57 protein-coding genes (2 of these 57 only partly in view) are annotated in these 55,382 nt (G+C 67.3%); 31 read left to right on the top strand and 26 right to left on the bottom strand.

Translation table 11 applies throughout. The features are described 5' to 3' along the window. Positions 1–2,073: the 3' portion of an ATP-dependent Clp protease ATP-binding subunit ClpA gene (gene clpA, locus LC039_RS15655; RefSeq protein WP_226626082.1), read on the top strand. The gene continues 255 nt to the left of window position 1, outside the view; the window shows 2,073 of its 2,328 coding nt (coding positions 256–2,328); its start codon lies beyond the left edge, outside the window; its stop codon occupies positions 2,071–2,073. A gap of 259 nt (positions 2,074–2,332) precedes the next feature. On the opposite strand, the gene LC039_RS15650 is transcribed toward clpA, so the two are convergent. Genes LC039_RS15650 through LC039_RS15640 form a run of 3 tightly spaced genes read right to left on the bottom strand, consistent with a single transcriptional unit; the run spans position 2,333 to position 6,052 of the window. Further along, positions 2,333–4,234: a peptidoglycan -binding protein gene (locus tag LC039_RS15650; protein WP_226626079.1), complete on the bottom strand. Its 1,902-nt coding sequence runs from the start codon at positions 4,232–4,234 to the stop codon at positions 2,333–2,335. Positions 4,235–4,237: 3 nt separating this feature from the next. Then, the gene (locus tag LC039_RS15645) at positions 4,238–5,455 is read right to left on the bottom strand and encodes a biopolymer transporter ExbB (RefSeq protein WP_226626076.1); all 1,218 of its coding nucleotides are present in this window, start codon (positions 5,453–5,455) and stop codon (positions 4,238–4,240) included. Positions 5,456–5,509: 54 nt separating this feature from the next. Then, positions 5,510–6,052, bottom strand: coding sequence for a gamma-glutamylcyclotransferase (locus LC039_RS15640; RefSeq protein ID WP_226626073.1), 543 nt, complete (start codon positions 6,050–6,052; stop codon positions 5,510–5,512). Positions 6,053–6,117: 65 nt separating this feature from the next. On the opposite strand from LC039_RS15640, the gene LC039_RS15635 reads away from it, so the two are divergent. Beyond that, positions 6,118–7,065: a DUF2125 domain-containing protein gene (locus LC039_RS15635; RefSeq protein ID WP_226626072.1), complete on the top strand. Its 948-nt coding sequence runs from the start codon at positions 6,118–6,120 to the stop codon at positions 7,063–7,065. A gap of 88 nt (positions 7,066–7,153) precedes the next feature. Further along, positions 7,154–8,431, top strand: coding sequence for an acetylornithine deacetylase/succinyl-diaminopimelate desuccinylase family protein (locus LC039_RS15630; RefSeq protein ID WP_226626070.1), 1,278 nt, complete (start codon positions 7,154–7,156; stop codon positions 8,429–8,431). A gap of 169 nt (positions 8,432–8,600) precedes the next feature. Here LC039_RS15630 and LC039_RS15625 read toward each other — a convergent pair whose 3' ends face one another. Then, the gene (locus tag LC039_RS15625; RefSeq protein WP_226626068.1) at positions 8,601–10,082 is read right to left on the bottom strand and encodes an ABC transporter substrate-binding protein; all 1,482 of its coding nucleotides are present in this window, start codon (positions 10,080–10,082) and stop codon (positions 8,601–8,603) included. A 169-nt stretch (positions 10,083–10,251) separates the two neighbouring features. On the opposite strand from LC039_RS15625, the gene panB reads away from it, so the two are divergent. Next, positions 10,252–11,085 carry a 3-methyl-2-oxobutanoate hydroxymethyltransferase gene (gene panB, locus LC039_RS15620; protein WP_226626066.1) on the top strand — a complete coding sequence of 278 codons (834 nt, stop codon included), beginning with the start codon at positions 10,252–10,254 and terminating at the stop codon, positions 11,083–11,085. Then, entirely contained in the window at positions 11,082–11,927 is an 846-nt protein-coding gene (gene panC, locus LC039_RS15615; RefSeq protein WP_226626064.1) for a pantoate--beta-alanine ligase, read from the top strand. The genes panB and panC overlap by 4 nt, the downstream gene beginning before the upstream one ends. Before the next feature lie 134 nt (positions 11,928–12,061). Here panC and smc read toward each other — a convergent pair whose 3' ends face one another. Next, complete coding sequence (gene smc / locus LC039_RS15610) at positions 12,062–15,517, bottom strand: chromosome segregation protein SMC (protein ID WP_226626062.1); 3,456 nt, start codon at positions 15,515–15,517, stop codon at positions 12,062–12,064. A gap of 191 nt (positions 15,518–15,708) precedes the next feature. On the opposite strand from smc, the gene LC039_RS15605 reads away from it, so the two are divergent. Next, a complete protein-coding gene (locus tag LC039_RS15605; RefSeq protein ID WP_226626059.1) occupies positions 15,709–16,161 on the top strand; it encodes a GNAT family N-acetyltransferase in 453 nt (150 codons plus the stop codon). A gap of 314 nt (positions 16,162–16,475) precedes the next feature. Further along, positions 16,476–17,021: an HdeD family acid-resistance protein gene (locus LC039_RS15600; RefSeq protein ID WP_226626057.1), complete on the top strand. Its 546-nt coding sequence runs from the start codon at positions 16,476–16,478 to the stop codon at positions 17,019–17,021. A 15-nt stretch (positions 17,022–17,036) separates the two neighbouring features. Here the strand turns inward: LC039_RS15600 and LC039_RS15595 are convergent, their stop codons facing one another. The 6 genes from LC039_RS15595 to LC039_RS15570 form a co-directional block, all read right to left on the bottom strand. Next, positions 17,037–17,846 carry a division plane positioning ATPase MipZ gene (locus LC039_RS15595; RefSeq protein ID WP_226626053.1) on the bottom strand — a complete coding sequence of 270 codons (810 nt, stop codon included), beginning with the start codon at positions 17,844–17,846 and terminating at the stop codon, positions 17,037–17,039. Between the two features lie 195 nt (positions 17,847–18,041). Continuing rightward, positions 18,042–18,605 (bottom strand): F0F1 ATP synthase subunit B, encoded by a 564-nt coding sequence (locus LC039_RS15590; protein WP_226626050.1) that lies wholly within the window; start codon positions 18,603–18,605, stop codon positions 18,042–18,044. Positions 18,606–18,609: 4 nt separating this feature from the next. Next, on the bottom strand, positions 18,610–19,161 hold the full coding sequence (locus LC039_RS15585) for a F0F1 ATP synthase subunit B' (protein WP_226626048.1): 552 nt from the start codon (positions 19,159–19,161) through the stop codon (positions 18,610–18,612). A gap of 86 nt (positions 19,162–19,247) precedes the next feature. Beyond that, positions 19,248–19,484, bottom strand: coding sequence for a F0F1 ATP synthase subunit C (locus LC039_RS15580; protein WP_092427884.1), 237 nt, complete (start codon positions 19,482–19,484; stop codon positions 19,248–19,250). 58 nt (positions 19,485–19,542) lie between these two features. Next, positions 19,543–20,322, bottom strand: a complete 780-nt coding sequence (locus tag LC039_RS15575) for a F0F1 ATP synthase subunit A (RefSeq protein WP_092427882.1) — start codon at positions 20,320–20,322, stop codon at positions 19,543–19,545. Continuing rightward, positions 20,312–20,689, bottom strand: coding sequence for an AtpZ/AtpI family protein (locus tag LC039_RS15570; RefSeq protein WP_226626045.1), 378 nt, complete (start codon positions 20,687–20,689; stop codon positions 20,312–20,314). The genes LC039_RS15575 and LC039_RS15570 overlap by 11 nt, the downstream gene beginning before the upstream one ends. Positions 20,690–20,939: 250 nt before the next feature. On the opposite strand from LC039_RS15570, the gene LC039_RS15565 reads away from it, so the two are divergent. Next, entirely contained in the window at positions 20,940–21,275 is a 336-nt protein-coding gene (locus tag LC039_RS15565) for an ArsR/SmtB family transcription factor (RefSeq protein WP_226626042.1), read from the top strand. Between the two features lie 67 nt (positions 21,276–21,342). On the opposite strand, the gene LC039_RS15560 is transcribed toward LC039_RS15565, so the two are convergent. From LC039_RS15560 to LC039_RS15550, 3 genes are all read right to left on the bottom strand, one after another. Beyond that, entirely contained in the window at positions 21,343–22,227 is an 885-nt protein-coding gene (locus LC039_RS15560; protein WP_319003724.1) for a DMT family transporter, read from the bottom strand. Next, on the bottom strand, positions 22,224–23,105 hold the full coding sequence (locus tag LC039_RS15555) for a LysR family transcriptional regulator (RefSeq protein WP_226626039.1): 882 nt from the start codon (positions 23,103–23,105) through the stop codon (positions 22,224–22,226). The genes LC039_RS15560 and LC039_RS15555 overlap by 4 nt, the downstream gene beginning before the upstream one ends. A 203-nt stretch (positions 23,106–23,308) precedes the next feature. Beyond that, positions 23,309–23,593 carry a hypothetical protein gene (locus LC039_RS15550; protein ID WP_226626036.1) on the bottom strand — a complete coding sequence of 95 codons (285 nt, stop codon included), beginning with the start codon at positions 23,591–23,593 and terminating at the stop codon, positions 23,309–23,311. Between the two features lie 414 nt (positions 23,594–24,007). Here LC039_RS15550 and ffh point away from each other — a divergent pair, with 414 nt between their 5' ends. The 16 genes from ffh to LC039_RS15470 all read left to right on the top strand — a co-directional run bounded on the left by ffh (position 24,008) and on the right by LC039_RS15470 (position 36,628). Further along, complete coding sequence (ffh, locus tag LC039_RS15545; protein ID WP_226626035.1) at positions 24,008–25,522, top strand: signal recognition particle protein; 1,515 nt, start codon at positions 24,008–24,010, stop codon at positions 25,520–25,522. Then, on the top strand, positions 25,519–25,695 hold the full coding sequence (locus tag LC039_RS15540) for a hypothetical protein (protein WP_226626033.1): 177 nt from the start codon (positions 25,519–25,521) through the stop codon (positions 25,693–25,695). The genes ffh and LC039_RS15540 overlap by 4 nt, the downstream gene beginning before the upstream one ends. Next, on the top strand, positions 25,692–26,222 hold the full coding sequence (locus LC039_RS15535; RefSeq protein WP_226626031.1) for a GNAT family N-acetyltransferase: 531 nt from the start codon (positions 25,692–25,694) through the stop codon (positions 26,220–26,222). The genes LC039_RS15540 and LC039_RS15535 overlap by 4 nt, the downstream gene beginning before the upstream one ends. Beyond that, positions 26,219–26,731, top strand: coding sequence for a GNAT family N-acetyltransferase (locus tag LC039_RS15530; protein ID WP_226626030.1), 513 nt, complete (start codon positions 26,219–26,221; stop codon positions 26,729–26,731). The genes LC039_RS15535 and LC039_RS15530 overlap by 4 nt, the downstream gene beginning before the upstream one ends. Then, positions 26,728–27,378, top strand: a complete 651-nt coding sequence (locus LC039_RS15525; RefSeq protein WP_264179561.1) for a GNAT family N-acetyltransferase — start codon at positions 26,728–26,730, stop codon at positions 27,376–27,378. Before LC039_RS15530 ends, LC039_RS15525 begins: the two co-directional genes overlap by 4 nt. A gap of 110 nt (positions 27,379–27,488) precedes the next feature. Next, positions 27,489–27,785, top strand: coding sequence for a chorismate mutase (locus tag LC039_RS15520; protein WP_226626028.1), 297 nt, complete (start codon positions 27,489–27,491; stop codon positions 27,783–27,785). 45 nt (positions 27,786–27,830) lie between these two features. Further along, entirely contained in the window at positions 27,831–28,214 is a 384-nt protein-coding gene (gene rpsP, locus LC039_RS15515) for a 30S ribosomal protein S16 (RefSeq protein WP_226626027.1), read from the top strand. A 137-nt stretch (positions 28,215–28,351) separates the two neighbouring features. Then, on the top strand, positions 28,352–29,206 hold the full coding sequence (locus tag LC039_RS15510; protein ID WP_226626025.1) for a MipA/OmpV family protein: 855 nt from the start codon (positions 28,352–28,354) through the stop codon (positions 29,204–29,206). A 107-nt stretch (positions 29,207–29,313) separates the two neighbouring features. Beyond that, positions 29,314–29,820 carry a ribosome maturation factor RimM gene (gene rimM, locus LC039_RS15505; protein ID WP_226626022.1) on the top strand — a complete coding sequence of 169 codons (507 nt, stop codon included), beginning with the start codon at positions 29,314–29,316 and terminating at the stop codon, positions 29,818–29,820. Positions 29,821–29,997: 177 nt separating this feature from the next. Continuing rightward, positions 29,998–30,585 carry a hypothetical protein gene (locus tag LC039_RS15500; protein WP_226626019.1) on the top strand — a complete coding sequence of 196 codons (588 nt, stop codon included), beginning with the start codon at positions 29,998–30,000 and terminating at the stop codon, positions 30,583–30,585. 123 nt (positions 30,586–30,708) lie between these two features. After that, positions 30,709–31,515 (top strand): tRNA (guanosine(37)-N1)-methyltransferase TrmD, encoded by an 807-nt coding sequence (trmD, locus tag LC039_RS15495; RefSeq protein WP_226626016.1) that lies wholly within the window; start codon positions 30,709–30,711, stop codon positions 31,513–31,515. Then, positions 31,512–31,970 carry a GNAT family N-acetyltransferase gene (locus tag LC039_RS15490; protein ID WP_226626014.1) on the top strand — a complete coding sequence of 153 codons (459 nt, stop codon included), beginning with the start codon at positions 31,512–31,514 and terminating at the stop codon, positions 31,968–31,970. The genes trmD and LC039_RS15490 overlap by 4 nt, the downstream gene beginning before the upstream one ends. Positions 31,971–32,243: 273 nt before the next feature. Beyond that, positions 32,244–32,627, top strand: coding sequence for a 50S ribosomal protein L19 (gene rplS, locus LC039_RS15485; RefSeq protein WP_095883016.1), 384 nt, complete (start codon positions 32,244–32,246; stop codon positions 32,625–32,627). An 11-nt stretch (positions 32,628–32,638) separates the two neighbouring features. After that, positions 32,639–32,860, top strand: coding sequence for a 50S ribosomal protein L31 (gene rpmE, locus LC039_RS15480; protein WP_066103860.1), 222 nt, complete (start codon positions 32,639–32,641; stop codon positions 32,858–32,860). Between the two features lie 176 nt (positions 32,861–33,036). Further along, the gene (locus LC039_RS15475) at positions 33,037–34,710 is read left to right on the top strand and encodes a TIGR01244 family sulfur transferase (RefSeq protein WP_226626012.1); all 1,674 of its coding nucleotides are present in this window, start codon (positions 33,037–33,039) and stop codon (positions 34,708–34,710) included. Positions 34,711–34,870: 160 nt separating this feature from the next. After that, complete coding sequence (locus LC039_RS15470) at positions 34,871–36,628, top strand: SulP family inorganic anion transporter (protein ID WP_226626010.1); 1,758 nt, start codon at positions 34,871–34,873, stop codon at positions 36,626–36,628. Here the strand turns inward: LC039_RS15470 and LC039_RS15465 are convergent. The 3 genes from LC039_RS15465 to LC039_RS15455 form a co-directional block, all read right to left on the bottom strand. Next, positions 36,575–37,291 carry a metallophosphoesterase gene (locus tag LC039_RS15465; RefSeq protein ID WP_319003723.1) on the bottom strand — a complete coding sequence of 239 codons (717 nt, stop codon included), beginning with the start codon at positions 37,289–37,291 and terminating at the stop codon, positions 36,575–36,577. The genes LC039_RS15470 and LC039_RS15465 overlap by 54 nt on opposite strands. A gap of 171 nt (positions 37,292–37,462) precedes the next feature. Beyond that, positions 37,463–39,058: a phosphoglycerate dehydrogenase gene (serA, locus tag LC039_RS15460; RefSeq protein WP_226626006.1), complete on the bottom strand. Its 1,596-nt coding sequence runs from the start codon at positions 39,056–39,058 to the stop codon at positions 37,463–37,465. A gap of 84 nt (positions 39,059–39,142) precedes the next feature. After that, positions 39,143–40,297 (bottom strand): phosphoserine transaminase, encoded by a 1,155-nt coding sequence (locus LC039_RS15455; protein WP_226626004.1) that lies wholly within the window; start codon positions 40,295–40,297, stop codon positions 39,143–39,145. A 357-nt stretch (positions 40,298–40,654) separates the two neighbouring features. On the opposite strand from LC039_RS15455, the gene dgt reads away from it, so the two are divergent. Both dgt and LC039_RS15445 read left to right on the top strand, forming a co-directional pair. Next, on the top strand, positions 40,655–41,998 hold the full coding sequence (dgt, locus tag LC039_RS15450; protein ID WP_226626003.1) for a dGTP triphosphohydrolase: 1,344 nt from the start codon (positions 40,655–40,657) through the stop codon (positions 41,996–41,998). A 179-nt stretch (positions 41,999–42,177) separates the two neighbouring features. After that, positions 42,178–42,513, top strand: a complete 336-nt coding sequence (locus tag LC039_RS15445) for a DUF2794 domain-containing protein (RefSeq protein ID WP_226626000.1) — start codon at positions 42,178–42,180, stop codon at positions 42,511–42,513. Between the two features lie 32 nt (positions 42,514–42,545). On the opposite strand, the gene speB is transcribed toward LC039_RS15445, so the two are convergent. The 4 genes from speB to LC039_RS15425 form a co-directional block, all read right to left on the bottom strand. Beyond that, complete coding sequence (speB, locus tag LC039_RS15440) at positions 42,546–43,523, bottom strand: agmatinase (protein WP_226625997.1); 978 nt, start codon at positions 43,521–43,523, stop codon at positions 42,546–42,548. A gap of 1 nt (position 43,524) precedes the next feature. Next, positions 43,525–44,361: a C40 family peptidase gene (locus LC039_RS15435; protein ID WP_226625994.1), complete on the bottom strand. Its 837-nt coding sequence runs from the start codon at positions 44,359–44,361 to the stop codon at positions 43,525–43,527. Positions 44,362–44,375: 14 nt separating this feature from the next. Then, a complete protein-coding gene (locus LC039_RS15430; RefSeq protein ID WP_226625992.1) occupies positions 44,376–45,758 on the bottom strand; it encodes a leucyl aminopeptidase family protein in 1,383 nt (460 codons plus the stop codon). 149 nt (positions 45,759–45,907) lie between these two features. Further along, positions 45,908–46,330 (bottom strand): hypothetical protein, encoded by a 423-nt coding sequence (locus tag LC039_RS15425; protein ID WP_226625989.1) that lies wholly within the window; start codon positions 46,328–46,330, stop codon positions 45,908–45,910. Between the two features lie 147 nt (positions 46,331–46,477). On the opposite strand from LC039_RS15425, the gene LC039_RS15420 reads away from it, so the two are divergent. Next, positions 46,478–47,125 carry a carbonic anhydrase gene (locus LC039_RS15420; protein WP_226625987.1) on the top strand — a complete coding sequence of 216 codons (648 nt, stop codon included), beginning with the start codon at positions 46,478–46,480 and terminating at the stop codon, positions 47,123–47,125. An 11-nt stretch (positions 47,126–47,136) separates the two neighbouring features. Here the strand turns inward: LC039_RS15420 and LC039_RS15415 are convergent, their stop codons facing one another. The 3 genes from LC039_RS15415 to LC039_RS15405 all read right to left on the bottom strand — a co-directional run bounded on the left by LC039_RS15415 (position 47,137) and on the right by LC039_RS15405 (position 49,399). After that, positions 47,137–47,379, bottom strand: coding sequence for a hypothetical protein (locus LC039_RS15415; protein ID WP_226625985.1), 243 nt, complete (start codon positions 47,377–47,379; stop codon positions 47,137–47,139). Between the two features lie 597 nt (positions 47,380–47,976). Then, entirely contained in the window at positions 47,977–48,120 is a 144-nt protein-coding gene (locus tag LC039_RS15410; RefSeq protein WP_226625983.1) for a hypothetical protein, read from the bottom strand. Positions 48,121–48,376: 256 nt separating this feature from the next. Beyond that, a complete protein-coding gene (locus tag LC039_RS15405; RefSeq protein ID WP_226625982.1) occupies positions 48,377–49,399 on the bottom strand; it encodes an aspartate-semialdehyde dehydrogenase in 1,023 nt (340 codons plus the stop codon). A gap of 346 nt (positions 49,400–49,745) precedes the next feature. On the opposite strand from LC039_RS15405, the gene LC039_RS15400 reads away from it, so the two are divergent. After that, positions 49,746–51,716 carry a polysaccharide biosynthesis protein gene (locus tag LC039_RS15400; RefSeq protein ID WP_413463845.1) on the top strand — a complete coding sequence of 657 codons (1,971 nt, stop codon included), beginning with the start codon at positions 49,746–49,748 and terminating at the stop codon, positions 51,714–51,716. An 81-nt stretch (positions 51,717–51,797) separates the two neighbouring features. Here LC039_RS15400 and LC039_RS15395 read toward each other — a convergent pair whose 3' ends face one another. After that, on the bottom strand, positions 51,798–52,640 hold the full coding sequence (locus tag LC039_RS15395) for an LOG family protein (protein ID WP_226625980.1): 843 nt from the start codon (positions 52,638–52,640) through the stop codon (positions 51,798–51,800). A 74-nt stretch (positions 52,641–52,714) separates the two neighbouring features. Here LC039_RS15395 and LC039_RS15390 point away from each other — a divergent pair, with 74 nt between their 5' ends. Further along, positions 52,715–53,632 carry a threonine/serine dehydratase gene (locus LC039_RS15390; protein ID WP_226625979.1) on the top strand — a complete coding sequence of 306 codons (918 nt, stop codon included), beginning with the start codon at positions 52,715–52,717 and terminating at the stop codon, positions 53,630–53,632. Positions 53,633–53,835: 203 nt separating this feature from the next. On the opposite strand, the gene LC039_RS15385 is transcribed toward LC039_RS15390, so the two are convergent. Next, positions 53,836–54,231, bottom strand: a complete 396-nt coding sequence (locus LC039_RS15385) for a VOC family protein (RefSeq protein ID WP_226625977.1) — start codon at positions 54,229–54,231, stop codon at positions 53,836–53,838. A 152-nt stretch (positions 54,232–54,383) separates the two neighbouring features. Between LC039_RS15385 and dapD the strand changes: the two genes are divergently transcribed. Then, the gene (gene dapD / locus LC039_RS15380; RefSeq protein ID WP_226625974.1) at positions 54,384–55,211 is read left to right on the top strand and encodes a 2,3,4,5-tetrahydropyridine-2,6-dicarboxylate N-succinyltransferase; all 828 of its coding nucleotides are present in this window, start codon (positions 54,384–54,386) and stop codon (positions 55,209–55,211) included. 156 nt (positions 55,212–55,367) lie between these two features. Further along, on the top strand, positions 55,368–55,382 hold the start of the coding sequence (locus LC039_RS15375) for a GlsB/YeaQ/YmgE family stress response membrane protein (RefSeq protein ID WP_226625971.1). The gene runs 228 nt beyond the window's last position; only the first 15 of its 243 coding nucleotides appear in the window; its start codon is at positions 55,368–55,370; its stop codon lies off the right edge, out of view.

Genomic DNA, 55,382 nt, shown 5'->3' with positions numbered 1-55,382 from the left:
TTCCAGCGCGTGATCCAGCGCGCCGCCATCCACGTGCAAAGCTCCGGCCGCACCGAGGTGACCGGCGCCAACGTGCTCGTCGCGATCTTCGCCGAGCGCGAAAGCAACGCCGCCTACTTCCTGCAAGAGCAGGACATGACCCGTTACGACGCAGTCAATTTCATTGCCCACGGCGTGGCCAAGAACCCCGCTTACGGCGAGAGCCGCCCGGTCACCGGCGCGCAGGAGTCGGAGGAAGAGACGAAAAACGAGAGCGCACAGGCCTCCGACAACAAGGAGTCGGCACTGGCCAAGTACTGCGTGGACCTCAACGCCAAGTCCCGCAAGGGCGACGTGGACCCGCTGATCGGCCGCGAGCACGAAGTCGAGCGCTGCATTCAGGTGCTCTGCCGCCGCCGCAAGAACAATCCGCTGCTGGTGGGTGACCCCGGCGTCGGCAAGACCGCCATCGCCGAGGGCCTGGCGCGCAAGATCGTCAGCGGCGACACGCCCGAGGTGCTCTCGAACACCACCATCTACTCGCTCGACATGGGCGCGCTGCTCGCGGGCACCCGCTACCGCGGCGACTTCGAAGAGCGGCTGAAGGCCGTGGTGACCGAGCTCGAGGAACACCCCGACGCGGTGCTGTTCATCGACGAGATCCACACGGTGATCGGCGCGGGCGCGACCTCCGGCGGTGCCATGGACGCCTCGAACCTCCTGAAGCCGGCGCTTCAGGGCGGCAAGCTGCGCACCATGGGCTCCACCACCTACAAGGAGTTCCGCCAGCACTTCGAGAAGGATCGCGCGCTCAGCCGCCGGTTCCAGAAGATCGACGTGAGCGAGCCCTCGGTCGAGGACGCGGTGAAGATCCTCAAGGGCCTCAAGCCCTATTTCGAGGAACACCACTCGGTCAAATACACTCAGGACGCGATCAAGACCGCGGTCGAACTGTCGGCCCGCTACATCAATGACCGCAAGCTGCCCGACAAGGCCATCGACGTGATCGACGAGGCCGGCGCCGCGCAGCATCTGGTGGCCGAGAGCAAGCGCCGCAAGACCATCGGCACCAAGGAGATCGAGGATGTGGTCGCGAAGATCGCCCGCATTCCCCCGAAGAACGTGTCGAAGAACGACGCCGAGGTGCTCAAGGACCTCGAGGCGACGCTCAAGCGCGTGGTCTTCGGCCAGGACAACGCCATCGAGGCGCTGTCCTCGGCGATCAAGCTGGCCCGTGCCGGGCTGCGCGAGCCCGAGAAGCCGATCGGCAACTACCTCTTCGCCGGCCCGACCGGTGTCGGCAAGACCGAGGTGGCCAAGCAGCTTGCAAGCTCGCTCGGCGTGGAACTGCTGCGCTTCGACATGTCCGAGTACATGGAGAAACACGCGGTCAGCCGCCTGATCGGTGCGCCTCCGGGCTACGTCGGCTTCGACCAGGGCGGCCAGCTCACCGACGGCGTGGACCAGCACCCGCACTGCGTACTCCTGCTCGACGAGATCGAGAAGGCGCACCCGGATGTCTACAACATCCTGCTGCAGGTGATGGACCACGGCTCGCTGACCGACCACAACGGCCGGACCGTGGACTTCCGCAACGTGATCCTCATCATGACCTCCAACGCCGGTGCGGCGGAGCAGGCCAAGGCGGCCATCGGCTTCAACCGCGACCGCCGCGAGGGCGAGGACACCGCCGCCATCGAGCGGACCTTCACGCCGGAATTCCGCAACCGTCTGGACGCGGTCATCAGCTTCCAGCCGCTGCCGAAAGAGGTCATCCTCTCGGTCGTCGAGAAGTTCGTGCTGCAACTCGAGGCGCAGCTCATGGATCGCAATGTGTCGATCGAGCTCACCAAGCCGGCGGCCGAATGGCTGGCCGACAAGGGCTATGACGACAAGATGGGCGCCCGCCCGCTGGGCCGCGTGATCCAGGAGAACATCAAGAAGCCGCTGGCCGAGGAACTGCTCTTCGGCAAGCTGGTCAAGGGCGGCCTGGTCAAGGTCACGGTCAAGGACGACAAGCTCGTGCTGAAGACCGAGGGCCCGGACAAGCTGCGGCTCTCCTCGCGCAAGCCGCCGCTGCTGACCGCCGACTGATCGCAGCGCCGTAAAAATGAGAACCTCCCCGCCGGGCGACCGGCGGGGAGGTTTTCTTTTGCGCGGTAGCGGTGGTCGCGGGGCATGACTAAGGAGGGGTCGATCCCCTTCTTTGTCCCGCCCTACCCTCGCGATGCTCGCACAAAGGGTGACCCCGGCCTGATGCCTGATGCCTGATGCCTTCAAATGGCTCTGCGGTCCGGTGTCCGAGAACAACACTTAGAGGAGCGTACGCAAATGGGGCACAAAAGCCCCTGCCCTACTTCTCGGTCAGCTTGAGCTCGATCCGGCGGTTCTGCGCCTTGGCCTCGGCGGTGCCATCGGAATTGATCGGCTGGAACTGCCCGAACCCATTGGCCGAGAGCCGCTGCGGCGGGATGCCCTCGTTCTCGACCATGTAACGCACCACCGACAGGGCCCGCGCCTGGCTCAGTTCCCAGTTATCCGCAAAGGGCGCACCGGGGCGCAGCGGCGTGTCATCCGTGTGCCCGTCGACCCGCAGGATCCAGTTGATGCCCGGCGGAATGTCCTGCGCGATGGCGCGGATCAGCCCGGAGATCTTCGCGATCTCCGCCTCGCCCGCCGCCGAAAGCGTCGCGCCGCCCGGCGGGAAGAGAACCTCAGAAGAGAAGACGAAGCGGTCGCCCTCGATCCGCACGCCCTCCTGCTGGCCCACCACCTCGCGCAGCCGGCCGAAGAACTCCGAGCGGTAGCGTTCGAGATCCTGCGCCTGCGCCTCGAGCCGCTGGCGCTCGGCCTCCTCGAGCTGACGGCGCTTGCGCTCCTCGGCGGCAACGCGGGCAAGCGCGGCATTGAGGTCGGACCCGAGGTTCTGGATTTGCACCTGCGCCTCGGCGTCCTTTTCGCGGCTGTCGTCGAGCAGCCCCTGCAATTGCGAGAGCTGCGTGCGCAGCGCCGCGACCTGCTGGTTCAGCAGTTCCGACTGCTTCTGCGCCGCGCTGGCCCGGTCGTCGCTGGCCTCCAGCTCCTTGCGGGCCTGTGCCAGCAGCGCCTGCTGACGCTCGTCGTCGCTGAGCCCCTCGGCCAGCTTCGCCTCGGCCTCGGCCTTCGCGGCCAGAGCCGCGGCGAGCCGGTCACGCACCTGCTGAGCGTCGAGCTGCACGTCGCTCTGCGCCGCCAGCGCCTCGGCCAACTTCACCTGCGCCGCATCGCGTTCGGCGCGCACAGTTGTCAATTCGTCGCGCAGCGTGGCGAGCTGGCCGGACTGGGTCTCGCCGCTCTGCTCGGCCTCCGAAAGCTCGCTTTCCAGCGCGACGATCCGCGCCTCCAGCTCGTTGCTGTTGTCGGCGGCCAGCGCGGCGGCCAGACGGGCGTTCAGCTCGGACTCGCCCTCGCGGGCGGCGGCAAGCAAGGTCAGCGTGTCCTCGGCCTTCTTGCGCTGCTGTTCGAGCGCGAGGGTCATGGCGGTCAGCTCGGCCTGCGCGCCCTCGAGCCGCTTGCGCAGCGCGGCGGCGGCCTCGGACTCGGCCAGGCGCCGCTGTTCCTCGTCGGTGAGATCCTGCTGCAAGGCGTCGACCTGCGACGAGAGCCCGCCCAGCTGCACCTCCTGCTCGGAGTTCTGCGCCCGGAGGTCGGCGATCAACGCCTCCATCGCCTCGCGCTGCGCGGCTGCGAGCCGGGCCGCCTCGGCCTGGTCATCCATCTCGGATCGGGCCGAAGCCAGCGCGGTCTGCAGCGCATCTCGGTCCGAGGTCAGCGCCTCGGTCTCCGCGGTGAGTTCGGAGACGGTCTGCTGCGCGCCGTCGCGCTCGGCGATCAGCGAGGCCACCTGTTCCTCGAAGGATGCAATGCGGCCCTGCTGCGCGTCACGCTGCGCGGTGAGCGCGGCGATGATCGACTGCTGTTCGGCCAGCTGCGTGGCATTGTCCGAGAGCGTCGCCTCCAGTTCACCAAGCTGGTTGGTGAGCGCGGTGTTCTTGCGCTCCTGCACCCCCAGCGCCTGCGCCAGAGAGGCCAGCTCGCCGGACAGGCTGTCGAGTTCGGTTTCCTGCCCGGTGATGGTCTCGCGCAGGACGAACTGGATCACCATGAAGATGGTGAGCACGAACATCAGCACCAGCAGCAGCCCGGTCATCGCATCGACGAAACCGGGCCAGATATTGGCCTGCAGACGGGCCCCAGTGCGGCGTGACAGGGCCATGGATCAGCCCTCGGAGCCGCCGGAGCGCGCCGGCCCCGGGCGCACGGCGCGCACCTGCGGCGCCTGCTGCGGGCGGGCGATCTGGCCAAGCACGCGGGTCAGCGTGGCAAGGTCCGTGCGCAGTTCGGCCATGCTCTCCTGCCGGCCGGCGGCCACCTCTTCCAGCAGCCGCAGCATCTGCACGTCGATCGAGCGCAGGCGCATCCGGCTCTCTGCATCCAGCCCCTCGGCACTCTCGCGGCTTTCCAGCACCTCGATCAGGCGCTCCTGCCCCTCGGCGATCCGCGCCAGCGAGTTCGACGAGGGCGCCGTGGCCTCGAGCCGCTCGGTCATCCGCTCGATGGAGTCGGCAAGCTGGCCGAGCCGGCCTTCGACTTCCATGCGGCCCTGCTCGCTCTCGGTGTAGAGCGCGGTCATCCGGGCCATCTGATCGTTCATCTGGTCGAGCACCATGCCGATCAGCGCCTCGTCGCCGCTGCCCTCACCCTCGCCCGAGCTGAAGCTGAGCTTGGTGATCGAGCTGAGCCATTCCTCGAGCTCGCGGTAGAAGCGGTTCTGGCCGTGCCCGGCGAAAAGCTCCAGCAGGCCGACGATCAGCGATCCGGCAAGACCCAGAAGCGAGGAGGCGAAAGCCACGCCCATGCCGCCGAGCTGGCCTTCGAGGCCGCTCATCAGGCGCGAGAAGGTCTGCACCCCGCTCTCGCCCTCTTCCGGCACGAGGCTGCGGATGGTGTCGACCAGCGCCGGAACCGTGGTGGCGAGCCCGTAGAAGGTGCCCAGCAGGCCGAGGAAGATCAGCAGCGAGGTGATGTAGCGGGTGATCTCGCGCGCCTCGTCGATCCGGGTCGCGACCGAGTCGAGGATCGAGCGGGTCGAGGTCGTGGTGATCTGCAGCCGCTTGTCGTGCCGCCGCAGCAGCGCCGCCAGCGGGGCCAGCAGGCGCGGCGGGCGCGCCCCGGCGTCGCGGCCCGAGACAAAGCCCTCGATCCAGCGCACCGAGCCGATCAGTTGCGCCACCTGCAGGAAGCACGCCAGCACGCCGAGCACGAAGACGAAGAGGATGAAGCCGTTGAGATAGGGGTTCGACTGGAACACCGGCAGCACCCGCGGCAGCACCAGCACCGCGCCGGCACCGCACAGCCCGAGAACCGCCAGCATCAAGAGGATCTGGCGGACCGGCTGACTGAAATGGGCCTCTGCCTCGAGGTCGCGTCGGTCCATTCTGGGCACCTGAATTTGTACTATTCTGCGCGGCAGCGTAAGCCGTCGCCCCAATCAAGCCAAGCCGTTATCCGTCAGACCCCGCACACGGTCGGCCAACCAGTGCAGCTCGGCATCAGGAATGCCCAGGTGCTCGAGATGCGAGGCGGTGTTGTAGAGATATTCGCTGTTCGGACCGCGCCCGCCGATCGCCTGCGCGATGATCCGCGCCTGCTCCTCGAGGTCGAGCCCGCCGCAATACTGCACGTGGTCCGGGTCGATGATGTAGGTCACCGCCTCCACCGCGCGCCCGTCCTGCAGCGTCAGCGGCAGCGTGGCCTCGTAATAGGCCGCCGAGACCAGCTCGCGCTCGCGCAGGTAGGCGAGCGTCGCACCCTCGGTGCCCGGCTGCGCCCGCAGCGCCAGCCCGTCGCAGGCGGCCTCGTGCTCGGCATCCAGCGCCAGCACCAGCCCGGGCGCCTCGGGGGTGCCGCGGTGGTGGATCGAGCGCATGCAGAAGGAGCGCCGGTAGCCCGGCAGCGTGGCATGCACGCTCTCGGCCACCGGAAAGCCGGGGTTCCAAAGAAGTGAGCCGTAGCCGAAGACCCAAAGTGCCATCATTCTGGTCCTTTCCGCATGGCGGCTGTAAACACCAATCCTGTCCGTCAGAAAAGGGGCGCGTTGTGAAGAAACTGTTGTTTGCCGTGATCGTGGCGGCGCTGGCCTGGTCCGGCTTCTGGTTCGTCTCGGTGCATTTCGAGCGCAAGGCGATCGATGGCTGGATGGCGGCGCGCCGGGCCGAGGGCTGGACCGCCACCTACGACGATCTTTCGTTCCAGGGCTTTCCGAACCGCGTCGATGCGCGGCTGAGCGGCGTGGTGCTTGCAAGCCCCGAAGGGCTGCGCTGGGAGGCGCCCTTCGTCGACATCTACCGGCTGGTCTACAACTTCGGGCACGAGATCGTCGCCTTCCCACCGCAGATGCGCGTGACCACCGAGCTTGGCGAAACCGAGATCGCCTCGGACGGGATGCGCGCCAGCTTCATCCACGAAGGCGACATCGTCGTGCGCGCCAATTTCGAGAGCGCCACGCTCAACCTCACCGGCGCCACCACCGCGGCGCTGGCTGGGCTGACCGCCGCGCTCACCCGCGACGAGGGCGAGGAGACCAGCTACCGCATCGCCGTCGGCGCAGATGCGATCGCCGGCTCCGGCGGGCGCGTGGCCGATGCCATCCGGCTCGATGCGGGCTTCGACACCGACCTGCCGCTGCGCGTCGGCAAGCAGGCGGGCCCGCACCCGCAGCCGCTGCGCGTGGACCTGCGGCTCGCCGAGTACAAGGTCGACGACCTGCAACTGAAGATGGCGGGCGATGTCGACGTGGACGACAACGGCCGGCTCGACGGGCAGGTGACCGTCAAGGCGGTGAACTGGCGCGAGATGATCGACATGGCGCGGCAGAGCGGCCAGCTTCCCGAGGGCATGGCACAGGCGCTCGAGGACGGGCTCGGCCTCGTCGCCGGGCTCTCGGGCAACCGCGACACGCTCGACCTGCCGCTGACGCTCGACGGGGGCATCGCCCGGCTGGGTCCGATCCCGCTCGGCGAGGCGCCGCGGCTGCGCTTCCCCTGAGCCTTTCCGGGGCCGCGCCCACGAACCCAATCTCCCGGCCCGCGCCGCCACGCTTGCGCGGCGCGGCAAAGCCGGGAAGAGTGCGCATATGACCGACGCTCTCGCCTCCCGCATGGACACCCGCATCGACGACAAGCGTGACGATCTGATCGCGCTGACGCAGGACCTCGTCCGCATCCCGACGCTGAACCCGCCGGGGCAATATTACCGCGACGTCTGCGACTACCTCGAGCGGCGGCTCTCGGCGCGCGGCTTCGCCTGCACGCTGGTGCGGGCCGAGGGCGCGCCCGGCGACAGCGCAACATACCCACGCTGGAACATCGTTGCCCGCCGCGAGGGCCCGCGCCCCGGCGACTGCGTGCATTTCAACTCGCATCACGACGTGGTCGAGGTGGGTGCCGGCTGGACCCGCGACCCCTTCGGCGGCGCGCTCGAGGGCGACCGCATCTACGGCCGCGGCACCTGCGACATGAAGGGCGGGCTCGCCGCCTCGATCATTGCCGCCGAAGCCTTTCTCGAACAGCATCCGGATTTCGCCGGCGCGGTGGAGATCAGCGCCACGGCGGACGAGGAGTCCGGCGGCTATGGCGGCGTTGCGCATCTGGCGAAAGAGGGCTGGTTCGACCCGGCCCGCGTGCAGCACGTCATCATCCCCGAGCCGCTCGACAAGCACCGCATCTGCCTCGGCCACCGCGGCGGATGGTGGGCCGAGATCGAGACCAAGGGCGAAATCGCCCATGGCTCCATGCCCTTCCTCGGCGATTGCGCGATCCGCCACATGGGCGCGGTGCTCGACGCCTTCGAAGAGACGCTCTTCCCCGCCATGGCCGCCCGCGTCACCGCGATGCCCGTGGTCCCCGAGGGCGCGCGCAACTCGACAATGAACATCAATTCGATCCACGGCGGCCAGGCCGAGACGCACGAGGGCCTGCCCGCGCATTGCGTGCCCGACAGCTGCCGCATCGTGATCGACCGGCGCTTCCTGATCGAGGAGACGGTGGAAGGCGTGCAGCAGGAGGTCATCACCCTGCTCGAGGACCTGAAATCGCGCCGTGCGAACTTCGACTACGAAATACGGGAACTCAACCGCGTCATCCCCTCGATGACCGAGAAGTCGGCCCCGGTGGTCACCACCGTCGCCGAGGCGATCCGCGAGGTGCTCGGGCAGGACGCCACCTACGTCGCCTCGCCCGGCAGCTACGACCAGAAGCACATCGACCGGATCGGCAAGCTGAAGAACTGCATCGCCTACGGGCCGGGCGTTCTGGAACTGGCGCATAAGCCCGACGAGTGGATCGGCGTCACCGACATGCTCGACAGCGCCCGGGTCATGGCCCGCAGCCTGGAGCGCCTGCTGCTGCGCTGATCGCCGAGGGCCGCACGGGCGGGCCGCTCGGGCCGGCCTCCGGCGGGGATATTTTTCATCTAGACGAAGCGCACGCCCGCTGCGCCAGTCCTCGGCCCTTCGCCGAGACCCAAATATCCCGGCGGTCCGGGGGCAGCGCCCCCGGCTTGCGGTCACTCCTCCCAGTAGGTCACTCCTCCCAGTAGACACCCGTCAGGTCGGTCGCCTGCGTCGGCTGGTTCTTCCACAGCCCGTGCAGCTTGGCATCCGCGATGGTCGGGAAGGCAAGCTGGAAGAGGAAGGCGTTGACGTGATCCTCGGCGATGACCGTCTCCGCCTCCTTCAGCATCTCCGAGCGCGCCGCGGGATCGGTGGTGGCGGCAAGCCGGGCCATCAGCTCCTGGAAGCTCGGATTATCATACTGGAAGTAATAGTCGGGCCGGGCGTAGATATTGATGTCCATCGGCTCTGTGTGGCTGACGATGGTCAGGCCGAAGTCCTTGCCCCGGAACACCTCCTCGAGCCATTGCGCCCATTCGAGGTTGGTGATCTCGGTCTGGATGCCCACCGCGCGCAGCTGCGCCGCGATGATCTCGCCGCCGCGGCGCGCGTAGGAGGGCGGCGGCAGTTTCAGCGTCGTGGTGAAACCGTCGGGGTAGCCCGCGTCGGCGAGCAGCGTCTTGGCTTTCTCGGGATCGTAATCCGACAGGCCGGTCAGATCCACGTAGTCGGGGTTGTGCGGCGCGAAATGCGTGCCGATCGGCGTGCCGAGGCCGAACATGGCGCCGTCGATGATCGCCTGCCGGTCGATGGCATGAGCCACCGCCTCGCGCACCAGCGGGTCGTCGAAGGGCTCGAGCCCATTGTTCATCGCCAGGATGGTCTCGCCCTCGGTCGAGCCCACCAGCACCTGGAAGCGCGGGTCGGCCTCGAACTGCGGCAGGTTCTCGGGCGCCGGGAACCCGGCATAGGCGTCGATGTCCTGCGCCATCATCGCGGCAAAGGCCGCCGTCGGGTCGGAGATGAAGCGGAAGGTGGCCTTGCTCAGCGCCGGGGCCTCGCCCCAGTAGTCCGGGTTGCGGCTGAGGCTGATGCTGTCGCCCTGCGTCCAGCTGGCGAAGGTGAAGGGCCCCGTGCCGACCGGCTGCGCCTTGATGCCCTCGATGCTTTCGGGCGCCACGATCACCGCGTCTCCCCAGGCCATGTTGAAGAGGAACGCCCCGTCAGGGGCCTTGAGCGTGACCTGCACCGTCAGCGGATCGATCACCGTGACCTCCTCGATGCCGGCGAAAAGCGCCTTCTGGGCGTTCTGGCTGTCCTCGGCGCGGGCACGGCCGAGGGTGAACTTCACGTCCTCCGCGTCCATCGTTGTGCCGTCGTGGAAGGTCACGCCCTCGTGCAGGTGGAAGGTGTAGCTGGTGCCATCCTCGGAAATATCCCAGGTCTCGGCGAGACTGGGCGCGATCGAGCCGTCCTCGGTGAATTTCGTCAGCCCCTCGAAGACATTGGCGTAGAGCACCGAGTCGATGGCCCCGGCGGCGGCGGAGGTCGGATCGAGATGCGGCGGCTCGAGCTGCAGCGCGATGATCAGGTCGTCCTGCTGGGCAAAGGCGGCAGAACCGAGCAGCAGCGCGGCGAGCGAGAGACTGAGACGTGAGATCGAACGGATCATCGGGATGGCAACTCCTGTGTCGGGACCGGGCAAGCGGACGTTCGGTCAAGACTGCCCGCAAATTTCCCGTTTGTGCAAGCGGCGACACGGTTTGCTCTCTGGATCGAAGCGTCCCGGCCTGCTAAACGGCGCCAGCCCCGATGTGCAGCCGCGACGAGAGGAGACGCCGATGAGCGCCACGGCCCGCAAGAGCGCCCCGCTGCCCGAGGACATCCGCGCCCGCAAGGGCGGCGTCCCGCTGGTCAGCCTCACCGCCTATACCACCCCGATGGCGCAGTCGATGGACGCCCATTGCGACTTCGTGCTGGTCGGGGATTCCGTCGGCATGGTGCTGCACGGGCTGCCCTCGACGCTGGGCGTCACGCTGGAGATGATGATCCTGCACGGCCAGGCGGTGAAGCGCGGCCTCGAAAAGGCGATGATGGTCGTGGACATGCCCTTCGGCAGCTACGAGGAAGGCCCGCAGCAGGCCTTTCGCAATGCCGCACGGATCATGGCCGAGACCGGCGCCGCGGCGGTCAAGCTCGAGGGCGGCAGGCACATGGCACAGACCATCCGCTTTCTCGTGCAGCGCGGCATCCCGGTGATGGGCCACGTCGGCCTCACACCGCAATCGATCAACACGCTGGGCGGCTACAAGGTGCAGGGCCGCGGCGCCGCCGCCGAGGCGCTGGTCGCCGACGCCCGCGCCGTCGCGGAGGCCGGGGCCTTCGCCGTGGTGCTGGAGAAGGTGCCCGCGGCGCTCGCCGACCGGCTCACCGCCGAGTTGCCGATCCCCACCATCGGCATCGGCGCCTCGGCGGGCTGCGACGGGCAGATCCTCGTGGTCGACGACATGCTGGGGGCCTTCACCGCCTTCAAGCCGAAATTCGTGAAACGCTACGCGGCGCTCGGTCACCAGGCCGAGGCGGCGATCGAGGAATATGCGGCCGAGGTGCGCGCCCGGGAATTCCCCGGACCCGAGCACGTCTTCGCCGAAGAGGCTCCGGAGACCAAGACATGACCCCTCCCATCCTGCGGACCAAGGCGGCGCTGCGCGACGCCGTGCTGGGCTGGAAACGCGCCGGCGAGACCATCGGCGTGGTGCCTACCATGGGCGCGCTGCACGCCGGGCACCTGAGCCTCGTGGAGGCCGCCAAGGCGGATTGCGACCGGGTAATCGTGACGATCTTCGTGAACCCCAAGCAGTTCAACAATCCCTCCGATCTCGAGAGCTACCCGCGCACCGAGGAGTCCGATGCCGAGAAGCTCGCGCCTTTCGCGGTCGATGCGATCTACGTGCCGGGACCGGAGGAGATCTACCCCGAGGGTTTCGCCACCGCGGTCACCGTCTCCGGCCTCACCGACGGGCTGTGCGGCTCGCACCGGCCGGGGCATTTCGACGGTGTCACCACGGTCTGCGCCAAGCTCTTCCTGCAGACCCTCGCCGACCGCGCCTATTTCGGCGAGAAGGACTACCAGCAGTTGCAGGTGGTCACCCGCATGGCGCGCGATCTCGACCTGCTGACCGAGGTCATCGGCTGCCCCACCGTGCGCGAGCCTGACGGGCTGGCGCTGTCGTCGCGCAACGTGCTGCTGCCGTCCGGGACCCGCGCCGCCGCCCCGGCGCTGAACCGGGTGATGCGGCAGGTGGCCGAACGGCTGGCCGAGGGGGAAAGCCTCGGGCCGGTGCGCTTCCAGGCCGAGGCGGCGCTGCACGAGGCAGGTTTTTCCGAGGTCGAATACATCGAGCTGCGCGGCGCGGACGGGCTCGCGCCACTGGAACATCCCACCCGGCCTGCCCGCCTGCTCGCCGCCGCCTGGCTGGGCGGGGTGCGGCTGATCGACAATATCGCGGTAGGGTGAGGCCAGGCCGGAGGCGCTGCCCCCGGACCCCCGGGATATTTCGGTCTAGACGAAGAGACGAAGTCGCCCCTTCGTCTGGGTGGAAAAAATCCCCGTCGGAGGCAGGCCAGGCAGGGCCGCAGGCGCAGGCGGGGTCAGGCGACCAGCCGTTCCGCCTTCTTCAGGTCCACCGAGACGAGCTGGCTGACGCCCTGCTCCTGCATGGTCACGCCGAAGAGCCGGTCCATCCGGCTCATGGTCACCGCGTGGTGCGTGATGATCAGGAAGCGCGTCTCGGTGCGGCGGCACATCTCGTCGAGCAGGTCGCAGAAGCGCGTGACGTTGGCATCGTCGAGCGGCGCGTCGACCTCGTCGAGCACGCAGATCGGCGCCGGGTTGGCGAGGAACACCGCGAAGATCAGCGCCAGCGCGGTCAGCGTCTGCTCGCCGCCCGAGAGGAGCGAGAGCGTCGAGAGCTTCTTTCCCGGCGGTTGGCACATGATCTCGAGCCCGGCCTCGAGCGGATCGTCGCTCTCGACCATGACGAGGTTCGCTTCGCCGCCATTGAACAGGTGGGTGAAGAGCGTGCGGAAGTTGGCGTTCACCTGCTCGAAGGCGGTCAGCAGCCGCTCGCGCCCCTCGCGGTTGAGCGAGGAGATGCCCGCGCGCAGGGTGCGCACCGCTTCCTCGAGGTCGGTCTTTTCCTGCACCAGCGTCTCGTGCTCGGTCCGCACCTCGCGGGCGTCCTCCTCGGCGCGCAGGTTGACCGCGCCGAGTGCGTCGCGCTGGCGCTTGAGCCGGTTCACGTCGGCCTCGATCGTCTCGGAGGCGGGCATGTCCGAGGGCGCCATGTCGAGCCGGGCCAGCAGCTTCTCGGGGGTGGTCTCCTGCTCTTCCTCGATTCGCTCGGCGGCGGCGGTCACCGTCTCGCGCGCAGCCTCGACGCGGGCTTCTGCGCCCGCGCGCGCCTCGCGCGCCTCGGAGGCGGCGCGCTCCGCGTCCCGCTCGGCGGCGATGGCGGCACGCATGGCGCTCTCGGCGGCCGACAGCATGTCGGCGGCGGCAGCGCGGCGCTCCTCGGCTTCCTCGATCGAGCGGGCAAGCTCGTCGCGCTTGCCAGCCAGTTCGTCCGGCACCGCCCGCGCCTCGGCCAGTTCCCGTTCGTGCGTCGCCTTGCGATCCGAAAGCTCGGCGCTGCGCTTCTCGGCGGTGTCGAGACGATGACGCCAGCCCGAGAGCTCCTTGGTCACGGTCTGCTGCCGGCCCTTGCGCGCCTCGCCCTCGCGGCGCAGCTCGTCATGCGCCGAGCGGCGGGTCAACATGGTCATGCGCGCCGCCTCGACGGTCATCCGCACGTCCTCGGCCAGCGCCCGGGCGCTTTCCAGATCGCCCAGCTCCGACAGGCCGCGCTCGGCCTCGAGCACCTGCTTGCGCGCCGCCTCGGCCTCGCCCTCGTGGCGGCTCACCGCCAGCCCAACGCTTTCCAGCCGGCTCTCGGCCATGCTGCGCTCGCTTTCGGCCCGGTTGAAGGCGCGCATCGCCTCGTTGACCTCGCGGTCGGCCTCGCGCCGGGTCTCGCGCGCCACCTTGTCGGCACGGGTGAGATCGGCAAGCCGCGCGACCAGCGCATCATGCGCCAGGCGCGTGGCCTCGACCTGCGCCTCGGCGCGGTCCAGTTCGGCCTTCAGAACCTCGAGCCGGTTGAGCTGCTCGAGCCGCAGCGCAGCGGCTGACGGCGCATCCTCGGCGCCGGCGCGGAAGCCGTCCCAGCGCCAGAGATCGCCTTCGCGGCTGACCAGCCGCTGGCCGGGTTTCAACTGCGGCTGCAGCTGGTCGCCCTCGGCCCGGTCCACGAGGCCAATCTGGCTCATCCGCCGCATCAGCACGCCCGGGACGGAGACATGCTGCGACAGCGCGCGCACCCCTTCGGGCAGCATCTGCTGGCTCTCGTAGCGCGGCAGTTCCACCCAGCCCGAAGCCCCACCCGCACCCACCTCGGGCGCGCGCAGGTCGTCGGCGAGCGCCGCGCCGAGCGCCTTCTCGAAGCCCTGGGCCACCTGCAGACGGTCGAGCACCTGCCCGCCCTCGGCGGTGTCACGTTCGAGCAGCCGGGTGAGCGCGCCGACCTCGGCGCGCAGCGCGCTGGCTTCGCCTTCGGCCTCGGAACGCTCGGCCCGGGCCTCCGCCTCGCGCGACTGGCAGTCGGTGCGGGCCTCGTCGGCCTGCGCCAGCAGTTCCTCGGCGCGGGCGGCCATGGTCTGCGCCGCCTCGGACCGCGCCTGCGCGTCTTCCATGGCGCCGGTTGCCTCGGTCAGCTTGCCGCGCGCCTCGGCCACGGCATCGCGCGCCTTGCCGGCCTCGCCCTCGTGGCGGACCAGCGCCTGGCGCAGGTCAGCGAGGTAGCGGTGCGCCGACTGGTGGCGGGCGGCCAGCCGCGCCACGTCCTCGGTCTGCTGGGTCAGCGCCGCTTCGCGATCCTGCAGCACGTCCGAGGCCTCGGACGCGGCATCTGCGGCATCCGCCAGCCGTTCGTCATGCCCCTCGGCGGCCTTGGCCAGCTCGCGCGCCTCCCATTCGAGTTGCGCGATGGTCTCGCCGGCATCGCGGTTGAGCGCGCCCTCGCGCTCGATGTCGAGGCCGATCTGCTCGATCCGCCGGGTCAGCGTCTCGATGGTATCCAGCGCCCGCGCTTCCTGCTCGGCCAGCGCGTCGCGCTGCACCGCCAGGCGCTGCAGGATGGCGGCGGCGATGGCCTCCTCCTCGCGCAGCGGTGGCAGGGCCTCGTCGCGCTCGGCGCGCGCGCGCTCGGCGGCGCGGGCGGCGCTCTCGGCCTGGGCGGCGGCGGTGACAAGGCCGCGCAGCACGGTCTCTGCCGCCTGCCGGGCCTCTTCGGCCTCCATCCAGCGGCGATACAGCAGCAGCCCCTCGACCTGCCGCAGCTCGGTGCCGATGGCGCGGTAGCGCTGCGCCTGCCGGGCCTGCCGGTCAAGCGTCCCGAGCTGCGATGCAAGCTGCTCGATCACGTCGTCGACGCGCAGCAGGTTGGCCTCGGTGTTGTTCAGCTTCAGCTCCGCCTCGTGGCGGCGCTGGTAGAGCCCCGAGATGCCCGCGGCCTCCTCGAGGATGCGGCGGCGGTTCTTCGGCTTGGCGTTGATCAGTTCGGAGATCTGCCCCTGCCGCACCAGCGCGGGCGAATGCGCCCCGGTCGAGGCGTCGGCGAAGAGCATCTGGACGTCGCGCGCCCGCACGTCCTTGGCGTTGACCTTGTAGGCCGAGCCGACGTCGCGGGTGATCCGCCGCACGATCTCCAGCTGGTCCTGGTCGTTGAAGCCCGCAGGGGCGAGCCGGTCGCCGTTGTCGATGGTCAGCGCCACCTCGGCGAAGTTGCGGGCGGGGCGCGAATGAGCACCGGCGAAGATCACGTCTTCCATGCCCGCGCCGCGCATCGCCTTGGCGCGGTTTTCGCCCATGACCCAGCGCAGCGCCTCGAGCAGGTTGGACTTGCCGCAGCCGTTCGGCCCGACGACCCCGGTCAGCCCGTCGGCGATGACGAGGTCCGTGGGGTCGACGAAGCTCTTGAAGCCCGTCAGTCGAAGCCGTGTGAACTGCAAAGCGTAGCCCTGATTCCGAAGATATTTCCAAATTTGCCGCCCGGTGGGGGCACAAGTCAAACGCTTTACACCGGATGTGGCGGGCGGCTGCCAGTTGTCCACAAGATATTGCGGGAACCGCGCTATCTTTGTGGGTTGACCGTGGCGCAGGCCCGGCCAATATCCGAAGCCATGCCCGGAGGAAAGCATTGATGTCGGTGACCATTCGTCCAGTTCCGCCCCGCGACCCGCGCGCCGAAGCGTTGCTGAAAGCCAGCCACGCGCTGATGGAGTCGCTGTTCCCACCGGAAGAGAATTACTTCCTCGACATCGACGCGCTTTGTACGCCCGAGATCACCCTGTTCGGGGCCGAAGAAAACGGTGTGCTTCTGGGCTGCGCCGCAATCGCCCGCAAGGACGGCTACGCCGAGATCAAATCGATGTTCGTGAGCCCCGAAGCGCGCGGTCTCGGCCTCGCCCGCCGTCTGCTTGAACACCTCGAGACCGTGGCACGGGCTGAAGCCATCCCACTCCTGCGACTGGAGACCGGCGACAAGCTGCCCGCCGCGGTGGCGCTCTACGAACGTACGGGCTTCGTACCGCGAGGTCCATTCGACGGCTACGTGGAGAACAGTTCGAGCCTGTTCTACGAAAAGGCGCTCTGACGCCTACGCTTCATCCTGCATACGCTTCGTACCTCCTCTCAATCTCTCCGCTCGACCGACCGTCAACAGGTCATGGTCGAAGTCATGGCCGAACGCGGACCTGCCCAACCCCTAAACCTAAGCTGCGCGCCAAAGCGCCGGCGATCGGCAGCCCGCGGAAATCCGCGCGCGCCAATGCGGCATCCCGCGCAAATCTTCGTGCAAACCTATGAACTTTCCCTGAATGGCGGCCGCCGCGCCTTGTCATCGGCGCCGCTCTCCGCCCAGACTGGTGCCAGTCCCGACACGCGCCGCCCCAAATACGGAGCCCCGCCATGCCCGACGGTCCCGCCCCAATCACCCCACGCAAGAAATGGGGCTGGATGCTCGTTCTCGGGATCGTCCTGACCCTCGGCGGCATCGGGGCCTTCGTGCACCCCTTCGCCGCGTCGATGACCGTGCTGACCATTTCAGCCATTGCCTTCGTCATCGCCGGCGCGCTGCAACTCTGGATTGCCTTCAACGATCACGCCAGCACCGGCGCGCGGATCGCCGAGGCGCTGCTCGGCCTGCTGGTCCTGGCCTTCGGGCTCTTCCTGCTGGCCAACCCGCTGCGCGGCCTGGTCTCGCTGACCTGGCTGATCGCCTTCTTCTTTCTCGCGCTCGGCGTCGTGCGCATCGCCATCGGCTTCTCGGTCCGCGAGCGCTCCGGCTGGGGCTGGCTTGTCTTTGCCGGGCTGGTGTCGCTGTGCCTCGGCGTGCTGATCATGGCGACGCTGCCCGGCTCGGCGACGGGCCTATTGGGCATCTTTCTCGCGATCGACCTGCTGAGTTCCGGGATCGGCGCAACGCTGATCGCGCTGCACATGCGGAACCACTAGCTGCGCTGCGTCAGCTCAGAAGTTGACCTCGACCGCGGGCAGCTCCAGCGCCGAGACCAGCTCGCGCAACTCCTGTCGCGCGGCGACGTTCGAGATATTGAGGTTGCCGACGCCGATGTCCTTGAGATCGAGCAGCGTGAGGCCGCGCGGGAAAAGCTCGCGGAAGATCACCCGCTCGTTGAAGCCCGGCGCGATGCGGAAGCCGATGCGCTTCGACAGCTTGGTCAGTGCCTTTTCCATCTTCATCTTGTTGACCATGTTCTGCGCCCCGAGGCGGTTGCGCAGCACCACCCAGTCGATCGGCTGCAGCCCGGCCTGGGCGCGTAGCTGGCGCGCGTTCCAGACCATCTCGGAGTAGACCGAAGGGCCGAGGATCTTCTCGCCGTCGGTGTCGATATGGGCCAGCAGGTCGAAATCGATGAAGCTGTCGTTGAGCGGGGTGATCAGCGTGTCGGCGAGCGAATGCGCCACCTGGCTCAAGCGGGTGTGCGAGCCGGGGCAGTCGATCAGCACGAAGTCGCAGTCAGTCTCAAGCTGCGCGACGGCCTTGGACAGGCGGTGGTCAAAGGCATTCTCTCCGGGCGCCAATGCCTCGGGCGAGACTTCGGGCAGGTCGAGGTAGAGCGGGATCGGCAGGTCGAGCCCCTCGCGCGCGCAGAAGGCGCGGCGGTTCTCTATGTAGCGGCCGACCGAGCGCTGCCGCAGGTCGAGATCCAGCGTGCCGGTCCGGTGCCCCATACGCGCCAGGGCGGTTGCCACGTGCATCGAGACGGTGGACTTCCCCGCCCCACCCTTCTCGTTTCCTACGACGATGATATGTGCCACGCTGTCCCCTCGTGTTTCCCGCCCACATGTTTGGCTGTGCTTGCGGTAGGCCCACAGTATATGGGGTCCACTTCAAGGAAAAGCCTTCAGACGCCCCAAGCCCGCAACCTTTCGCGGTTTCCGGATTGGACGCGCGGCACAAAAGCAAAAGCCCGGCCATGGGCCGGGCTCTGCAAGCGTGTCGCTCGGGACAGATCAGTGCAGCTTGGCACCGACCTCCTTGATCGAGGAGTCCACCAGCTTCGCCTTGTCGGCAGCACCAAGCTGCTGACCAATCACGTCGCGGGCAGCCGCCACGGCCACGGAAATCGCGCGGTCGCGCACTTCCTTGACGGCCGAGGTCTCGGCGGACTTGATCTGCTCCTCGGCAGCCGCGATGCGGCGGGCGATGGAGACGTCGAGGTCCTTGCGGGCCTGGTCCGCGGCGCTTTCGGCGTCGATCTTGGCCTGGGCCACGATCTTTTCCGCCTGCTCCTGCACTTCGCGCTGCTTGCGCTCGTAGGAGGCCAGCAGGGTCTGTGCTTCTTCGCGCAGGGCGCGGGCTTCTTCCAGCTCGTCGCGGATGCCGTCGGCACGCTTGTCGAGCAGGCCGCCCAGGGTCTTCGGCACCTTGAAGTACACGAGGACCGCGAGGAACAGCAGGAAGCCGAGCAGCACGACGAAGTCGGTGTTGCGCAGCGAGAAGAACGGGCCGGAGGCGGCCAGCGCGGGGCTGGCCATCAGGGTTCCGAGCGCGCTCAGGGAAATGAGGTGGCGCATGGGATCAGCCTTTCATCCGGTTTGCCACGGCCGCGTCGATCGCAGCCTGGTCGGCAGAGGTCCCGAGGGCAGCCACGATGGCTTCCGCGGTTTCCTTTGCAACGGCCTCGACGCTTTCCACGGCAGAGGCGCGGATCCCGGCGAGCACCTTTTCGGACTCGGCCGATTTCTCGGCGATCTTGGCGTCCGCCTCGGCCGTTGCGGCATCGAGCTTGGCCTTGATCTCGTCGCGGGCTTTCTGCGCGATGGCCTGTGCCTCGGTGCGGGCGTCGGCAAGCGCTTTCTCGTAGGCCGCTTCCGCGTCCTTCGCCTGGCGCTTCAGTTCTTCCGCGGCGGAGATGTCGTTCGTGATGGTGCCCTGACGCTCGGCCAGGACGGATGCGATCCGCGGCAGAGCGATGCGCGACAGCACGAAGAAGATCACCACCAGAGTGATGATGAGCCAGAAGATCTGGTTCGGAATCCACTCGCCGCAAAGCTGCGGCATCCCGATGGCGGAGCCATGGGCATCGACGCAGACACCGGCCATTTCTTCCTGAATGGGTTCGACCGCCATGTCGTCCTCCGTCGGAACGTTGTCTCTACTTGGGGCGGCCCGTCAATGACGGCGCCGCCCCCGCGTAAGGATAAGGTCCCGAAGGATTAGACGGCGAACATCAGCAGCAGAGCGACGAGGAACGAGAAGATCCCCAGTGCTTCTGCGAATGCGATGCCGATGAAGAGGGTGGCGGTCTGCGATGCAGCTGCCGACGGGTTGCGCAGCGCGCCGCCCAGGAAGTTTGCAGCAACGTTACCCACGCCGAGGGCTGCGAGGCCCGAACCCAGGCCTGCGAGGCCGGCGCCGATGAACTGACCGAGGTTTGCGATATCGCCTTCCATTTGAGTCTCTCCTTACGATGGAATTGGATGGATAGGGGTTGTCCGGACCGTCCTGCCCTTAGTGGGCAGGGTGCAGCGCGTCCTTGAGGTACACGCAGGTCAGGATGGTGAACACGTAGGCCTGGATGAAGGCCACCAGAACTTCGAGCCCATAGATCGCGGTGATCGCGACGATCGACACCGGCGAGACGACGGCCAGCGCGGCGAAGCCTGCGAAGACCTTCATCACGGCGTGACCGGCCATCACGTTGCCAGCAAGACGTATGGAGTGGCTGACCGGACGGACGAAGTAGGAAATGATCTCGATCACGGCGAGGATCGGGCGCAGCGCCAGCGGCGCCGAGGTCACCCAGAACAGGCCCAGGAAGTGCACGCCGTTCTTTACGAAGCCGAGGATGGTCACCCCGAGGAACACCGCGAGAGCCAGCACCCAGGTCACCGCGATGTGCGAGGTGGTGGTGAAGCTCATCGGGATGAGGCCGAGGAAGTTCGAGAAGACGATGAACATGAACAGGGTCATGATGTACGGGAAGTACTTCAGACCGTCCTTGCCGGTCACGTCCTCGATCATCTTGTAGATGAAGCCGTAGGCAAGCTCGGCGACCGACTGGCTGCGCGAGGGGATGATCGCGCGGCGTGAGGTGCCCAGCACCATGACGCCGATGATCGCGAGGATGCAGATGAACATCCACAGCGTCACGTTGGTGATGGTGAACATGCCCACGTCGCCGGCTCCGAAGAGCGGTTTGATCATGAACTGGTCCATCGGGTGGAAGGACAGGCCGCCTTCTACCGCGTGTTCTGCCATATCAGCACCGTGAGCCGCTTCAGTCGCCATCGCCGCGATCCCTCTTCTCGTCATCTCCGGGCTGGCCGGAGGATTGTCCCTCTCCGGCGGTGCCGGAAGTTTGTTTCGCCTGAATCTCGGCGGCGGTCCGCAGCATCACGCGGATGCCCGCCACGAGGCCCAGCAATGTGAACAGCACCATGAACCACGGCATGGTGCCCAGAAGGGCGTCCAGGCCGTAGCCGATACCAAAGCCGATCCCGAGACCGGCCACCATTTCCGTCACCATCCGCCAGGCGACATTGGCCTGGGAATAGTGCTCCTCGTGGTGCGACTTCCGGGTCTCCCGGGCAGCCTTGGCCGCCGCGATCTTCGCCTCCAGCGCGTCGAGTTGCCGCTTCGGATCGGGATCGCCCACCATTTCGCTCCATTCGGACGTTCCCGGAGTTGCTATGCGGAGGGGGGCTTCGAGTCAACCCGCCGTGATCGCCTGAAACAGCCTTCTAAGGCATTGATTTTACTGGCGTCACCATCGAGGCCGCAGCGCAGCATCGGGCCGCTAGCGCCACCAGGCGCGCAAATCCATATTCAACCCCGGGGTTGAGTATAGGAAAACCGCCGCCACGGCGTGGCTTGACGGCCCACCCCGCTCCGGCGCTTATGAGCCCATGCAACCCGATCTCGACACCGTCTTCGCCGCCCTGGCCGACCCCACGCGGCGGCGCATCCTCGCCATGCTGCTCGAGGATGACATGGCGGTGACCGATGTCGCGGAGCCCTTCGAGATGTCGCTCGCGGCGATCTCCAAGCACCTCGCGATCCTCGCTGCGGCCGGGCTGATCAGCCAGGAGAAGCGCGGCCGGGTGAAATGGTGCAAGCTGGAGCCGGATGCGCTGCGCGAAGCCTCGGTCTGGATGCAAGGTTTCGGCCAGTTCGAGCCGATCAACCTCGACGCCTTCGAGCGGTTCCTTCAGGTCGAGCTGAAGACGGACGATCCGGCCTGAACAGCGTTGGTCGGTGACGCAAAGTCCTTCGAAGGAACTTGCACCTCTCTGAGGCGAGGGGTGTCCCCTACCCGTCCCGCAGCAGCAAGAGCACGGCCAGCACCGACATCGCGACCCCGACGAGGATCAGCGCTGGCGGCGCGCCGCGCCCGAGCGCGAGCTCCCAGAGGATCACCCAGCTCGGGATAAGGTAGGTGTAGGCCATGACCTTGGCGCTCGGCAGACGCATGGCCGCGTACTGCAGGAGCACCGTGCTCAGCGCCGTCGCCGCCAGGGTGGTATAGAGAATGGTCACCCAGACAATGGGCGGTAGCTCCGCCCAATCGGTGACCATGATATCGGACCAGCCCCAAACGAGCAGCACCAGGGTGGCGGCCAGCATGGTTCCTAGCGTGAAGATCAGCCCCGGCTCGCCGCGGTTCAGACGTGGCACCAGCGGCGCATAGACCGCATGGGCCGCGCAGCCGAAGAAGAAGACCGTCTCTCCCCGCCCCGGGGCGAAGGCGAGCAGCGCCGCGAGATCGGCGCGGAAGATCACCCAGAGCGCCCCGGCCGCACCGATCGCCAACCCCAGAGCGATGCGCCCGCTCATGCGCTGGCGCATCAGCAGCCAGCCGAAGCCCGCCGCCATCACCGGCGTCAGGGTGAAGACCGCCGACATGCTCACCGCCTCGGCGGTCTTCAGCCCCTCGAACATGAGCAGGAAATAGACCGCCATCAGCGCGCCGATCAGAAGGTAGCGCCAGGGCGCCGTCAGGGCCGTGCGCGGGACACCACCGCGGGCGAAGACCAGCCCGGCAAGCAGCGTCGTGCCGAGCAGGAAGCGCAGGGCGTTGAGCGCCGCCGGCGCAATATGCGGCGCGGCCATCGAGCCCAGCGAAAACGACCCCGCGACACAGGCCGAAAAGCCCAGCATCGCAAGATGGCCGCGCGCGGCGGGGGTTAAGCTCACGCGATATCCTGTTCGGCGGCGTAGGCCTTGAGGTGCTTGAGGAAGGCCTGAACCTTCGGCGTGCGGTGCAGGTCCACATGGGTCACCAGCCACAGCGGCGACGTCCAATCTTCCTGCGGCGGCAGCACCTGCACAAGCTCGGGGTCCTGCTCGGCCTCGGTCACCGGCATGAAGCCCATGCCCGCCCCTGCGCGGATAGCCTGCAACTGCACCCGGTCATCCGAGGTCCGGAACACGATACGCTCCTGCAGAACGTTGCTCTTCATCCAGCGATGATAAGGCGCGCGCGATTCGAGATCGTCGAAGCCGACGAAATCATGCGAGCCGAACTCCGAGACGGCCTTCGGCGTGCCCTTGCGCGCGAGATAGGATTTCGCGGCATAAAGCGCGACCGGACGCCGCGAGAAGGGCTGCACCACGTTGTCGGGCTCTTCCGGGGCCGCACCGGCGCGCAGCGCCACATGCGCCTCGCCATATTCCAGCCGGAACAGGCGCGAGCCGGTCAGATAGCGCACGGTCACGTCGGGGTAGGTCTCACGGAAGGAGGTCAGCGCGCCGATCATCAGAGCCGAGAAGTTGACCAGCGAGGTCACCAGCAATTCGCCCGAGACCGCCTCGCCGCGGCCCTTGATTCGGCCGACCAGTTGCTGGAATTGATCGTCGGTGCATTGCGCGACCCGGGACAGGTCGCTGCCAGCCTCGGTCGGCGTGTAGCCGCGCGCGTGGCGCTGGAACAGCTTGACCCCGAGCCGCGCCTCCAGCGCATCGATGTGGCGGATCACCGTCGCATGGTGCACGCCGAGCACCTCGGCCGCGCCGCTGACGGTGCCCAGACGCGCCACATGATAGGCGGTGCGAATCTCGTCCCAGTTGTCCATCGGCCTCTCCTGTGCGCCTGCTCACGGGTCCGCGCTAGAAAGCGCGAAGCGGTGCGGGAATGCAAGGAGCGAAGAGGGCTGGACCCTGTCCGATCTTGCGTCGAAACAGTCGCTGACACCGGGACAAGTGCCTGAAAAAGCAAACGCCCGGCACTGCCGGGCGTTTTCGGGCCGCGTCAGGACACGGCCAAAATCCGAAAGGATTAGTCGGTGGCGCCGGTGGTGTCCGAGCTGTCGTCGTCGTCGCCGTCCGAAGCAGCGGCGATCAGCGCGATTGCTGCGAGACCACCAGCCACGGCCAGAGCAGCGCCGCTCGAGGGAGCAGCAACCGGAACCACAGCGTAGGGGTCTTCTTCTTCGACAACCGGTGCCGGCGAGCCAGCGAGAGCCGCGGAAGCGCCGATCATGGAGATGACGGCTGCGGAAGCAAACAGTTCTTTGAGTTTCATATTCGCACCTATCAATTGAGCGTCTTCAAATTCTGACATAGCGTCATTCCGGCCACCCGGCCAGAATTAAATAAGAAAACATGCTTCTTCGGCGGGCAACAGCGCGAAGTGTGCCCATTTTGCAAACAACGCACCGCCTCTACATGACGCGGCGCCAACTCAACTTCGAGTTTCCGCCCATTCCGGCCCCCGGCCCGGCCGCAACTTGACTCGCCGTGCCCATGGGCGTACATCGCGCGCAATCCACCGGGAGTCCGCTATGCTTCCGGTCCCTTGGGCCAATGCCCGGGATCGCCCTCCGTCAGCGCGTTGCGCCCACGGAGGCGTTTTCGCATTGGAACACGGGTCCGGCGACAAAACGCTCCCGCGTCACGTTTGATTCCACGCCGCGCGGCCCCCATCTCGGGTCTGCACACCAGATACGGACCAGAGAAGAAGGAGCCCAGACGGCCCATGTTCGAATCTCTTTCCGAACGCCTCGGCGGCGTCTTCGACCGCCTGACCAAGCAGGGCGCCCTCTCCGAGGATGACGTCCGCACCGCCCTGCGCGAAGTGCGCGTCGCCCTGCTCGAGGCCGACGTCTCGCTGCCCGTGGCGCGCCAGTTCATCAAGGCCGTCGAGAAGAAGGCTACCGGCGCCGCGGTCACCAAGTCGGTGACCCCCGGCCAGCAGGTGGTGAAGATTGTCCACGACGAGCTGATCGCCACCCTCGCCGGCGAGGGCGAGCCCGGCGCGCTGCGCATCGACAACGCCCCGGCGCCGATCCTCATGGTCGGCCTTCAGGGCTCGGGCAAGACCACGACCACCGCCAAGCTTGCCAAGCGCCTCAAGGAGCGCGACCGCAAGAAGGTGCTGATGGCCTCGCTCGACGTGAACCGCCCGGCGGCCATGGAGCAGCTGCAAATCCTCGGCCAGCAGATCGGCGTCGACACGCTGCCGATCGTCAAGGGCGAGGATCCGGTGGCGATCGCCAAGCGCGCCAAGACCCAGGCCAGCCTCGGCGGCTATGATGTCTACATGCTCGACACCGCGGGCCGCCTGCACATCGACGCCGAGCTGATCCAGCAGGCCGCCGACGTCCGCGACGTGGTGAACCCGCGCGAGACGCTGCTGGTGGTCGACGGCCTCACCGGCCAGGACGCGGTCAACGTCGCCACCGAGTTCGACGACAAGATCGGCGTCTCCGGCGTGGTGCTGACCCGGATGGACGGCGACGGCCGCGGCGGCGCCGCGCTGTCGATGCGCGCGATCACCGGCAAGCCGATCAAGTTCGTCGGCCTCGGCGAGAAGATGGACGCGCTGGAAACCTTCGAGCCCGACCGCGTCGCCGGCCGCATCCTCGGCATGGGCGACATCGTCGCGCTGGTCGAGAAGGCACAGCAGACGCTCGAGGTCGAACAGGCCGAGCGCATGATGAAGCGCTTCCAGAAGGGTCAGTTCAACATGAACGACCTGAAGATGCAGCTCGAGCAGATGATGAAGATGGGCGGCCTCGGCGCCATGATGCAGATGATGCCCGGCGCGGCCAAGATGGCCAAGCAGATGGACGAGGCCGGGATGGACGACAAGATCCTGCGCCAGCAGGTCGCCCTCATCAACTCCATGACCAAGAAGGAGCGCGCCAACCCGCAGCTCCTGCAGGCCTCGCGCAAGAAGCGCATCGCGGCCGGCGCGGGCATGGACGTGTCGGATCTCAACAAGCTGCTGAAGATGCAGCGGCAGATGTCCGACATGATGAAGAAGATGGGCAAGATGGGCAAAGGCGGCATGCTGAAACAGGCTATGAAGGGCATGTTCGGTAAGGGCGGCATGCCCGAGGGCATGGACCCGTCGCAGATGGACCCCAAGCAGATCGAGGCCGCGGCCAAGGCGATGGGCGGCAAGATGCCCGGCGGTCTTGGCGGCATGCCCGGCATGGGCGGCGGCGCGCTGCCTCCGGGCCTCGGCGGGTTCGGCAAGAAGAAATGAGCGAGCTGCGCCCCCTCCCCCTTCCCTCTCCCGAGGAGATGGACCCGACCGCCCCGCAGGCGGCCGGCACGGAGGTTGTGCGCGCGTCTCAAGAGCGTCCCTCGACCGATCCCTTCGCACTCTACGGCGCGCCCGAGGACGATTCGGATGGCAGCGTGGAGGCCTATGCATGACTCTCGTCAACGCCCCCCGCCTCGAAACCGAACGCCTGATCCTGCGCGGCCCCGAAGCCGCCGACGCAGAGGCGATGATCGCCTTCCTGCTCGACCGTGAACGCTCGGACGGCTTCGGCGGCTACGATCACCGCGGCGACGCATGGCGCTGGTTCGCGCTCAACGTGGGCCACTGGCACCTGCGCGGCTACGGCTATTTCACCATCGAAGACAAGGCGACCGGCAAGCCCGCCGGCATCTGCGGCATCTGGGAGCCCGAGGGCTGGCCCGAGCCGGAGATCGGCTGGGTGGTCTTCGAGGGTTACGAGGGCCGCGGCATCGCCTCCGAGGCGGCGCTGCGCGTGCGCCGCTACGCCTACGAGGACCTCGGCCTCAAGACGCTGACCTCCAACATCGTGCCGGGCAATGCCCGCTCCGTCGCGCTGGCCGAACGGCTGGGCGCGGTCTACGAGCGCACCTACACGAACTACCACATGGGCGAGGACATGCTCTATCGCCACCCTCCCGCCGAGGAGGTGCTGGCATGAGCGTCGAGATCCCCGTCATCGAGACCGAGCGTCTGACCCTGCGCGCCCCGCACATGGACGATCTCGAGGCCATGTGCGCCTTCTACGCCGAGCCGCGCTCGCATTTCGTCGGCGGTCCCACCGACCGCGGCCAGGTCTGGCGCACGCTGCTGCGCTCGGCCGGTCACTGGCAGATCCGCGGCTACGGCATCTGGCATGTCACCGACCGCGAGAGCGGAGAGATGGCCGGCTTCACCGGGCCGCTCAACCACATCGAATGGCCCGAGCCCGAACTCGCCTACTCGATCTTCTCGCAGTTCGAAGGCCGCGGCTACGCCCATGAGGCGGCCGCTGCCGCACGTGCCGCCGCGTCGAAACACTTCGGCCTGACCCGGCTGATCAGCCTCGTCGACCCTCAGAACGACCGCTCCAAGGCGCTGGCCCTTCGGCTCGGCGCCACCTTCGAGCGCGAGGAGATGGTGCTGGGTCACGTGGCCCACATCTATCGCCACCCGGAGATCGCCGGATGAGCCTCGCCGTGCACCATCAGGCCGCTCCGGCGGTGCCCGCAGCCGTGCTGCAGGGAATTCCCGAGCTGGACACGGCCCGGCTGGTGCTGCGCGCGCCTCAGGCCGGGGACTACCCGGACTTCAAGGCCACCTTCGCGTCCTACCGCTCGCGCTTCATGGGCGGCCCGCTGAACGCCTATGAGACCTGGATGCTCTATGCCGCCGAGATCGGCCACTGGCAGATTCGCGGCTTCGGCATGTGGATGATCCACCTGCGCGACACCGGCGAGACCGTCGGCATGGCAGGTGGCTGGTTCCCGGCGAAGTGGCCCGAGCGCGAGATCGCCTGGATCATCTGGCCGGACCGCGGCGGGCGCGGCTACGCGCTCGAGGCAACGCAGCGCGTGCGCCAGTATTTCTACGACGAGGCCGGATGGGAGGGCGCGGTCAGCTACATCGACCCCAAGAACCTCGATTCCATCCGTCTTGCCGAACGGCTCGGGGCCAAGAAGGATCCCGCGGCCGCAACCGTCGATGGCAGCGACGCCGTCTACCGCCACCCGGCGCCGGCGGCGCTGCGCGGCAGTCAGCTCGCGCATGGCATCGACATGGAGATCGCCAACTACATCGATCCGCTCTTCAAGCCGAAGGGATGGGCCGTTGACTGAAGTGTTCTCCTCCACGTCCCGGCGCGCGGTTCCTGCCGCCTCCGATGCACCACGCGTGCACCGGATGTGTATGGTGTGTGCCCCCTCTTTTTCGTTCAAAGGAGCCGAGCATGAGTGATTCCGCCGCCCGCGCCGCTGACCTTCTGAAAGAGCACCGCGAAAGCATCGACCGGCTGGACGCGATCCTCGTGTTCACGCTCGCCGAGCGGTTCAAGCACACGCAGTCCGTGGGGGTGCTGAAAGCCACCCACGAGCTGCCCCCCTCCGACCCCGCGCGTGAAGAGCAGCAGATCGCGCGGCTCAAGGACCTGGCGGAGAAAGCGGATCTCGATCCGGCCTTCGCCGAGAAATTCCTGAACTTCATCATTCAGGAAGTCATCAAGCACCACGAAAAACACCAATCCTGACAGGTCTTTGCCCGTCATCAAACGCCATTCCAAGGAGATACCACAATGGCCATGAAAATCCGTCTCGCCCGCGGTGGCTCGAAAAAGCGCCCCCACTACGCAATCGTCGCCTCCGACTCGCGCATGCCGCGTGACGGCCGCTTCCTCGAGAAGCTGGGCACCTACAACCCGCTGCTCGCCAAGGACGACGAGCGCCGCGTGGTGATGAACGTCGAGCGCGTTCAGTACTGGCTCGGCCAGGGCGCCCAGCCGACCGACCGCGTGTCGCGCTTCCTCGAAGCCGCCGGCGTTGTCGCGAAGAAAGAGCGCAGCAACCCCAAGAAAGCCGTCCCGGGCAAGGCAGCCACCGAGCGCGCCGAAGCCAAGGCCGCAAAAGCAGCCGCCGCCGCAGAGGCCGCAGCAGCACCGGCAGAGGAATCCGCAGAGTAATCCTCCGCGGCATCAAAGCCACAATAAGGGGTGCGCGGGAGAAATCCTGCGCACCCTTTTTCGTTGACGCTTGGATAAGTTGTATCCGCGGCCTACCATCAGCCATGTATTGCCTTGCGAACACCGGGATTTCTGCCATGCCGCTGCTCCGCCCCCTTGCTGCCAAGACTGCTGCGCTGAGCCTTGCGGCCGCGCTCTGCGCCGGACCTGCGCTCGCGCAGGAGTTCGCGACGCAGGAGACCCTGAGCGACGGCCCCGCCGCGACGCTGCCGGTCACCTCGACCCAGTCCGCGGGCAACAGTTTCACCTTCACCCTGCGTGGCGGCGTGGCCACCCAGCCGAAGTTCTTCGGCTCCGACGAGTATGACGTCGGCCCGGACATCGGCTTCCAGTTCAAGCACCTGCGCCTGCGCGGCCTGCCCGAGGTCGGCGACAACGACCCCTGGGCCGAGGACTACGGCTGGGACCTGCACGGCTCGTTCCGCTACCTTGGCGAGCGCGACGCCAGCGAGGACCCGGACCTTGAAAGCCTGCATGACGTCGACCCGAGCTACGAGCTCGGCTTCGGCATCGGCTTCGCCGGCCCCAACTACGAGGCCTTTGCCGACATCCGCCGCGGCTTCGGCGGCCACGAGGGCCTCGTCGGCGCGGTCGGGCTCGACTATGTCGCCCGCCCGGACGACCGCTGGCGGCTGACCGTCGGCCCACGCTTCATCTGGGCCAACGACGAGTTCATCGACACCTATTCGGGGGTCGAATCTGACGAGGCAACCCCGGAGCTGCCGGCCTACGACCCCGACGGCGGGCTGATCAGCGCCGGCATCCAGCTCGGCGCGCGCTACAAGATCAACGATCTCTGGGGCGTGGAAAGCGCGCTGAACTGGGACAACCTGCAGGGCGACGCCGCCGACAGCCCGATCGTCGACACCGGCGACAACGACCAGTGGCGCTTCCGCATCGGGGTGACCCGCGTCTTCAACCTGCGCTTCTGACCTTCTGAGATTGCATATCCGGCCCCGGTCGCGCTATCCCGGCCCTCACCGGAGCCGGCGCGACGCGCAACGGATCCGGCACGCGCAATGACGGGAGGCGCATCAAAGTGGACGAGATGATCTGTGTCGGCGTTCTGGGTGGCGCCTTCGGCGTGCATGGCGAGGTCCGGCTGAAGAGCTACACCGCCGATCCCGAGGCGATTGCCGATTACGCCCCGCTCACCTCCGAGGACGGCAGCCGCAGCTTCGAGCTGCAGATCACCCGCCCGCTCAAGGGCGGCTTCGCGGCACGGCTTTCGGGTGTGCGCACCAAGGAGGAGGCCGACGCCCTCAAGGGGCTGCAGCTCTTCGCACCGCGCGACCGTCTGCCCGACCTGCCCGACGACGAGTACTATTACACCGACCTGATCGGGCTGACCGTGCTCGACACCGGCGGCGCCGAGATCGGCAAGGTGAAGGCGGTGCTCAACCACGGGGCCTCGGACCTGCTCGAGCTGATCGTGCCCGGCGCCTCGGCCACCGTGCTGCTGCCCTTCACCCGCGAGGTGGTGCCGACGGTCGACCTCGCCTCGGGACGGATCATCGCCGATCCACCCGAAGGGCTGCTTGCGTAAACTCCCCGTACGATACAACCGGAAGCTGAGACTGCCGCGCTCACCGGAAACGAGGTCACGCCGCGCGGCCGATTGTTCATCCAAACGTGAAAAGCAGGCGCGATTGGTGAATTTTGTCCAAAATTCGGCAGCCCTATGTTAGGGTTAATGCTGTGTTTTGAACCGAGGTTTGGTGTTGTGTTTTCGGTAGTTCGGCTCGGCCTGCGGGCGCGCTATGCGCCGGCACTCCTGCTTTCCCTCTGCGCCGCTGTTCTCGTCGCCGCAGCCGCACCCGCGCTGCCGCACGGCACCCTCTACCTGATTGCCGCGCTCTGGATCCTTGCGCTGCTGGCGCTGCTGGCCGCGACCTCGGCGCTGCGCCGGTTCCGTGCGGCGCGGCCGGTGCTGCTGACCCGGCGCGCGCTGCGCCGCCCTCCGTTGCCCCTGCCGCCCCTGCGCCAGATGCGCGCCGAACTGGCGCGGCTGCTGACCAGCCCGGCACCGCGCGGCGCGCTGCCGGAAAGCCCCGAGCATGCAATCCGCCGCATTCTCGAACGCGGTCTCGCCTGCCAGCATGCGCGAACCGTCACAGATCTGTCCCCGCGCGGGCTGACCGAGCTCTGGCTGCTGGCGATGCTACTGCGGGCGACACCCGAGCGTGCCGGCGGGCTCGCCCGCTGTTTCCGCCTGCCGGACATGGTGCTGGACCTGCACGACCGGGTGCGCCAGATCGCCGCCGCGCATGCCGCGGCAACCGCCCCCATGCCCATGGCCCGCTCGGCCTGATCTTCCGCTCCGGCGACACCTCGGCTCCGGCGCTCCGCCGCGATGCCGATACCATGGCTTGAGCCGGGCGCGCTCCGCCGCTAGACGGGGGCGCGACCGTGAGGGGCGCGAAGGACACCTGCCATGACCGACACACCGCAGCGCGCCCTGGGGCGCAAGACCATCCGTCCCAGCCTGACACCGCGGGACCTGATGAGCGAGGCACCGGAGCTCGCCCGCGCCTTCCAGGCGCAGGTGATCACCCTGCTGCCCGACGCCTTCCCCGGCGTGCTGGGCCATTCGCTCACCGGCCGCGCCCTGCAGGACGGGCTCTGGCAGCTCAACACCGTCTCCCTGCGCGAGTTCGGCGAGGGCAAGCACCGCAACGTCGACGACACCCCCGCCGGCGGCGGCGCCGGCATGGTGCTACGCCCCGACGTGATGGGCCAGGCCATCGCACACGCCCGCGCCCGCATGCCCGCTCGCGCCCCGCTGATCTACCTCAGCCCGCGCGGCCGCCGTTTCGACCAGCAGATGGCGCAGCGCCTCGCGCAGGAGCCGGGGGTCACGCTGATATGCGGCCGTTTCGAGGGGCTCGACCAGCGGGTCATCGACCATTACCAGATCATCGAGGTCTCGCTCGGCGATTTCGTCCTCACCGGCGGCGAGATCGCCGCGCAGATTCTGCTCGACGCCACCATCCGGCTGATCCCCGGCGTACTGGGCAACGCCTCCTCGACCGAGGAGGAGAGTTTCTCCAACGGCCTGCTCGAACATCCTCAGTACACCCGCCCCGCCGAATGGCAGGGCCACCGCATCCCCGACGTGCTGCTCTCGGGCAACCACGCCGCGATCGACGCCTGGCGCCGCGAACAGTCCGAAGAGATCACCCGCACCCGCCGTCCCGACCTCTGGGCCGCGCATGAGGCAGCAAAGGGGTCCGGCAAATGAGCGGGATCAGCCTGCGCCGCGCCACCGAGGCGGACGTCCGGATCATCGTCGAAATGCTGGCGGACGATCCGCTGGGTGCCATGCGCGAGGATCTCTCGGAGCCTCTCGCCACGAGCTACCTCGATGCCTTTCGCGCGATTGAGGCGGACCCGAACCAGGTCCTCGCGGTCGCCGAGCGTGATGGCGAGATCATCGGCACGCTGCAGCTCACCTTCATTGCCGGCCTGTCGCGCAAGGGCGCGCTGCGCGGCCAGATCGAGGCCGTGCGCGTTGCGGCACCGGCACGCGGTATCGGGCTGGGCAGCCAGATGATCGACTGGGCGGTCGAAGAGTGCCGCGCCCGCGGATGCGCGACGGTGCAGCTGACTTCCGACGCCAGCCGCACCGATGCGCATCGCTTCTACGAGCGGCTCGGCTTCAAGGCGAGCCACCTGGGCTTCAAGCGCACGCTCTGAGCTCGGCGCACCCGTTTTCACTTGATCCAAGCGCTGTCCCCGCCTATACGGCGCCAATCCGCGACGTCCTTCGGGCGCTCGTGGATTCGTCCGTTCCCGCCTCCCGCGTTTCTTCGGCGCGGCCCGAGCGGTACGGACGCGGCCTATGGCCACCCAGAAGACAAAGATGTTGTTACCTCCGGCGGGCGCTGCGGCGGACCCGGTCGAAGACACGGAGCTCTGAGAACGCGACACCTTCACGGGACAAACCGTGAGCAGATAGGAGAGCGTCAGATGGATCTGATCGCACAGCTCGAGGCGGAGCAAATTGCCGCCCTGGGGAAGACCATCCCCGACTTCAAGCCCGGCGACACCGTGCGCGTCGGCTACAAGGTGACCGAAGGTACGCGTACCCGCGTGCAGAACTACGAAGGCGTCTGCATCAGCCGTAAGAACGGCAAGGGCATCGCCGGCTCGTTCACCGTCCGCAAGATTTCCTTCGGTGAGGGCGTCGAGCGCGTCTTCCCGCTCTATGCCACCAACATCGACTCGATCGAGGTGGTGCGCCGCGGTAAAGTCCGTCGCGCCAAGCTGTACTACCTGCGTTCGCGTCGCGGCAAATCCGCACGTATCGCAGAGCAGACCAACTACAAGCCGCTCGCCGGCGCCGACGCATAAGGAGAGCCGTTATGAAAAAGGGCATCCACCCCGACTATCACGTCATCGACGTCAAGATGACCGACGGCACCGTCTACCAGACCCGTTCGACCTGGGGCAAGGAAGGCGATCAGATGTCGCTCGACATCGACCCGACCGTGCACCCGGCCTGGACCGGTGGCTCGTCGCGCCTGCTCGACGCCGGCGGCCGCGTGTCGAAGTTCAAGAAGAAATACGAAGGCCTGGGCTTCTGATCCCATCCCTTCCGGATTTCGGAAAACGCCGTCCCTCGGGGCGGCGTTTTTCTTTTGCGCCCCAAGTCAATCGCGCTGACCCTGCGACAATGTGATCGGCCCTCCCCCGTCGAACCAAATGCATTCTCATTTTGGAATGTGTATGCTGTTTGCGAATCGAGTTGGGAGGACACCTCGTGGACATTCGCAAGATCACCGACGACATCGCCGCCTCGCCGCAGATCACCGCCGCACACCTGGCCGGGATCGCCGAGGCCGGCTACCGCGCCATCATCTGCAACCGGCCCGACGGCGAGGGCGCGGATCAGCCGAACTTCGAAGAGATCGAGGCCGCCGCGAAACAGGCCGGGCTCGAGGCGCGCTACATCCCCGTCGTCGCCGGCAAGGTGCAGGACGCCGACGCCGTGGCCTTCGGCAAGGCCCTGCGCGAGCTGCCGGGCCCGGTGCTGGCCTACTGCCGCAGCGGCACGCGCTCGGCCACGCTCTGGTCGCTGAGCCAGGCCGGCGGCCTGCCGCCCGCAGATATCCTCGCAGCCACCAAGCAGGCGGGCTACGACATGGCGGGCGTCGTCCGGCGCATCGTCAACGGCGGCAAGACCCCGACCGACACCGGCGATGCGAAGTTCGACGTGGTGGTGGTCGGCGGCGGCGCGGCGGGCATTGCCGTCTCGGCGAGCCTCAAGGCGCGCAAGCCCGAGCTGAACATCGCCCTGCTCGACCCCGCCGACATCCACTACTACCAGCCGGGCTGGACCATGGTCGGCGGCGGCGTCTTCGAACCGCAGACCACCGCCCGCACCATGGGCAGCCTGATCCCGCGCGGCGTGCATTGGATCAAGGCCGCGGTCGCCGCTTTCGAGCCCGCGGACAACGCCGTAATCCTGGATGGCTGCCGTGTGCTGAAATACGACCGGCTGATCGTCTGCCCCGGCCTGAAACTCGACTGGCACAAGGTCGAAGGGCTCGTCGAGACGCTGGGCAAGAACGGCGTCACCTCGAACTACCGCTACGACCTCGCGCCGTATACCTGGGAGCTGGTGAAAGGGCTGAAAAGCGGCCGCGCCGTCTTCACCCAGCCGCCGATGCCGATCAAATGCGCCGGCGCGCCGCAGAAGGCGCTCTACCTTTCGGGCGATCACTGGTTCCGCACCGGGGTGCTGCCGCGCATCGAGATCGAGTTCATGAACGCCGGCGGAGTGCTCTTCGGGGTGAAGGACTACGTTCCCGCGCTGGAAAGCTACATCGAGAAATACCGCGCGAAGCTGAACTTCTTCCACAACCTCGTGGCGGTCGACGGCCCTGCCCGCAAGGCGACCTTCAAGGTCGCCAAGCCCGATACCGAAGCGACCGAGGTGACCGTCGACTTCGACATGATGCACGTCTGCCCGCCGCAGGTCGCGCCCGACTTCATCAAGGTCTCGCCGCTGGCCGATGCCGCGGGCTGGGTGGATGTCGACCAGGGCACCCTGCGCCACAAGAGCTACGACAATATCTGGAGCCTCGGCGACGTTATGAACGCGCCCAATGCCAAGACCGCCGCGGCGGCGCGGATGCAGGCTCCTGTCGTGGCCGAGAACGTGGCGGCGGACATCGACGGCAGGTCGCCCGCCGCGCTCTACAACGGCTACGGTTCCTGCCCGCTGACCGTTGAACGGGGCAAGATCGTGCTCGCCGAGTTCGGCTACGGCGGGGCGCTGCTGCCAAGCTTCCCGAAATGGCTGATCGACGGAACCAAGCCGACGCGTGCCGCCTGGCTGCTCAAGGAGCAGGTCCTGCCACCGGTCTACTGGAAGGCCATGCTGCGCGGGAAGGAGTGGATGGCCAAACCCGAGCCTGTCACGGCGTACTGAAAACCTTTTTCTGGAAATGAAAGGCATGGGCGGACATTGTTCCGCCCATGCTGAATCGCAGGGAACATGAGTTTCGCCCTTCACAAATTCTATTTTCAGAATATATAGACCTCAAATCCCCGACTTTCCCCGGGGACCGCGCAACTCAGGACCTTGCCCCATGCAACTTCCCCGCCTGACCCGCTACCTGCCAATCCTCGACTGGGCGCGCCGCTACGACCGCGACACGGCAACGTCGGACCTCGTGGCCGCCGTCATCGTGACGATCATGCTGATCCCGCAGTCGCTGGCCTATGCCCTGCTGGCCGGGCTGCCCGCCGAGATGGGTCTCTACGCATCGATCCTGCCGCTGGTGGCCTATGCGATCTTCGGTACCAGCCGCGCACTGGCCGTGGGCCCGGTGGCTGTCGTCTCGCTGATGACCGCCGCGGCGATTGGCCAGCTCGGCCTCAGCGATCCGGCACAGATCGCGCTGGCCGCGGTGACGCTGGCCTTCATCTCCGGCGTCTTCCTCGTGGCCATCGGCGTGCTGCGGCTCGGCTTCCTGGCGAACTTCCTCAGCCACCCGGTGATTTCCGGCTTCATCACCGCCTCGGGCGTGCTGATCGCCGCCTCGCAGCTCAAGCATATCTTCGGCATCAGCGCCGAGGGTCACACGCTGGTCGACCTCGTCGCCTCGCTGATCGCCCACCTGCCCGAGACCAACGTCATCACCCTGGCCATCGGCGTCGCCGCCACCGCCTTCCTGTTCTGGGTGCGCAAGGGGCTGAAGCCGCTGCTGCGCAACATGGGCCTCGGCCCGCGCATGGCCGACATCCTTGCCAAGGCCGGTCCCGTCGCCGCCGTCGCGGTGACCACCCTGCTGACCTGGGGGCTGGGGCTGAATGACATGGGCGTGAAGGTTGTCGGCGAGGTGCCCATGGGCCTGCCGCCGTTCTCGGCCCCGTCCTTTGACCTGTCGATGTGGAAGACGCTGCTGATGCCGGCGATCCTGATCTCGATCATCGGCTTCGTGGAATCGGTCTCGGTCGCCCAGACCCTCGCCGCGAAGCGCCGCCAGCGCATCGATCCCGACCAGGAGCTGATCGGCCTCGGCGCCTCGAACATCGGCTCGGCGCTCTCGGGGGGCTTCCCGGTGACCGGCGGCTTCTCGCGCTCGGTGGTGAACTTCGACGCCGGGGCCGAGACTCCCGCCGCGGGCGCCTATACCGCCGTGGGCATCGGCCTCGCCACGCTGGTGCTGACCCCGCTGCTGTTCTTCCTGCCGAAAGCCACGCTGGCCGCCACGATCATCGTCGCCGTACTGAGCCTCGTCGACTTCTCGATCCTCAAGAAGACATGGACCTACTCCAAGGTCGATTTCACCGCCGTCTCAGCCACCATCGTGCTGACCCTGCTGGTCGGGGTCGAGGTCGGTGTCTCGGCGGGCGTGCTGCTGTCGATCCTGCTGCATCTCTACAAGACCTCGAAGCCGCATGTGGCCGAGGTCGGGCTGGTGCCGGGCACGCATCACTTCCGCAATGTGCTGCGCCACGACGTCGAGACCCTGCCCGGCGTGCTCACCCTGCGGGTCGACGAGAGCCTCTACTTCGTCAATGCGCGCTTCCTCGAGGAATACGTGCTGACCCGCGTCGCCGAGTGCCAGAACCTGCGCCACGTGGTGCTGATGTTCCCGGCGGTGAACGAGGTCGACATGAGCGCGCTGGAGACATTGGAAGAGATCAACCGGCGGCTCGAGGAGCAGGGCATCACCCTGCACCTGACCGAGGTGAAGGGGCCGGTGATGGACCGCCTCAAGCGCTCGCACTTCCTGCACGAGCTCTCGGGACAGGTCTTCCTGTCGCAATACGAGGCCTTCTGCGCCCTAAAGGCGGATGCGCCCCTCGGGGCCGAGCAGGAAAGCCTCGCGGCCCAGTAACAGACCCGGCCGGAGCGGGCGCCCGTAGCCCGCTCCGCCATCCATGTTGAGCCGGTTGGCATAGAGCTGCGGCGCGTCGAGCGCGGTGTGGCCATGCACCACCAGCCGCCCCCAGTCGCCCTGCCAGTCGAGGAAGGGCGCGCGGATCCACACCAGGTCATCCTCTTTCTGGTAGTTCAGAAGCACCCCCGGCCGCAGCCCGGCATGCACGAAGATGTGCGCCTCGGTCTCGTGAAAGCGCGGCAGACCCGCGATCCAGTCGCGGTGCGCCTGCGGCACCGCCTCGCGCGCGTCGGCATGGATATCCTCGAGCGCCCGGCCCTCGCGCACGTCCACCCCGTAGGAGGCCAGCGTGCGGGCTCCGCCGAGCGGCGGATCGGTCCAGAGCAGCGGGCGCGACACGTTCGGGTCCATGTAGCGCGGGTTCTCCAGGAAACGCAGCAGGAAGCGGTCATGGTTGCCCATCAGGCAGGTCCAGGGCCTGCCCTCGGCCTGCCCCTGCATCAGCAGGTCGATCACCGCGCGGGAATCCGGACCGCGATCGACATAGTCCCCCAGGAAAACGATCGGCGCGCCGGCGTGTGCGTCGTGGGAAATATAGTCCAGCGCCTCGTGCAGCCGGTCGATCTGGCCGTGGATGTCGCCGATGACAAAGATGGGCATCATGAGAAAGTCCTTTCCGTAAGGTCTACTTGGACTTCGGCAGGGGCCGAGGCAAGGCCCGCGCGCCGCGCGCCCCGCTCAGAGGCTTCGATCCAACGAAAAAGGGGCGCCCCGTGAGGCGCCCCCTGTCTTCTCTGTCCCTGTCGTACCTTCGGCCCAGGGCCTTTCTTTTTAGGCGACGTCGAATTCCAGCGGCTTGACCTGCTGGAACAGGCCAGTGTCGCGCAGCGCCGCGACCACGTCCTCGCCGATTTCCTCGTCGAGATAGGCGATGGCGATGGCTTCGCCGCCTGCGGTCGAGCGGCCGAGCGTGAAGTTCGCCAGGTTGACCTTGTGGTCGCCCAGCATCGAGCCGAGCTTGCCGATGATGCCCGGCACGTCCTCGTTGGTGGTGTAGAGCATGTGCTCGCCCACCTCGGCCTCGATGTTGATGCCCTTGATCTGGATGAAGCGCGGCTTGCCATCCGAGAACACGGTGCCTGCGATCGAGCGCTCGCGCTTCTCGGTCACCACGGTCACCTTGATGTAGCCTTCGAAGGCGCCCGACTGCTCCTGGTTGGTGGTCGAGATCTGGATGCCGCGCTCACGTGCGATCACCGGGGCGGAGACCATGTTCACCTCGGGCGAGATGGTCTTCATGATGCCGGCGATCAGCGAGCAGTTCAGCGCCTCGAGGTTCATCTCGGCAACCGCCCCGTCATAGAGAATGTTGATCGCGGTGACCGCCTCGTCGGTCATCTGGCCGATGAAGTTGCCGAGGTGGCCGGCAAGCTTGATCCATGGGCCCATGACCTTGGCTTCCTCGGCGGTCACCGACGGCATGTTCAGCGCGTTCGACACGGCACCGGTGAGCAGGTAGTCGGCCATCTGCTCGGCCACCTGCAGCGCGACGTTCTCCTGCGCTTCGGTGGTCGAGGCGCCGAGGTGCGGCGTGCAGACCACGTTGGGCAGGTTGAACAGCGGGTTCTCGGTGGCGGGCTCGACGGCGAAGACGTCAAAGGCCGCGCCAGCCACGTGACCGGACTTCAGCAGCTCGGCCAGCGCTTCCTCGTCGACGAGGCCACCGCGGGCACAGTTGATGATCCGCACGCCCTTCTTGGTCTTCGCGAGGTTCTCGCGGCCGAGGATGTTGCGGGTCTGGTCGGTCAGCGGCACGTGCAGCGTGATGAAGTCGGCGCGGGCCAGCAGCTCGTCGAGCTCGACCTTCTCGACACCCATCTTGTCGGCCTTCTCGTGGCTCAGGAAGGGGTCATAGGCCACGACCTTCATCTTCAGGCCGCGGGCGCGGTCGCAGACGATGCCGCCGATGTTGCCGGCACCGATCACGCCGAGGGTCTTGCCGGTCAGCTCCACGCCCATGAACTTCGACTTCTCCCACTTGCCGGCATGGGTCGAGGCGCTGGCCTCGGGCAGCTGGCGGGCGACGGCGAACATCATGGCGATGGCGTGCTCGGCGGTGGTGATCATGTTGCCGAAGGGGGTGTTCATCACGATGACACCCTTTTTCGACGCGGCTTCCTTGTCGATATTGTCGGTGCCGATGCCGGCGCGGCCAACGACCTTGAGGTTGGTCGCGTTCTCGAGGATCGAGGGGGTGACCTTGGTGGCCGAGCGGATGGCGAGACCATCGTAGTCGCCGATCACGGCGGCGAGGGCTTCCTTGTCCTTGCCCAGCTCGGGGCGGAAGTCGACCTCGATGCCGCGATCCTTGAAGATCTGAACGGCGGCGGCGGAAAGCTTGTCGGAGATGAGAACCTTGGGAGCCATGACAGCGGTCCTTTCGGGAAAATCTGGATGCGAGGAGAGACGGGACCGCCCGCGCGGTCCCGCAATTTCGTCAAAACGTGGGGATCAGGCCGTTTCGGCCTGTGCCTCGATCTCGGTCTCGAAGGCCCACTCGAGCCACAGCGTCAGCGCCTCGATGTCGGCGCTTTCGACGGTGGCACCACACCAGATGCGCAGGCCCGCCGGGGCATCGCGATAGGCGCCGATGTCATAGGCGACGTGGTAGGTCTCGAGCTTCTTGGCCACCGCCTTGGCGAAGGCCGCGCCATCCTTGATCCGGTCGTCGGTGAACTTCAGGCACACCGAGGTGTTGGAGCGGGTTGCGTCATCCTCTGCGAGGTTGGCGATCCAGTCGTGACGGTCGCAGAAGTCCCACAGCACCTTGGCGTTGGTGGTGGCGCGCTCCTGCAGCTTCTTCAGGCCGCCGATCTTGCGGGCCCACTCGAGCGCGACGAGGTAATCCTCGACCGCCAGCATCGACGGGGTGTTGATCGTCTCGCCGACGAAGATGCCCTCGATCAGCTTGCCGCCCTTGGTCAGGCGGAAGATCTTCGGCAGCGGCCAGGCGGGGGTGTAGTTTTCCAGGCGCTCCACGGCGCGGGGGCTCAGCACGAGGATGCCGTGGGCCGCTTCGCCGCCCATCACCTTCTGCCAGGAGAAAGTGGTGACGTCGAGCTTGTCCCAGGGCAGGTCCTGCGCGAAGGCGGCCGAGGTCGCATCGCAGATGGTCAGGCCGTCACGGCCGGCGGGGATCGCGTCGCCGTTCGGCACGCGCACGCCGGAGGTGGTGCCGTTCCAGGTGAAGACGACGTCATTGTCGAAGTTCACCGTGGCGAGGTCGACGATCTGGCCGTAGTCGGCGGTCTTCACCTCGGCATCGATCTTCAGCTGCTTCACCACGTCGGTGACCCAGCCGGCGCCGAAGGATTCCCAGGCCAGCATCTCTGCCTTGCGGGCGCCGAGCATCGACCACATCGCCATTTCAACCGCACCGGTGTCGGAGGCGGGGACGATGCCGATCTTGTAGTCGGCGGGAATGTTCAGGATCTCGCGGGTGCCTTCGATGGCAGCCTTCAGCTTGTCCTTGCCGACCTTGGCACGGTGCGAACGACCGAGCGCGGCATCGGACAGCATGTCCAGCGAGAAATGGGGGATCTTGGCACAGGGGCCGGAAGAAAAGCGCGGGTTTGCCGGCCGCGCGGACGGTTGGGGTCTAGCCATGATGTCTCTAACCTTACAGATAGTCGCCCTTCGTTGGGGAAGGGTGTCCCGCTGCTGCATCTATGGGAGTGCCCGGATTCGGGCAAGACGGGAAATGCATCCGCTGCGTCGAATTTTTGTGATTGCTTGCGCGCGATGGAGCAGATCGGAAACTTTCGTATCTGAGGGCCACCTTGTACGGGGGCGCGTCCGCGATGCGCAGCGCGCAGCACCAGCCGGGGTCTGGGGGGCACTGCCCCCGACCGCTGCGCGCCCTCCCCCGGGATATTTGCATCCAGACGAAGGAGGCGCCGCGCGCCCTTTCCCCTCGTTCCTGCCTCGGCTAGGTGTGCTGCACACCAGACCGGGGGACGAGCGATGTTGTGGACCGAGCTTCTTTGCGCCGAACGGCTGAGCGATCCGAGCTACGTCGAGGGGCGCAACCGATCGATCTTCGTGCAGGATCACGACCGCATCGTCTTCTCCGCCCCGTTCCGGCGGCTGGCCAACAAGACCCAGGTGCACCCGCTCTACGAGAACGACCACATCCACCACCGGCTGATCCATTCGGTCGAGGTCGGCTCCGTCGGGCGCTCGCTGGCGATGCACATCGGGCATTGGCTGATCGAACAGGGCGAAATAGGCCCGCATGAGGATCACAGCCTCGCCAATGTCGTGCAGGCCGCCTGCGCGGCGCATGACATCGGCAACCCACCCTTCGGACATTCCGGCGAAGCGTCGATCGGCAGCTGGTTCGCCGAGCGTTTCGACACGGAGCGCGGCCTGTGCGGCGCGCTGGATCCCACGCTGCGCCCCGAGTTCACCGCCTTCGAGGGCAATGCGCAGGGCTTCCGGATCGTCACCCGGCTCGAGATGTACCGCAACGCCGGCGGCATGCGCCTGTCGAAGGCCGTGCTGGGTGCCTTCATGAAGTATCCCGCCACCGCCGCGACCCGCGCGGATCTGCCCGAGACGGTGCGCAAGGGCTACGTGGGGCTGAAGAAGTTCGGGGTCTTCTCTGGCGAAGAGGCGCTCTTTGCCGAGGTCGCGCAGGGTTGCGGCCTGCCCATGGAGCAAAGTGCCTCGGGCCGCTGGTGGCGGCGGCATCCGCTGGTCTTCGTCGTCGAGGCGGCGGACGACATCTGCTACAACATCGTCGACCTCGAGGACGCCTTCACCTCGGGCGACCTGCCCTTCGACGTGGTGCGCGAGGCGCTGAACGAGCTGGCTGGACGGCCCAACCGCGACACCACGGGTTATACCCGGACCGAGGAGATCGCGCTGCTGCGCTCGCTGGCGATTGGCCGGGCCATCGAGGCCTGCGTCGCGGCCTTCCGCGAGAATTATGCCGCGATCATGGACGGCAGCTTTTCCGCCGCGCTGGTCGATGTCTCGGCCTGCGGCGCGAGCTTTGCGCAGATCGGCACCCTGGCGCAGGAGCGTATCTTTACCTCGCGCCGCAAGACCGAGCTGGAAATCTCGGGCCGCCAGGTGATCCGCAACGTGCTGGACGGGGTGCTGCCGGTCTATGAGGCGCTGGCGGCGGCGGGCTGGGACGCCTCGGCGCTGAAGGGGCATCCGGCGCAGATCGCCCGGGCGCTTTCGCTCGACCTGCGCGACATCGACACGCCCGGGGCGGCGCTGCACGGGCTGGCGGATTTCGTCTCGGGGATGACCGACCGCTACGCGCTGTCGGTGTCGCGGATGCTGTCGGGGACCTGAGGGGCGACCGCCGGCGCCGCTCCGGTGCGGGCGCGCTCCCGCGCCGTAAGGCCTTGCAACTTCGTAGCGATCGCTGCGCGCCTCTCTCCTCGGGGCATTTTCATCATGTGGGCGATCATAAGGCAGTGAGTTGCACGGCAGATCTTGATTTGTGACCACATCGGGCGCAGCTTTGGAGAATGAACAGCCTGACACCTTTTCCGGGACAGGGCAGCGATGTGGTTGCCTTTCACCGGACCGAGCTGAACGTGATCTTCTCGCTCTATGGCCGCATGGTGGCGGCCGGGGAATGGCGGGATTATGGGATCTCTTCGCTCAGAGACGTGGCGGTGTTTTCCGTCTTCCGGCGCACCGCCGAACACCCCCTCTACCGCATCGAGAAACGCCCCAAGCTGCGCAACCGGCAGGGCGAATACGCGGTGATCACCATGGAGGGGCAGATCCTCAAGCGGGGGCACGACCTGAAGACCGTGTTGCGCGTGCTGGAACGTAAGCTGATCCGCGCCGTGGAGTGATCCGCGCGGCGTGACCGCGCGGACCGGCAACCTCACTTGCCCTGGCTGACCATGCCCCGGCCGACCATGGCGCAGAGCAGTTCGAACATAATCGTCACGCCCAGGAAGGCGGTGCCGCCCGAGCTGTCGAAGGGCGGCGAGACCTCGACGAGGTCGGCGCCCACGATGTTCAGCCCCATCAGCTCGCGCACCACCTGCAGCGCCTGGTAGGAGTTCGGTCCGCCAATTTCCGGCGTGCCGGTGCCCGGCGCGAAGGTGGGATCGACGAAATCAATGTCATAGCTGACGTAGGTCGGCTCGGTGCCGACGATCTCGCGCGCCTCGGCCATCACGTCGGCCACACCCCGGGCGTGGAACTCCTCGATCGGGATGATCCGGATGCCTTCGGCCCTGGCGAAGTCGCGGTCCTCGTGGTCGTACATCGGGCCGCGGATGCCGATCTGCACGATGCGCTTGGGGTCGAGCAGCCCCTCTTCCACCGCGCGGCGGAAGGGCGTGCCATGGGTGTACTTGAAGCCGCCGAAGTAGCTGTCCCAGAGGTCGGTGTGGCTGTCGAAATGCACCATGCCGAGCGGCTTTGCCTTGCCGAGCGCGCGCAGCACCGGCAGCGAACAGAGGTGGTCACCGCCGCCCGTGAGCGGGCGGATGCCCGCCGCCACGATCTTGTCGTAGAAGGCGGTGATCCGCGCCATGCTGTCCTGGATGTCGGCGGGGTTCGGGGCGACGTCGCCGAGATCGGCGCAGGCCGCAGCCTCGAAAGGGCGGATGTCGAAATGCCCGTGCTCGGCACGGATCATCGTCGAGGCGTCGCGCAGCTGGCGCGGGCCGTGGCGCGGGCCGGGGCGGTTTGTGGTGCCACTGTCCCAGGGCACGCCGACGAGGCCGATCTCGACCTCTTCGAAACGCGCGTGATCCGGCTGCACCAGCGGCAGCCGCATGAAGGTGGGGATGCCGGCGTAGCGCGGCAGCTCCATGCCCGAGACGGGGTGAAAGAAGGGATCGCTGGTCATGTCAGGCTCCGGTCGGGGTCAGGCGGGCGTGGCGGGTGACGCGGCCGTCGCCCTGCGTCTCGATGCGGGCCAGCGCCTCGGCCAGCGGCTCGAAGGCGACGGCCATGTGGAAGGCATTGGCGTGCAGCAGCGTCTCGGGATCGGCGACCCAGGCGACATGCCCCTTCCAGAACAGCAGATCGCCGCGTTTCGGCGGGGTGTCCGGGGCGAGGGTCTCGCCAAGGGCCTGCTCCTGCAGGTCACTGTCGCCCGGGCAGTTGATGCCACAGGCGAGCAGACCCGCCTGTACCAGCCCCGAACAATCGATGCCCATCGCCGAGTTCCCGCCCCAGAGGTAGGGCGTGCCGAGCAGCCGTTCCGACACTGCGACCGGGTCCGGCTCCGGGCGGTCGAGCGGCAGCAGGTGGCCGGCGGGGACGAAGCCCGTCTCGGTCTCGAGGAAGCTGCCGGTCTGGCCGGTCACGCAGAGCCGCGCGCCGAGGGTCAGGAAGGCGCGGTCGGGCGTCTTGAGATTGGCCTCGGCGTAGGCATGGGTGGCGCGGGTCGCGACGCGGTGGGTCGGCGCGGTACGCGGCCCCAGCGCCTCCTCCGAGACATAGCCCACGAATCCATCCGCCTCCGCCTGCACGAAGGCCCAGCCCTCGTGCCGCTCGTAGACGGTGACGGCGGCGCCATAGGTCAGCTGCCGATCACGCGCGCCATCGGGGGATTTGAGCAGGTCGGCGACATCGGCGCTGACCGAGGCCGACTCGCCCTCGGTGAAATACTGCGCCTCGACCTGCCCTTGCAGATGCGCGGCAGCGACACGGCCATTGGCGGGGATGAGACGTCGATCCATCGAAACGGCGTCCCTCACAGGCCCAGCACCTGCGGCAGCGCGCCGAGGATGGCGCGGGGCCCCTGCCCGACGCCGCCCTTCGGACGTGCCGGGGCGGGCGCCGGGTTCCAGGCGTAGATGTCGAAATGGGCGTAAGGGGTCTCGGTCACGAAGCGGCGCAGGAAAAGCGCCGCGGTGATCGAGCCCGCCATGCCGCCCGCCGGGGCGTTGTCGAGGTCGGCGATGCCGGGCTCGATCCTGTCCTCGTAGGGCTCCCAGAACGGCAGGCGCCAGACCGGGTCCGCCGCCGGGCCGCTGGCCTTGGTGAGCGCGTCCGCAAAGCCCTCGTCATCGGTGTAGAAAGGCGCGAGATCGGGGCCGACCGCGACCCGGGCGGCGCCGGTGAGCGTTGCCATCGACAGGATGAAGTCGGGCTTCTCCTCGTCCGCCAGCGCCAGCGCATCGGCCAGCACCAGCCGCCCCTCTGCGTCGGTGTTGTTGATCTCAACCGTCAGGCCCTTGCGCGAGGTGAGGACGTCCTGCGGGCGGAAGGCGTTCCCGCTGACCGAGTTCTCCACCGCCGGGATCAGCACGCGCAGCTGCACCTTCAGCTCCAGCGCCATGATCATCCGGGCGAGGCCCAGCACGTTGGCAGCGCCCCCCATGTCCTTCTTCATCAGCCCCATGGAGCTGCCGGGCTTGAGGTTGAGGCCGCCGGTGTCGAAGCAGACGCCCTTGCCGACCAGTGTCAGCCTCGGGCCGGTGCTGCCCCAGCGCATGTCGATCAGCCGCGGCGCGCGCGGGCTGGCGCGCCCCACCGCGTGGATCATCGGGAAGTTCTTCTCCAGCAGCGCCTCGCCGGTGGTGACCTCGATCTCGGCCTCGAACTCGGAGGCAAGGCTGCGCGCGGCGGCTTCGAGCTGCTCCGGCCCCATGTCCGACGCCGGGGTGTTCACCAGATCACGGGTCAGCGCCTCGGCGGCGGCCAGCACTTCGACCTTCGCGGCATCGACCCGCTCGGGCGCGATCAGGCGCGGCATCTCGGGCGCCTCGCCAGCGTAGCGGGTGAAGCGATAGCCGGCGAGGAGCCAGCCGAGCGCCTCTTCCTCGGCGGCGGCGGCGGGCAGGCCGGAGGCGATACGATAGCTGCCGCGGGCCAGGCGCGCGACGCCGGCGGCCAGCGCGAAACGGTTGCGGCGTCGGCGCGCGGCGGTGCCGTAACCGATCAGCGCCGCCTCGGGGGCTCCGCTTTCACCGGGAATCATCACCGCGTTGCCGATCTCGCCCGCGAAGCCGCTGGCCTCCACCCAGGTGCGCACGCTTGCGGGCTGCTCCGAAAGCCAGCCCTGCAGGGCGTCGGGCTCGATCACATGCAGCGGCAGGGCCGCGGCGTCGGCGGGAGCGAAAGTCAGGTTCATGGGGGTCCCCTTGGTCGGTTTGGGCAGAGCCTATCCGAGCCAGCGGCACCCGCAAGGGGGCGGCCGTCGGGTCACCAGCCACGATCACCTTCGCGCAGACGCGCCGACGAGGCCGTGTCTTGACGGGCGACGACAGGCCCCGCAAGCCGTCAATCACCCGGGTCTTCCATGTCCCATATGGCATAGAGCGAGCGCTCTCCGACTCGGCCGAGCCGTGCGACGGTTGCCGCGAGGGCCACCGGATCGCCGTGGTCCAGGCAGGTCAGCACATCGCCGCAAATCCGCGTGACCGAGCTCATCCCGAGGCACGCCGCGATGCCGCCGAGCTCGCGCGCGTGGCGGCGTGTTTCCGGCCAGCCCCCCTGTGCGTGACAGCGGTCGAGCTCCCCAAGCCGGAAGGCCAGCTCTTCCATTGCGCGGCAGAGCGCGTTTTCCGCCTCGGACGGGCCGAGGCGGGCGAAGATGTCCACGAGCGGCTGCGGGTCCAGCCCCGCCTTCTCGAAAGGTGCGAGCACGGCAATCCGGGGTATCGCCATGGCGGCGGCCGGGCCGGAGGTCAGCGAGTTGGTCACCGCCCTCTCCTCTTACTGCGCCCCCACGGCGCCACCCTGATAGCGCTCCGGGGTTCCCAAAAGGTTAGATCATGGTGTTTCTTCTCTCGAATTCCGCGACAATCCCGCGTATTGGAGCGAAGGCTTCAAGTTGCTTGGAGGATCGAGATGCACAACGCCAAACCGCTACCCTCTTACCTGGTCCAGAGGTTCCAGGGCTGGAAGGCGACCAGCTATGCCGAAAATTCCGCGTGGTACCGACGCCTCGCGTCAGAGGGTCAGCACCCGCGCGCCATGATCATCTCGTGCTGCGACAGCCGAGTGCACGTCACCTCGATCTTCGGGGCCGACACCGGCGAGTTCTTCATTCACCGCAACATCGCCAACCTCGTACCGCCTTACCAGCCCGACGGGCAGCAGCACGGTACCTCGGCGGCGGTCGAATACGCGGTGACCGCGCTCAAGGTCGCCCATGTCATCGTCATGGGCCATTCCAGCTGCGGCGGCGTGAAGGGCTGCCTCGACATGTGCTCGGGCAATGCGCCCCAGCTCGAGGAGAAGTCGAGCTTCGTCGGTCGCTGGATGGACATCCTGCGCCCCGGCTACGAACGCGTGGTTGAACGCAAGCCCGACGACATGGCCCGCGCGCTGGAAAAGGAATCGGTGCTGGTCTCGCTCGAGAACCTGATGACCTTCCCATTCGTGCGTGCGGCGGTCGAATCGCAGGACCTGTCGATCCACGGTCTCTGGCACGACATCGGCAGCGGGTCGCTGGAATGCTACGACCCGAAAGCCGGCGGCTACCAGGTGGTCTGAACCTGCCCGCCTCAGCCGTGTAGCTGCGCACTCAGCCCGTCGCGGCTGAGTCGCAGCGCCGGACGCCCGAGCCGCGCCGCAAGAGCCCGCAGGGGCGCGCCGAGGCTGCGCCCCGTACAAATCTCGTCGCCGCTGTCGAGCCGGTTGAGAATCATCCGGCCGGCCCGAAAGCCGAGTCCGAAGCCCTTCTCGCCGAGACGGCGGACAAGATCAGCCCAGCTCGACGCCGCCTCGATCTGCGGCAGCACCACCATGCGGAGCAGCGCGGCGGTCTCGGAATCGAGCTCTGTCGGCAGGGAGCCCGGCGCAAGCGGCGCGCGGGAGGACTGATCGCGCGAGGGATGGAGTGGGGAGATTGGCGAAGAGTCGCCGAAAAACGGCCCGGCCAACGCGGCGGAACGATCAACACTATCCATTGTTCAAATCTCGTCCATACTGAAAACATCCCGATCTTAGCATGGTTTGCCATGGAAACGGATCACGTTTGACGACCGGGTGTCACGCGCCGCGATTGAGCGGAGTGACACCGGGCAGGCACGACGCGGCCTGCGAAACGGCGGGTTTGGATGACAACCGCCCTGAAACACGACCGGAAGACCTCCGGCACAAAAACCAGCGGGGCCCGCGACCACCCGACCACGCGCCCCGCCATTACTGGTACACCACTCACTCTCCGAAACGCTCGGAGACCCTCGCGCCCATGTCGGCACTCAAAACAACACCGCCGACGAAACTCAACGCGACACGAGGGTCGTTGGGGGCTCGAAACTCCCCGCCCCCGGGGGATAATTGGCCTGATTACGGGGCGACAACAGGTCGCCGAGGCGGCACTCGTGAAACTCCTGTGCCCCTCAGGACGGCAGGCGGAAGCTGCGCAGCAGTCGCGCCATCAGGGTGGGCATCGGACGGCTCCGCCGGCTCAGCAGGGACATGTCGCGGGCGGCAACGGCAACGATGCGGCGGCCCCGGGCGATGTCTGCGAGATCAATGGTCATGTCGGCACTCCTTGAACTGGTTGCGCCTTCTGGCGGATGCGGCGGGAACCGTCGCGGTTGATGCATCTTTTCTACCAGTGGCTGAATTGTCCGCCCATCCTGACGGCGGAGTAGGTGCCGCTCCCAGTGGGCGAGGCCCACCTATCCCAATGGATGGGGTGCGATCCGAATTTCTAAGAAAGCATTAAAACTAAGAGAAAAACCCGCCCCCTCTCGGGGACGGGCATTAACGAACACTTCGTTATTTGGGTCAGGCTCAGCCCTTCTTGAGCGCCTTCTGCCCGAGCACCTCTGCAATCTGCACGGCATTGAGCGCCGCGCCCTTGCGCAGGTTGTCCGACACGCACCACAGGTTCAGACCGTTCTCGATGGTCGGGTCCTGGCGGATGCGGCTGATGAAGGTGGCGAAATCGCCGACGCATTCCTTCGGCGTGATGTAGCCGCCATCCTCGCGCTTATCGACGACCATGATGCCCGGCGCCTCGCGCAGGATGTCACGTGCCTCGTCCTCGTCGAGGAAATCCTCGAACTCGATGTTGATCGCTTCCGAGTGGCCGACGAAGACCGGCACGCGCACGCAGGTCGCGGTGAGCTTGATCGACGGATCGACGATCTTCTTGGTCTCGGCGACCATCTTCCACTCTTCCTTGGTCGAGCCGTCTTCCATGAAGACGTCGATGTGCGGAATGACGTTGAAGGCGATTTCCTTGGGGTACTTCTTCGGCGGCACCTCGGAGACCGGGTTGTAGACCGCCTTGGTCTGATCCCAGAGCTCGTCCATGCCTTCCTTGCCCGAGCCCGAGACCGACTGGTAGGTCGACACGACGACGCGCTTGATCTTGGCGCGGTCGTGCAGCGGCTTGAGCGCCACGACCATCTGAGCGGTCGAGCAGTTCGGGTTCGCGATGATGTTCTTCTTGGTGTAGCCCATCACCGCGTCGGCGTTCACTTCCGGCACGATCAGCGGAACGTCCGGGTCGTAGCGGTAGAGCGAGCTGTTGTCGATCACCACGCAGCCCGCCGCAGCGGCCTTGGGCGCGAACTCCTTGGTCGGGCCCGACCCGACGGCAAAGAGCGCCATGTCCCAGCCGGTGAAGTCGAAAGTGGCGAGATCCTGGGTCTTGAGTGTCTTGTCGCCGAAGCTCACCTCGGTTCCGAGAGATTTTCGCGACGCAAGCACGGCGATCTCATCAACCGGGAACTCGCGCTCGGCGAGGATGTTCAGCATTTCGCGGCCCACGTTCCCCGTGGCACCGGCAACAACGACCTTGTAGCCCATGGTTCTGGCTCTCCTTCCTGGATGCTGCGCGCGGGTGGATCCCGCCTTGCAGGCTGGCGCGCGTCATATCCCATGCGAGGTATATCCGGAAGGGCTGTTTTCCAGTGTTTCCTGGCGCCGAACAGCCGTCTGCTGCGAAATAACCACGGTTCCGGCAAACTTTGCCTCAAAACCCCGGAAAGCAGGGCGTTTTCCTTCTCGAACGCCATTTTTCGTGGCATTGAAATCGCATTGTTTGGAAGAAATCCGCTCTTCCCGGCGCAGGCAGCATCTCCGCTCTTGTCCAATGTTTAGGCAAGTGCGTAGATCGTGAACGTATTTGAAGGCTATTTGGGCAGAAGCAACTATGCGGCGAACAAGCAAGAGGCAGCAGACGTCCCGACGCCCCGAAGGAAACAGCAAGACGCGGTCTCGACCCAGCAAGACACGGCTGCAGTTCTACCGCTCTGCCATCTCGCTGTCGCGTCCGCAGAAACAGTTCATCTTCCTCGCGTTCGATGTCGCCATGGTCGCGGCGGCGCTCACGCTTGCGCTGGTCCTGCACGGAATGGTGCGCGCCGGCCTGCCGAGCGCCGCGCAGCTGACCCCGCTGATGATCCTGATCATGCTGTCCGGCGGCGCGATCTCCTGGTACCTGCAGTTGCCACGGATCAAGCTCAACGCCTTCGAGACCCGCGGCATCACCCGCACCGCGCTGTTCTCGGTGCTGACCGCAGTCGCGGCGCTGGCGATCGACGCCCTGCTCGCGCCGGGTCTCGCCCTGCCGGTCTACTTCAACTTCGGCATCCTGCTCATGGTGCTCAGCGCGGCCTGGCGGATTGCCCTCCGCCATGTGACCATCGTCGCCTACCGCCGCACGAAGCAGCGCATGCGGGTGCTGATCTACGGCGCCGGCAAGACCGGCCAGCAGCTCGTCGCCGCCCTGCGTCACGACGATGCGATCGAGCCGATCTGCTTCGTCGACGACAACCCGACGCTGCAGACGCTGGTGGTTTCGGGGCTGCGCGTGCATGCGCCCTCGACCGTGAAGCACCTGATCGAAACCCGCGCCATCGACCGCGTGGTGCTCGCCATGCCCTCGATCCGCCAGCCCGAACTGGCCCGCATCGCCCACCGCCTGCGCGCGATCGGCTGCGAGGTCCACGCCCTGCCCTCCTTCGCCGAGCTGGTCGGCGAGGGCGAACTGCGCAAGCGCGTCTCGCCGGTCTCGCTGGATGACCTGCTGGGCCGTGGCCGGCTCGAAAGCGAGTTGCCGGGCGTCAGCCACGCCTATTCCGGGCGCCGCATCCTGATCACCGGCGCCGGCGGCTCCATCGGCTCCGAGCTTTGCCGCCAGCTGCTCGGCTGCAAGCCCGAGTGCATCGTCGCGCTCGATCACTCCGAGCTGGCGCTCTACAATATCGACAAGGAACTGCGCGACCTCTCCGGCAACGGGCTCAAGATCACCCCGGTGCTCGGCTCGGTGCTCGATGAGACCCTCGTCGCCCGTGTGCTCGAGCAGTACCGCATCGACGTGGTGCTGCACGCCGCCGCCTACAAGCACCTGCCGCTGGTGGAAAACAACGTCATCGCCGGCATGCGCAACAACGTGCTCGGCACCAAGGTCATCGCCGAGGCCGCGCGCGAGGCCGGGGTCGAGCGCTTCATCCTCGTCTCCTCCGACAAGGCCGTGCGCCCGACCAACGTCATGGGGGCCTCGAAGCGCCTCGCCGAACTGCTGGTGCAGGACCTTGCCACCCGCAGCAGCGACACGCGCTTCTCGATGGTCCGTTTCGGCAATGTCCTGGGCTCCTCCGGCTCGGTGATCCCGCTCTTCGAGGAGCAGATCGCCCGCGGCGGTCCGGTCACCCTCACCGACACGCGGGTCACGCGCTATTTCATGACCATCTCCGAGGCGGCGCGACTGGTGCTGCTCGCCGGGTCATTCTCGCGCGGCGGCGACGTCTTCGTGCTCGACATGGGCGAGCCGGTGCCGATCCACAAGCTGGCCCGCCAGATGATCGAGGGCGCCGGCTACACGGTGCGCGACGAAGAAACCCCCGACGGCGACATCGAGATCAAGGTCACCGGCCTGCGCAAGGGCGAGAAGCTGCACGAGGAGCTGCTGATCTCCACCGACATGCTGACCACGCCGCACCACAAGATCCTCCGCGCGCAGGAGAGCTACCTGTCGGAATTCGAGATCGCCACCGCGATGAAGGACCTGCGCCAGGCCATCGGCGAGCGCGACGAGGCGTTCGCCCGAGAGATCATCGCCCGCTGGGTCGAGCGCTGCGAGGAGATCCCCGCGAAGGCTGAAGAAAAGCAGTCGCTCTGAGCCGAGCACAGCGCGCCAGCGAGGGCACGAAGAAAGGGGCGCGGATCACCGCGCCCCTTCGCACATCCAAGAGCTGCGCCCTCAGCGGCCGGGAATGTCGCTGCGCGCCGGCGCCGGATCCCATTCCTCGATGACATGCGCTGCCTCGTCCGCGCTCTCGACGAAGCGGAAGAGATCGAGATCCTCGGGACTGATCGTCCCGGCCTCCTTCAGCGCCTCCCAGTTGATGATCGTCTCCCAGAACTTGCGGCCGAACAGCAGGAAGGGCACCCGCTCCATGCGCCCGGTCTGGATCAGGGTCAGCGCCTCGAACATCTCGTCGAGCGTGCCGAAGCCGCCGGGGAAGACGCAGATCGCCCGCGCCCGCATCAGGAAGTGCATCTTGCGGATCGCGAAGTAGTGGAAGTTGAAGCACAGGTTCGGGGTCACGTATTCGTTCGGCGCCTGCTCGTGCGGCAGCACGATATTGAGCCCGATCGACACGCCGCCCACCTCTTCGGCGCCGCGGTTGCCCGCCTCCATCACGCCCGGCCCGCCGCCGGTGGTCACCACGAACTCGCGATTGCCGCTGGCGATGGACTTGCGGGTCATCGCCTGCGCGAAGAGCCGCGCTTCCTCGTAGAAATGCGACAGATCGGCCAGCGTCTGCGTGCGCGCGCTGTCCTTCTCGGCGGGCGAGGGGATGCGCGCGCCGCCGAACAGCACGATGGTGCTGTCGATCTGCCGCTCGTCGAGTTCCAGCTGCGGCTTCAGTAGCTCGAGCTGCAGCCGCACCGGGCGCAGTTCCTCGCGGCACAGGAAGGCCTCGTCGGCAAAGGCGAGGCGGTAGGACGGGGCGCGCGTCTGCGGCGTGTCCGGGATCTGCTCGGCAGTCCGGCGGTCACGTCCCGCGTCGCGGAAGATGGAATGGCGTTCGTCGTTCATGTCGGCCGTCCTTGTTCTGCTCAGACTCTGAATATAGCGTGCGCAGCGCCAAGAGCATCAGAGGAAAACGGAAAATGGACTGGAAAGCCGAGATCGCCGCCGCCGCCGACCGCAGCAGTGCCTATGTGCAGCGCACCCCGGTGATGCGCAGCACGGTGCTGTGGGATCAGCCGGTCGACCTCAAGCTTGAGCAGATGCAGCACACCGGCAGTTTCAAGGCGCGCGGCGCCTTCAACACGCTGCTCAGCCTGCCGGTGCCAAGCGCCGGGGTGGTGGCGGCCTCCGGCGGCAACCACGGCGCGGCGGTGGCCTATGCCGCCACGCAGCTCGGCCACCGCGCGCAGATTTTCGTGCCCGAGATGGCCGGCCCCGCCAAGATCGCCCTGATCGAGCGCACCGGCGCGGCGCTCACCGTGGTGCCCGGCGAATACGCCAACGCGCTGGAGCAGGCCCGCGCCTATGAAACCGAGACCGGCGCCATGCAGGTCCACGCCTATGACGCCCCGGCCACCGTCGCCGGCCAGGGCACGCTGATGCGCGAATGGGAGCAGCAGGGGCTCGAGGCCGACACGGTGCTCATCGCCGTCGGCGGCGGCGGGCTGATCGGCGGCGCCCTCGCCTGGCTGCAGGGCGCCCGCCGCATCATCGCCGTCGAGCCCGAGCAGGCCCGCGCGCTGGATGCCGCAATGGAGGCGGGCGCGCCGGTGGACGTCGAGGTCTCCGGCGTCGCCGCCAACGCGCTCGGCGCGCGGCGCATCGGCAGCATCTGCTTCGAATTGGCGCAAGAGCACCTCGCACGCCGCGTCACCGTCACCGACGCGGCCATCACAGAGGCGCAGCGCACCCTGTGGCAGGCGCACCGGCTGCTGGTCGAGCCCGCCGGGGCGACCGCGCTGGCGGCCCTGCGCTCGGGCGCCTATCGCCCCGAGCCAGGCGAGCGCGTGGCGGTTCTGCTTTGCGGCGGCAATATCGCGCCCGACCCGCTGGGCTGAGCCCCGCGCCTCCCGCGCAGCCCCTTCGCCTAGACGACAATATCCAGGGGGTGAGGCGCGCAGCGCCGAAAGGGCAGCGCCCCCTGCCCCCTCGTTATTTGCCTCCGAAGGTTCCCGAGGGGCCGCGATGCTCACAGGCCGCGCAGCAAACATCGGTTGGACAGCGCCCCCTCGCCTCCCATCGTCCGCCGCAGGCCAGCCGGTCAGGCGAAGCGCCCGCTGCGCTCCAGCACCTCGATCTGGTAGCCGTCCGGGTCGGCGACGAAGAAGAACCGCGCCACCACCTCGCCCGCCGGGGCGAATTCCACCAGCTTGCGCGGCGCGAGGCCGGCGGCTTCGAAGCGCGCGTGTTCGGCATCGAGATCCTCGACCGACACGGCGAAATGCCCGTAGCCGTCGCCAAGGTCATATGGCTCGGTCCGGTCCTTGTTCACCGTCAACTCCAGCTCGAAGCCGCTCTCGGGATTGCTGAGGTAGATCAGCGTGAAGTCCGGGAAATCCAGCCGGTCCGCCACCTTCAGCCCGAAGGCCGTGTCGTAGAAGGCCAGCGAGCGCGCCTCGTCGAGCACGCGGATCATGCTGTGGATGGGTTTTGCCAAGGGTTTCTCCTGTTTTGGCTTCCGTGCGGGGCGCGCGGCGACGGTCCAAACATGCTCGCCCGTTGGTTCCCCCACGGTTGGCTTATGGTTCGCATTGTCGCGGCGGCACCCTGCCGCTATAGGGCAGTAAACCCGGACGACAGGAGACGCAAATGTCCAACGCCCAGCTCGAAACCGCCATCGAAGCCGCCTGGGAGGCGCGCGACACGATCACCCCCGCAACCACCGGCGAAACCCGCGACGCCATCGAGGACACGCTGAACGCCCTCGACAGCGGCGCTCTGCGCGTGGCGGAGAAGCAGGCGGACGGCAGCTGGCACGTCAACCAGTGGGCCAAGAAGGCCGTGCTGCTCGGCTTCCGCATCAAGGACATGGAACAGCACGACGGCGGCCCGCAGGGCTCCGGCTGGTGGGACAAGGTCGACAGCAAGTTCAAGGGCTGGGGCGACAACCAGTGGAAGGCCGCTGGCTTCCGCGCGGTGCCGAACGCCGTCGTCCGCAAGTCGGCCTACATCGCGCCGGGCGTGGTGCTGATGCCGTCGTTCGTCAACCTCGGCGCCTATGTCGACAGCGGCACAATGGTGGATACCTGGGCGACCGTCGGCTCCTGCGCACAGATCGGCAAGGGCGTGCACCTGTCGGGCGGCGTCGGCATCGGCGGCGTGCTCGAGCCCATGCAGGCCGGCCCGACCATCATCGAGGACAACTGCTTCATCGGTGCCCGCTCCGAGGTGGTCGAGGGCGTGATCGTCCGCGAGGGCTCGGTGCTCGGCATGGGCGTCTTCCTCGGCCAGTCGACCAAGATCGTCGACCGCGAGACCGGCGAAGTCATGTACGGCGAAGTGCCGCCCTACTCGGTGGTCGTCGCGGGCTCGATGCCCTCGAAGAACGGCGTCAGCCTCTACTGCGCGGTCATCGTCAAGCGCGTCGACGAGAAGACCCGCTCGAAGACCGGCATCAACGAGCTGCTGCGCGACTGAGCGCACGGGCTGTCGCCCGGCAGAGAGCTTGCGAAGGGGCGCTCAGGGCGCCCCTTTTCCGTTTGGGGAGAGAACTTCCCGCGCACCGCCCCGGGGAACCATCCGCCCCCCAAGGCGTTACCTCTGCGTCACTTTTCCAACTGAGGGATACGCATCATGGGTCTCGGAATA

This window comes from Alloyangia pacifica (genome assembly GCF_020524285.1).
GTDB lineage: Bacteria > Pseudomonadota > Alphaproteobacteria > Rhodobacterales > Rhodobacteraceae > Salipiger > Salipiger pacificus_B.
Note: the sequence above shows the minus strand (reverse complement) of the source record. Positions and strands in the feature narration are given on the sequence as shown.

Bases quoted from the DNA above. Each gene is read 5' to 3' on its own strand.
- LC039_RS15650 (WP_226626079.1), bottom strand. From the start codon at position 4,234: ATGGCCCTGTCACGCCGCACTGGGGCCCGTCTGCAGGCCAATATCTGG.
- LC039_RS15645 (WP_226626076.1), bottom strand. From the start codon at position 5,455: ATGGACCGACGCGACCTCGAGGCAGAGGCCCATTTCAGTCAGCCGGTC.
- LC039_RS15640 (WP_226626073.1), bottom strand. From the start codon at position 6,052: ATGGCACTTTGGGTCTTCGGCTACGGCTCACTTCTTTGGAACCCCGGC.
- LC039_RS15630 (WP_226626070.1), top strand. From the start codon at position 7,154: ATGACCGACGCTCTCGCCTCCCGCATGGACACCCGCATCGACGACAAG.
- LC039_RS15625 (WP_226626068.1), bottom strand. From the start codon at position 10,082: ATGATCCGTTCGATCTCACGTCTCAGTCTCTCGCTCGCCGCGCTGCTG.
- panB (WP_226626066.1), top strand. From the start codon at position 10,252: ATGAGCGCCACGGCCCGCAAGAGCGCCCCGCTGCCCGAGGACATCCGC.
- panC (WP_226626064.1), top strand. From the start codon at position 11,082: ATGACCCCTCCCATCCTGCGGACCAAGGCGGCGCTGCGCGACGCCGTG.
- LC039_RS15605 (WP_226626059.1), top strand. From the start codon at position 15,709: ATGTCGGTGACCATTCGTCCAGTTCCGCCCCGCGACCCGCGCGCCGAA.
- LC039_RS15600 (WP_226626057.1), top strand. From the start codon at position 16,476: ATGCCCGACGGTCCCGCCCCAATCACCCCACGCAAGAAATGGGGCTGG.
- LC039_RS15590 (WP_226626050.1), bottom strand. From the start codon at position 18,605: ATGCGCCACCTCATTTCCCTGAGCGCGCTCGGAACCCTGATGGCCAGC.
- LC039_RS15585 (WP_226626048.1), bottom strand. From the start codon at position 19,161: ATGGCGGTCGAACCCATTCAGGAAGAAATGGCCGGTGTCTGCGTCGAT.
- LC039_RS15580 (WP_092427884.1), bottom strand. From the start codon at position 19,484: ATGGAAGGCGATATCGCAAACCTCGGTCAGTTCATCGGCGCCGGCCTC.
- LC039_RS15575 (WP_092427882.1), bottom strand. From the start codon at position 20,322: ATGGCGACTGAAGCGGCTCACGGTGCTGATATGGCAGAACACGCGGTA.
- LC039_RS15565 (WP_226626042.1), top strand. From the start codon at position 20,940: ATGCAACCCGATCTCGACACCGTCTTCGCCGCCCTGGCCGACCCCACG.
- LC039_RS15555 (WP_226626039.1), bottom strand. From the start codon at position 23,105: ATGGACAACTGGGACGAGATTCGCACCGCCTATCATGTGGCGCGTCTG.
- LC039_RS15550 (WP_226626036.1), bottom strand. From the start codon at position 23,593: ATGTCAGAATTTGAAGACGCTCAATTGATAGGTGCGAATATGAAACTC.
- ffh (WP_226626035.1), top strand. From the start codon at position 24,008: ATGTTCGAATCTCTTTCCGAACGCCTCGGCGGCGTCTTCGACCGCCTG.
- LC039_RS15540 (WP_226626033.1), top strand. From the start codon at position 25,519: ATGAGCGAGCTGCGCCCCCTCCCCCTTCCCTCTCCCGAGGAGATGGAC.
- LC039_RS15535 (WP_226626031.1), top strand. From the start codon at position 25,692: ATGACTCTCGTCAACGCCCCCCGCCTCGAAACCGAACGCCTGATCCTG.
- LC039_RS15530 (WP_226626030.1), top strand. From the start codon at position 26,219: ATGAGCGTCGAGATCCCCGTCATCGAGACCGAGCGTCTGACCCTGCGC.
- LC039_RS15525 (WP_264179561.1), top strand. From the start codon at position 26,728: ATGAGCCTCGCCGTGCACCATCAGGCCGCTCCGGCGGTGCCCGCAGCC.
- LC039_RS15520 (WP_226626028.1), top strand. From the start codon at position 27,489: ATGAGTGATTCCGCCGCCCGCGCCGCTGACCTTCTGAAAGAGCACCGC.
- rpsP (WP_226626027.1), top strand. From the start codon at position 27,831: ATGGCCATGAAAATCCGTCTCGCCCGCGGTGGCTCGAAAAAGCGCCCC.
- LC039_RS15510 (WP_226626025.1), top strand. From the start codon at position 28,352: ATGCCGCTGCTCCGCCCCCTTGCTGCCAAGACTGCTGCGCTGAGCCTT.
- trmD (WP_226626016.1), top strand. From the start codon at position 30,709: ATGACCGACACACCGCAGCGCGCCCTGGGGCGCAAGACCATCCGTCCC.
- LC039_RS15490 (WP_226626014.1), top strand. From the start codon at position 31,512: ATGAGCGGGATCAGCCTGCGCCGCGCCACCGAGGCGGACGTCCGGATC.
- rplS (WP_095883016.1), top strand. From the start codon at position 32,244: ATGGATCTGATCGCACAGCTCGAGGCGGAGCAAATTGCCGCCCTGGGG.
- rpmE (WP_066103860.1), top strand. From the start codon at position 32,639: ATGAAAAAGGGCATCCACCCCGACTATCACGTCATCGACGTCAAGATG.
- LC039_RS15470 (WP_226626010.1), top strand. From the start codon at position 34,871: ATGCAACTTCCCCGCCTGACCCGCTACCTGCCAATCCTCGACTGGGCG.
- LC039_RS15465 (WP_319003723.1), bottom strand. From the start codon at position 37,291: ATGCCCATCTTTGTCATCGGCGACATCCACGGCCAGATCGACCGGCTG.
- serA (WP_226626006.1), bottom strand. From the start codon at position 39,058: ATGGCTCCCAAGGTTCTCATCTCCGACAAGCTTTCCGCCGCCGCCGTT.
- LC039_RS15455 (WP_226626004.1), bottom strand. From the start codon at position 40,297: ATGGCTAGACCCCAACCGTCCGCGCGGCCGGCAAACCCGCGCTTTTCT.
- dgt (WP_226626003.1), top strand. From the start codon at position 40,655: ATGTTGTGGACCGAGCTTCTTTGCGCCGAACGGCTGAGCGATCCGAGC.
- LC039_RS15445 (WP_226626000.1), top strand. From the start codon at position 42,178: ATGAACAGCCTGACACCTTTTCCGGGACAGGGCAGCGATGTGGTTGCC.
- speB (WP_226625997.1), bottom strand. From the start codon at position 43,523: ATGACCAGCGATCCCTTCTTTCACCCCGTCTCGGGCATGGAGCTGCCG.
- LC039_RS15435 (WP_226625994.1), bottom strand. From the start codon at position 44,361: ATGGATCGACGTCTCATCCCCGCCAATGGCCGTGTCGCTGCCGCGCAT.
- LC039_RS15430 (WP_226625992.1), bottom strand. From the start codon at position 45,758: ATGAACCTGACTTTCGCTCCCGCCGACGCCGCGGCCCTGCCGCTGCAT.
- LC039_RS15420 (WP_226625987.1), top strand. From the start codon at position 46,478: ATGCACAACGCCAAACCGCTACCCTCTTACCTGGTCCAGAGGTTCCAG.
- LC039_RS15415 (WP_226625985.1), bottom strand. From the start codon at position 47,379: ATGGTGGTGCTGCCGCAGATCGAGGCGGCGTCGAGCTGGGCTGATCTT.
- LC039_RS15410 (WP_226625983.1), bottom strand. From the start codon at position 48,120: ATGACCATTGATCTCGCAGACATCGCCCGGGGCCGCCGCATCGTTGCC.
- LC039_RS15405 (WP_226625982.1), bottom strand. From the start codon at position 49,399: ATGGGCTACAAGGTCGTTGTTGCCGGTGCCACGGGGAACGTGGGCCGC.
- LC039_RS15400 (WP_413463845.1), top strand. From the start codon at position 49,746: ATGCGGCGAACAAGCAAGAGGCAGCAGACGTCCCGACGCCCCGAAGGA.
- LC039_RS15395 (WP_226625980.1), bottom strand. From the start codon at position 52,640: ATGAACGACGAACGCCATTCCATCTTCCGCGACGCGGGACGTGACCGC.
- LC039_RS15390 (WP_226625979.1), top strand. From the start codon at position 52,715: ATGGACTGGAAAGCCGAGATCGCCGCCGCCGCCGACCGCAGCAGTGCC.
- dapD (WP_226625974.1), top strand. From the start codon at position 54,384: ATGTCCAACGCCCAGCTCGAAACCGCCATCGAAGCCGCCTGGGAGGCG.